Annotated in this window: 58 protein-coding genes, 1 tRNA gene, 23 pseudogenes and 1 riboswitch; of the genes and pseudogenes, 18 read left to right on the top strand and 64 right to left on the bottom strand. The window is 41.6% G+C overall.

The window, feature by feature from the left end; all coding sequences use genetic code 11:
* Positions 1-172 precede the first annotated feature (172 nt).
* From asnB to JCM19055_RS06695, 6 genes and pseudogenes are all read right to left on the bottom strand, one after another.
* Positions 173-2,007, bottom strand: a pseudogene (asnB, locus tag JCM19055_RS06720) (asparagine synthase (glutamine-hydrolyzing)).
* Positions 2,008-2,166: 159 nt separating this feature from the next.
* The gene (locus tag JCM19055_RS06715) at positions 2,167-2,544 is read right to left on the bottom strand and encodes a class I SAM-dependent methyltransferase (RefSeq protein WP_265181920.1); all 378 of its coding nucleotides are present in this window, start codon (positions 2,542-2,544) and stop codon (positions 2,167-2,169) included.
* Complete coding sequence (locus JCM19055_RS06710) at positions 2,537-3,073, bottom strand: hypothetical protein (RefSeq protein WP_042359106.1); 537 nt, start codon at positions 3,071-3,073, stop codon at positions 2,537-2,539. Before JCM19055_RS06710 ends, JCM19055_RS06715 begins: the two co-directional genes overlap by 8 nt.
* A gap of 13 nt (positions 3,074-3,086) precedes the next feature.
* Entirely contained in the window at positions 3,087-4,409 is a 1,323-nt protein-coding gene (locus tag JCM19055_RS06705; RefSeq protein ID WP_081833500.1) for an NAD(P)/FAD-dependent oxidoreductase, read from the bottom strand.
* Between the two features lie 174 nt (positions 4,410-4,583).
* A pseudogene (locus JCM19055_RS06700) lies at positions 4,584-5,058 on the bottom strand (low molecular weight protein-tyrosine-phosphatase).
* A gap of 16 nt (positions 5,059-5,074) precedes the next feature.
* Positions 5,075-5,440, bottom strand: a pseudogene (locus tag JCM19055_RS06695) (YaaR family protein); the annotation flags it as partial.
* A 213-nt stretch (positions 5,441-5,653) separates the two neighbouring features.
* On the opposite strand from JCM19055_RS06695, the gene prli42 reads away from it, so the two are divergent.
* Positions 5,654-5,752 carry a stressosome-associated protein Prli42 gene (prli42, locus tag JCM19055_RS26255; protein WP_152549301.1) on the top strand — a complete coding sequence of 33 codons (99 nt, stop codon included), beginning with the start codon at positions 5,654-5,656 and terminating at the stop codon, positions 5,750-5,752.
* 37 nt (positions 5,753-5,789) lie between these two features.
* Here prli42 and JCM19055_RS06690 read toward each other — a convergent pair.
* The 13 genes and pseudogenes from JCM19055_RS06690 to JCM19055_RS06645 form a co-directional block, all read right to left on the bottom strand.
* Positions 5,790-6,184, bottom strand: a pseudogene (locus JCM19055_RS06690) (L,D-transpeptidase).
* A gap of 1 nt (position 6,185) precedes the next feature.
* The gene (locus JCM19055_RS28830; protein ID WP_265181905.1) at positions 6,186-6,332 is read right to left on the bottom strand and encodes a hypothetical protein; all 147 of its coding nucleotides are present in this window, start codon (positions 6,330-6,332) and stop codon (positions 6,186-6,188) included.
* Entirely contained in the window at positions 6,326-6,772 is a 447-nt protein-coding gene (locus tag JCM19055_RS28825; protein ID WP_052366015.1) for a hypothetical protein, read from the bottom strand. The genes JCM19055_RS28830 and JCM19055_RS28825 overlap by 7 nt, the downstream gene beginning before the upstream one ends.
* Positions 6,773-6,802: 30 nt before the next feature.
* Positions 6,803-7,384: an aromatic acid exporter family protein gene (locus JCM19055_RS28820; protein WP_052366014.1), complete on the bottom strand. Its 582-nt coding sequence runs from the start codon at positions 7,382-7,384 to the stop codon at positions 6,803-6,805.
* Between the two features lie 75 nt (positions 7,385-7,459).
* Positions 7,460-7,533 (bottom strand) — tRNA-Arg (locus JCM19055_RS06680).
* A 55-nt stretch (positions 7,534-7,588) separates the two neighbouring features.
* Positions 7,589-7,741, bottom strand: coding sequence for a hypothetical protein (locus JCM19055_RS31435; RefSeq protein ID WP_370543032.1), 153 nt, complete (start codon positions 7,739-7,741; stop codon positions 7,589-7,591).
* A gap of 62 nt (positions 7,742-7,803) precedes the next feature.
* Positions 7,804-7,959 carry a hypothetical protein gene (locus JCM19055_RS31430; RefSeq protein WP_370543031.1) on the bottom strand — a complete coding sequence of 52 codons (156 nt, stop codon included), beginning with the start codon at positions 7,957-7,959 and terminating at the stop codon, positions 7,804-7,806.
* 72 nt (positions 7,960-8,031) lie between these two features.
* Positions 8,032-8,456: pseudogene (locus tag JCM19055_RS06670) on the bottom strand (BrxA/BrxB family bacilliredoxin).
* Between the two features lie 112 nt (positions 8,457-8,568).
* Positions 8,569-9,824, bottom strand: a pseudogene (locus JCM19055_RS06665) (dihydrolipoamide acetyltransferase family protein).
* A gap of 9 nt (positions 9,825-9,833) precedes the next feature.
* Positions 9,834-10,764, bottom strand: a pseudogene (locus JCM19055_RS06660) (alpha-ketoacid dehydrogenase subunit beta).
* Positions 10,765-10,830: 66 nt separating this feature from the next.
* A complete protein-coding gene (locus tag JCM19055_RS06655) occupies positions 10,831-11,853 on the bottom strand; it encodes a thiamine pyrophosphate-dependent dehydrogenase E1 component subunit alpha (protein WP_042359104.1) in 1,023 nt (340 codons plus the stop codon).
* Positions 11,834-13,263, bottom strand: a pseudogene (gene lpdA / locus JCM19055_RS06650) (dihydrolipoyl dehydrogenase). The gene JCM19055_RS06655 and the pseudogene lpdA overlap by 20 nt, the downstream one beginning before the upstream one ends.
* A 15-nt stretch (positions 13,264-13,278) precedes the next feature.
* Positions 13,279-14,343: pseudogene (locus tag JCM19055_RS06645) on the bottom strand (Leu/Phe/Val dehydrogenase).
* 478 nt (positions 14,344-14,821) lie between these two features.
* Here JCM19055_RS06645 and JCM19055_RS06640 point away from each other — a divergent pair.
* Positions 14,822-15,073, top strand: coding sequence for a DUF2627 family protein (locus JCM19055_RS06640; protein ID WP_042359103.1), 252 nt, complete (start codon positions 14,822-14,824; stop codon positions 15,071-15,073).
* Here the strand turns inward: JCM19055_RS06640 and JCM19055_RS06635 are convergent.
* The 26 genes and pseudogenes from JCM19055_RS06635 to spoIIIAA all read right to left on the bottom strand — a co-directional run bounded on the left by JCM19055_RS06635 (position 15,070) and on the right by spoIIIAA (position 33,720).
* Positions 15,070-16,092, bottom strand: a complete 1,023-nt coding sequence (locus tag JCM19055_RS06635; protein ID WP_042359101.1) for a hypothetical protein — start codon at positions 16,090-16,092, stop codon at positions 15,070-15,072. The genes JCM19055_RS06640 and JCM19055_RS06635 overlap by 4 nt on opposite strands.
* Positions 16,093-16,254: 162 nt before the next feature.
* Positions 16,255-17,047 (bottom strand): annotated as a pseudogene (spo0A, locus tag JCM19055_RS06630) (sporulation transcription factor Spo0A).
* A 205-nt stretch (positions 17,048-17,252) separates the two neighbouring features.
* On the bottom strand, positions 17,253-18,485 hold the full coding sequence (gene spoIVB, locus JCM19055_RS06625; protein ID WP_042359099.1) for a SpoIVB peptidase: 1,233 nt from the start codon (positions 18,483-18,485) through the stop codon (positions 17,253-17,255).
* Positions 18,486-18,634: 149 nt separating this feature from the next.
* On the bottom strand, positions 18,635-19,342 hold the full coding sequence (locus JCM19055_RS31425; protein WP_370543030.1) for a hypothetical protein: 708 nt from the start codon (positions 19,340-19,342) through the stop codon (positions 18,635-18,637).
* 19 nt (positions 19,343-19,361) lie between these two features.
* Positions 19,362-20,354 carry a DNA repair protein RecN gene (locus JCM19055_RS31420; protein WP_370543029.1) on the bottom strand — a complete coding sequence of 331 codons (993 nt, stop codon included), beginning with the start codon at positions 20,352-20,354 and terminating at the stop codon, positions 19,362-19,364.
* Between the two features lie 18 nt (positions 20,355-20,372).
* Positions 20,373-20,821 (bottom strand): annotated as a pseudogene (gene ahrC, locus JCM19055_RS06615) (transcriptional regulator AhrC/ArgR).
* 112 nt (positions 20,822-20,933) lie between these two features.
* Positions 20,934-21,737 carry a TlyA family RNA methyltransferase gene (locus JCM19055_RS06610; protein WP_042359097.1) on the bottom strand — a complete coding sequence of 268 codons (804 nt, stop codon included), beginning with the start codon at positions 21,735-21,737 and terminating at the stop codon, positions 20,934-20,936.
* A gap of 2 nt (positions 21,738-21,739) precedes the next feature.
* The gene (gene dxs / locus JCM19055_RS28815) at positions 21,740-22,864 is read right to left on the bottom strand and encodes a 1-deoxy-D-xylulose-5-phosphate synthase (RefSeq protein WP_265181919.1); all 1,125 of its coding nucleotides are present in this window, start codon (positions 22,862-22,864) and stop codon (positions 21,740-21,742) included.
* A complete protein-coding gene (locus JCM19055_RS28810; protein WP_265181903.1) occupies positions 22,755-23,630 on the bottom strand; it encodes a 1-deoxy-D-xylulose-5-phosphate synthase N-terminal domain-containing protein in 876 nt (291 codons plus the stop codon). Before JCM19055_RS28810 ends, dxs begins: the two co-directional genes overlap by 110 nt.
* A 129-nt stretch (positions 23,631-23,759) precedes the next feature.
* Positions 23,760-24,653 carry a polyprenyl synthetase family protein gene (locus JCM19055_RS06600; RefSeq protein WP_265181902.1) on the bottom strand — a complete coding sequence of 298 codons (894 nt, stop codon included), beginning with the start codon at positions 24,651-24,653 and terminating at the stop codon, positions 23,760-23,762.
* On the bottom strand, positions 24,650-24,901 hold the full coding sequence (gene xseB / locus JCM19055_RS06595) for an exodeoxyribonuclease VII small subunit (RefSeq protein ID WP_265181901.1): 252 nt from the start codon (positions 24,899-24,901) through the stop codon (positions 24,650-24,652). The genes JCM19055_RS06600 and xseB overlap by 4 nt, the downstream gene beginning before the upstream one ends.
* Positions 24,879-25,817, bottom strand: a pseudogene (gene xseA / locus JCM19055_RS06590) (exodeoxyribonuclease VII large subunit); the annotation flags it as partial. The pseudogene xseA and the gene xseB, both read right to left, overlap by 23 nt.
* Before the next feature lie 34 nt (positions 25,818-25,851).
* A complete protein-coding gene (locus JCM19055_RS31415; protein ID WP_370543028.1) occupies positions 25,852-26,268 on the bottom strand; it encodes an exodeoxyribonuclease VII large subunit in 417 nt (138 codons plus the stop codon).
* A complete protein-coding gene (folD, locus tag JCM19055_RS06585; protein WP_042359095.1) occupies positions 26,255-27,118 on the bottom strand; it encodes a bifunctional methylenetetrahydrofolate dehydrogenase/methenyltetrahydrofolate cyclohydrolase FolD in 864 nt (287 codons plus the stop codon). Before folD ends, JCM19055_RS31415 begins: the two co-directional genes overlap by 14 nt.
* Entirely contained in the window at positions 27,093-27,527 is a 435-nt protein-coding gene (gene nusB, locus JCM19055_RS06580) for a transcription antitermination factor NusB (protein ID WP_042359094.1), read from the bottom strand. The genes folD and nusB overlap by 26 nt, the downstream gene beginning before the upstream one ends.
* Positions 27,528-27,553: 26 nt before the next feature.
* A pseudogene (locus tag JCM19055_RS06575) lies at positions 27,554-27,972 on the bottom strand (Asp23/Gls24 family envelope stress response protein).
* 19 nt (positions 27,973-27,991) lie between these two features.
* Positions 27,992-28,258, bottom strand: coding sequence for a hypothetical protein (locus tag JCM19055_RS06570; protein WP_370543027.1), 267 nt, complete (start codon positions 28,256-28,258; stop codon positions 27,992-27,994).
* A gap of 250 nt (positions 28,259-28,508) precedes the next feature.
* Positions 28,509-29,165 carry a SpoIIIAH-like family protein gene (locus JCM19055_RS06565; RefSeq protein ID WP_193745337.1) on the bottom strand — a complete coding sequence of 219 codons (657 nt, stop codon included), beginning with the start codon at positions 29,163-29,165 and terminating at the stop codon, positions 28,509-28,511.
* Positions 29,166-29,172: 7 nt separating this feature from the next.
* Entirely contained in the window at positions 29,173-29,646 is a 474-nt protein-coding gene (gene spoIIIAG, locus JCM19055_RS06560; protein WP_052366013.1) for a stage III sporulation protein AG, read from the bottom strand.
* Positions 29,621-29,824, bottom strand: a complete 204-nt coding sequence (locus tag JCM19055_RS06555) for a hypothetical protein (RefSeq protein ID WP_042359092.1) — start codon at positions 29,822-29,824, stop codon at positions 29,621-29,623. Before JCM19055_RS06555 ends, spoIIIAG begins: the two co-directional genes overlap by 26 nt.
* The gene (gene spoIIIAF / locus JCM19055_RS23030) at positions 29,817-30,419 is read right to left on the bottom strand and encodes a stage III sporulation protein AF (protein ID WP_052366012.1); all 603 of its coding nucleotides are present in this window, start codon (positions 30,417-30,419) and stop codon (positions 29,817-29,819) included. Before spoIIIAF ends, JCM19055_RS06555 begins: the two co-directional genes overlap by 8 nt.
* 7 nt (positions 30,420-30,426) lie before the next feature.
* Positions 30,427-31,668, bottom strand: coding sequence for a stage III sporulation protein AE (gene spoIIIAE, locus JCM19055_RS06545; RefSeq protein WP_052366011.1), 1,242 nt, complete (start codon positions 31,666-31,668; stop codon positions 30,427-30,429).
* A 9-nt stretch (positions 31,669-31,677) separates the two neighbouring features.
* Entirely contained in the window at positions 31,678-32,073 is a 396-nt protein-coding gene (spoIIIAD, locus tag JCM19055_RS06540; protein ID WP_042359090.1) for a stage III sporulation protein AD, read from the bottom strand.
* A gap of 4 nt (positions 32,074-32,077) precedes the next feature.
* Positions 32,078-32,287, bottom strand: a complete 210-nt coding sequence (gene spoIIIAC / locus JCM19055_RS06535) for a stage III sporulation protein AC (RefSeq protein ID WP_081831515.1) — start codon at positions 32,285-32,287, stop codon at positions 32,078-32,080.
* A gap of 18 nt (positions 32,288-32,305) precedes the next feature.
* Entirely contained in the window at positions 32,306-32,818 is a 513-nt protein-coding gene (spoIIIAB, locus tag JCM19055_RS06530) for a stage III sporulation protein SpoIIIAB (RefSeq protein WP_081833495.1), read from the bottom strand.
* A complete protein-coding gene (gene spoIIIAA / locus JCM19055_RS06525) occupies positions 32,815-33,720 on the bottom strand; it encodes a stage III sporulation protein AA (protein ID WP_052366051.1) in 906 nt (301 codons plus the stop codon). Before spoIIIAA ends, spoIIIAB begins: the two co-directional genes overlap by 4 nt.
* A gap of 121 nt (positions 33,721-33,841) precedes the next feature.
* Here spoIIIAA and JCM19055_RS28805 point away from each other — a divergent pair, with 121 nt between their 5' ends.
* The 3 genes from JCM19055_RS28805 (at position 33,842) to JCM19055_RS06515 (ending at position 35,024) form a co-directional block, all read left to right on the top strand.
* Positions 33,842-33,973, top strand: coding sequence for a hypothetical protein (locus tag JCM19055_RS28805; RefSeq protein WP_265181899.1), 132 nt, complete (start codon positions 33,842-33,844; stop codon positions 33,971-33,973).
* 88 nt (positions 33,974-34,061) lie between these two features.
* Positions 34,062-34,493 (top strand): universal stress protein, encoded by a 432-nt coding sequence (locus JCM19055_RS06520; RefSeq protein ID WP_042359087.1) that lies wholly within the window; start codon positions 34,062-34,064, stop codon positions 34,491-34,493.
* 57 nt (positions 34,494-34,550) lie between these two features.
* A complete protein-coding gene (locus tag JCM19055_RS06515) occupies positions 34,551-35,024 on the top strand; it encodes a universal stress protein (protein WP_265181898.1) in 474 nt (157 codons plus the stop codon).
* Positions 35,025-35,134: 110 nt separating this feature from the next.
* On the opposite strand, the pseudogene efp reads toward JCM19055_RS06515, so the two are convergent.
* From efp to JCM19055_RS06500, 4 genes and pseudogenes are all read right to left on the bottom strand, one after another.
* Positions 35,135-35,691 (bottom strand): annotated as a pseudogene (efp, locus tag JCM19055_RS06510) (elongation factor P).
* A 20-nt stretch (positions 35,692-35,711) separates the two neighbouring features.
* Positions 35,712-36,782 (bottom strand): Xaa-Pro peptidase family protein, encoded by a 1,071-nt coding sequence (locus JCM19055_RS06505; protein ID WP_042359083.1) that lies wholly within the window; start codon positions 36,780-36,782, stop codon positions 35,712-35,714.
* 74 nt (positions 36,783-36,856) lie between these two features.
* Positions 36,857-36,976, bottom strand: a complete 120-nt coding sequence (locus JCM19055_RS28800; protein WP_265181897.1) for a YqhR family membrane protein — start codon at positions 36,974-36,976, stop codon at positions 36,857-36,859.
* Between the two features lie 25 nt (positions 36,977-37,001).
* Positions 37,002-37,304, bottom strand: coding sequence for a YqhR family membrane protein (locus tag JCM19055_RS06500; protein WP_265181896.1), 303 nt, complete (start codon positions 37,302-37,304; stop codon positions 37,002-37,004).
* Positions 37,305-37,506: 202 nt separating this feature from the next.
* Here JCM19055_RS06500 and JCM19055_RS06495 point away from each other — a divergent pair.
* Positions 37,507-38,483 (top strand): annotated as a pseudogene (locus JCM19055_RS06495) (DUF1385 domain-containing protein).
* 45 nt (positions 38,484-38,528) lie between these two features.
* On the top strand, positions 38,529-38,855 hold the full coding sequence (locus JCM19055_RS06490; protein ID WP_042359081.1) for an SA1362 family protein: 327 nt from the start codon (positions 38,529-38,531) through the stop codon (positions 38,853-38,855).
* Here JCM19055_RS06490 and JCM19055_RS06485 read toward each other — a convergent pair.
* Positions 38,852-39,734: pseudogene (locus JCM19055_RS06485) on the bottom strand (patatin-like phospholipase family protein). The gene JCM19055_RS06490 and the pseudogene JCM19055_RS06485 sit on opposite strands and share 4 nt — an antisense overlap.
* Positions 39,735-39,891: 157 nt before the next feature.
* On the opposite strand from JCM19055_RS06485, the gene JCM19055_RS06480 reads away from it, so the two are divergent.
* The 4 genes and pseudogenes from JCM19055_RS06480 to ytvI all read left to right on the top strand — a co-directional run bounded on the left by JCM19055_RS06480 (position 39,892) and on the right by ytvI (position 42,406).
* Positions 39,892-40,128, top strand: a complete 237-nt coding sequence (locus tag JCM19055_RS06480) for a transcriptional regulator SplA domain-containing protein (protein WP_042359079.1) — start codon at positions 39,892-39,894, stop codon at positions 40,126-40,128.
* Between the two features lie 11 nt (positions 40,129-40,139).
* Positions 40,140-41,163 (top strand): annotated as a pseudogene (gene splB / locus JCM19055_RS06475) (spore photoproduct lyase).
* A 230-nt stretch (positions 41,164-41,393) separates the two neighbouring features.
* Entirely contained in the window at positions 41,394-41,801 is a 408-nt protein-coding gene (locus JCM19055_RS28795; RefSeq protein WP_265181895.1) for an AI-2E family transporter, read from the top strand.
* Positions 41,789-42,406 carry a sporulation integral membrane protein YtvI gene (gene ytvI / locus JCM19055_RS28790; protein ID WP_265181894.1) on the top strand — a complete coding sequence of 206 codons (618 nt, stop codon included), beginning with the start codon at positions 41,789-41,791 and terminating at the stop codon, positions 42,404-42,406. Before JCM19055_RS28795 ends, ytvI begins: the two co-directional genes overlap by 13 nt.
* Before the next feature lie 61 nt (positions 42,407-42,467).
* On the opposite strand, the gene JCM19055_RS06465 is transcribed toward ytvI, so the two are convergent.
* Both JCM19055_RS06465 and mntR read right to left on the bottom strand, forming a co-directional pair.
* Complete coding sequence (locus JCM19055_RS06465; protein WP_042359077.1) at positions 42,468-43,022, bottom strand: phosphoribosyltransferase family protein; 555 nt, start codon at positions 43,020-43,022, stop codon at positions 42,468-42,470.
* A gap of 16 nt (positions 43,023-43,038) precedes the next feature.
* Entirely contained in the window at positions 43,039-43,452 is a 414-nt protein-coding gene (gene mntR / locus JCM19055_RS06460; protein WP_042359075.1) for a transcriptional regulator MntR, read from the bottom strand.
* Between the two features lie 198 nt (positions 43,453-43,650).
* Here mntR and dat point away from each other — a divergent pair, with 198 nt between their 5' ends.
* The gene (gene dat, locus JCM19055_RS06455; protein WP_042359073.1) at positions 43,651-44,508 is read left to right on the top strand and encodes a D-amino-acid transaminase; all 858 of its coding nucleotides are present in this window, start codon (positions 43,651-43,653) and stop codon (positions 44,506-44,508) included.
* Positions 44,509-44,744: 236 nt separating this feature from the next.
* On the opposite strand, the pseudogene JCM19055_RS06450 reads toward dat, so the two are convergent.
* Positions 44,745-45,580 (bottom strand): annotated as a pseudogene (locus JCM19055_RS06450) (biotin/lipoate A/B protein ligase family protein).
* A gap of 136 nt (positions 45,581-45,716) precedes the next feature.
* Between JCM19055_RS06450 and JCM19055_RS06445 the strand changes: the two are divergent.
* Both JCM19055_RS06445 and JCM19055_RS06440 read left to right on the top strand, forming a co-directional pair.
* A complete protein-coding gene (locus JCM19055_RS06445; RefSeq protein WP_370543026.1) occupies positions 45,717-46,112 on the top strand; it encodes a rhodanese-like domain-containing protein in 396 nt (131 codons plus the stop codon).
* Positions 46,113-46,246: 134 nt separating this feature from the next.
* Positions 46,247-46,474, top strand: a complete 228-nt coding sequence (locus JCM19055_RS06440; protein ID WP_042359071.1) for a DUF896 domain-containing protein — start codon at positions 46,247-46,249, stop codon at positions 46,472-46,474.
* A gap of 43 nt (positions 46,475-46,517) precedes the next feature.
* Here JCM19055_RS06440 and gcvPB read toward each other — a convergent pair.
* The 3 pseudogenes from gcvPB to gcvT form a co-directional block, all read right to left on the bottom strand.
* A pseudogene (gene gcvPB / locus JCM19055_RS06435) lies at positions 46,518-47,976 on the bottom strand (aminomethyl-transferring glycine dehydrogenase subunit GcvPB).
* A pseudogene (gcvPA, locus tag JCM19055_RS06430) lies at positions 47,973-49,325 on the bottom strand (aminomethyl-transferring glycine dehydrogenase subunit GcvPA). The pseudogenes gcvPB and gcvPA overlap by 4 nt, the downstream one beginning before the upstream one ends.
* Before the next feature lie 10 nt (positions 49,326-49,335).
* A pseudogene (gene gcvT / locus JCM19055_RS06425) lies at positions 49,336-50,427 on the bottom strand (glycine cleavage system aminomethyltransferase GcvT).
* 147 nt (positions 50,428-50,574) lie between these two features.
* Positions 50,575-50,671, bottom strand: a riboswitch (glycine riboswitch).
* 486 nt (positions 50,672-51,157) lie between these two features.
* Between gcvT and JCM19055_RS31410 the strand changes: the two are divergent.
* The 3 genes and pseudogenes from JCM19055_RS31410 to JCM19055_RS31400 all read left to right on the top strand — a co-directional run.
* Positions 51,158-51,559 (top strand): annotated as a pseudogene (locus tag JCM19055_RS31410) (SNF2-related protein).
* Entirely contained in the window at positions 51,556-52,065 is a 510-nt protein-coding gene (locus tag JCM19055_RS31405; protein ID WP_370543025.1) for a hypothetical protein, read from the top strand. The pseudogene JCM19055_RS31410 and the gene JCM19055_RS31405 overlap by 4 nt, the downstream one beginning before the upstream one ends.
* Positions 52,046-53,154 (top strand): annotated as a pseudogene (locus JCM19055_RS31400) (YqhG family protein); the annotation flags it as partial. The gene JCM19055_RS31405 and the pseudogene JCM19055_RS31400, both read left to right, overlap by 20 nt.
* Before the next feature lie 131 nt (positions 53,155-53,285).
* Here JCM19055_RS31400 and JCM19055_RS26235 read toward each other — a convergent pair.
* Positions 53,286-53,459, bottom strand: a complete 174-nt coding sequence (locus JCM19055_RS26235; RefSeq protein WP_152549785.1) for a DUF2759 domain-containing protein — start codon at positions 53,457-53,459, stop codon at positions 53,286-53,288.
* 73 nt (positions 53,460-53,532) lie between these two features.
* Here JCM19055_RS26235 and JCM19055_RS06410 point away from each other — a divergent pair, with 73 nt between their 5' ends.
* On the top strand, positions 53,533-54,210 hold the full coding sequence (locus JCM19055_RS06410) for an MBL fold metallo-hydrolase (RefSeq protein WP_305047334.1): 678 nt from the start codon (positions 53,533-53,535) through the stop codon (positions 54,208-54,210).
* Between the two features lie 49 nt (positions 54,211-54,259).
* Here JCM19055_RS06410 and JCM19055_RS06405 read toward each other — a convergent pair whose 3' ends face one another.
* The 7 genes from JCM19055_RS06405 to JCM19055_RS27170 all read right to left on the bottom strand — a co-directional run bounded on the left by JCM19055_RS06405 (position 54,260) and on the right by JCM19055_RS27170 (position 57,131).
* Positions 54,260-54,502 carry a DUF2626 domain-containing protein gene (locus tag JCM19055_RS06405; RefSeq protein WP_042359225.1) on the bottom strand — a complete coding sequence of 81 codons (243 nt, stop codon included), beginning with the start codon at positions 54,500-54,502 and terminating at the stop codon, positions 54,260-54,262.
* A gap of 613 nt (positions 54,503-55,115) precedes the next feature.
* Complete coding sequence (gene comGG / locus JCM19055_RS06395; protein WP_193745336.1) at positions 55,116-55,469, bottom strand: competence type IV pilus minor pilin ComGG; 354 nt, start codon at positions 55,467-55,469, stop codon at positions 55,116-55,118.
* Positions 55,470-55,534: 65 nt separating this feature from the next.
* Complete coding sequence (locus JCM19055_RS06390; RefSeq protein WP_042359063.1) at positions 55,535-56,002, bottom strand: competence type IV pilus minor pilin ComGF; 468 nt, start codon at positions 56,000-56,002, stop codon at positions 55,535-55,537.
* Complete coding sequence (locus tag JCM19055_RS06385; protein WP_042359061.1) at positions 55,984-56,256, bottom strand: prepilin-type N-terminal cleavage/methylation domain-containing protein; 273 nt, start codon at positions 56,254-56,256, stop codon at positions 55,984-55,986. The genes JCM19055_RS06390 and JCM19055_RS06385 overlap by 19 nt, the downstream gene beginning before the upstream one ends.
* A gap of 126 nt (positions 56,257-56,382) precedes the next feature.
* Positions 56,383-56,688 carry a type II secretion system protein gene (locus JCM19055_RS06380; RefSeq protein ID WP_042359059.1) on the bottom strand — a complete coding sequence of 102 codons (306 nt, stop codon included), beginning with the start codon at positions 56,686-56,688 and terminating at the stop codon, positions 56,383-56,385.
* Entirely contained in the window at positions 56,666-57,010 is a 345-nt protein-coding gene (comGC, locus tag JCM19055_RS06375) for a competence type IV pilus major pilin ComGC (protein ID WP_042359057.1), read from the bottom strand. Before comGC ends, JCM19055_RS06380 begins: the two co-directional genes overlap by 23 nt.
* Positions 56,991-57,131, bottom strand: coding sequence for a hypothetical protein (locus JCM19055_RS27170; RefSeq protein ID WP_193745335.1), 141 nt, complete (start codon positions 57,129-57,131; stop codon positions 56,991-56,993). Before JCM19055_RS27170 ends, comGC begins: the two co-directional genes overlap by 20 nt.
* Positions 57,132-57,197 lie beyond the last annotated feature (66 nt).

The following is a 57,197-nucleotide window of genomic DNA, read 5'->3' as shown; positions in this document are numbered from 1 at the left end:
ACCTTTTGAACTACAACGATGTACTTGTATTACATTTACAAGTTATTACCCGAAAAACGAGCATAACAAACCTTTATACGAGAAAACCGTTCTACAAAACAGAATTTTTGTCTAAAAATTAAAACGAAGCCATTAAACAATCGGGTTTAATGGCTTCGCTTTTCGTACGCGACTACTTTATTTGTACGTTGTATGACTCTAACCAATAATTAAACTGCCATAAATAGGCTAACAATTGTGGACCGCTCATTAATTGACCGAAAAACGGTGTATCAATACTTTTCGCTTTAGAATCAACGAGTGTTTTGTATTGCTCATAATCAATGATTTCATGAATTGGGGCATTTCGATCGGCTAACACATTCTCTGACAGGTGAACCATTTGCTCTGTATAGTCTGGATGATGCGTTTTCGGATACGGGCTTTTCTTACGGTATAACACGTCGTGAGGTAAGACACCTTCTAACGCTTTGCGTAATAAACCTTTCTCACGATCTTTATACCGCTTCATTTCCCAAGGAACGTTCCAGACATACTCTACAAGACGATGATCAGCAAATGGTACTCGAACTTCAAGACTTGCTGCCATACTCATGCGATCTTTACGATCAAGTAATGTTGTCATAAACCAAATCATATTCAAATAGAACATTTGTCTACGCTTTTGTTCTTCTGCATTTTCGCCAGTCAATTCGGGTGTTTCTTTAATTGTCTCATCATAACGAACCTTTGCGTAATCTTTTAAGGACAATTGCTTCTTCCAATTCGCATGCAGTAAATTTTGGCGTAAATCAAGAGAAGACATCCAAGGAAAGAACGGGCGCTCGAGCAATTCTTTTTTATAGAACCACGGATAGCCCCCGAAAATTTCATCTGCACACTCTCCAGATAAAGCGACTGTTGCTTGTTTTTTGATTTCTTTAGAAAACCAAAGTAACGAGCTATCGATATCAGCCATACCAGGTAAGTCTCTTGCTTTTACAGCATTTTTTTAACATGTCTTTTAATGTTGTGATCTTAATGACTTTCTCGTGATGAACGGTTCCAAATTGTTGTGTCATTAATTTGATAAAGGCTTGATCATCATCGGGTTGAAAGTCGTTCTTCTTGAAGTACGTTTGATTATCTTCGTAATCAATTGAAAACGTGTGCAGTTGTTCATTTTCGCCAAATTGTTTAGCCGCAAATGCTGTTAATGCACTTGAATCAAGACCACCAGACAAAAAAAGTTGCCACAGGTACATCAGAAACGAGTTGCCGATTCACGGTGTCTTCTAGTAAGTCATGAATCTTAAGCGCCGTATCTTCAACGTTGTCTGTATGCTCTTTACTTTCCACTTGCCAATAGCGCCATACACGTAGTCCGTTTTTATCAAAACGTAAGGCGTGTGCAGGGCGCAAGTCTTTCATTCCTTTGAACACACCAAAGCCTGGTGTCCTAGAAGGAGAAAGCGTCATGACTTCCGTTAAACCTTCCTCATCAATTACTGCACTTGTATCACGATGGCTTAAAATTGCCTTTAGTTCTGAACCGAAAATAAGCCCGTGCTCAGTCGTTGTATAAAAAAACGGTTTAACGCCTAGACGATCTCGCGCTGCAAATAACACTTCACCGTCCCAAATCACAAACGCAAAAATTCCGTTGAATCGTTCAATACATGCTTCTCCTTCAACTAAATACGCATAAAGGAGAACTTCAGTATCAGAATGGGTTGTAAACGTAACCCCTTTAGAAAGAAGAGACTGTCGAATCTCCTCTGTATTATACAATTCACCATTGTAAACAATGGTCGCTGTTTTGTCTTTGTATGTCCTTGTCATCGGTTGCCCGCCTCGACTCGGATCAATTACAGCTAATCGAGTGTGTCCGAATGCGACCCGTTCGTCGACAAACGTTGTTTGTGCATCTGGACCACGATGATCAAGTGAATGGGTCATCGCTTCTATTTGTTGCTGCTCGCCACGTAAATCACGCTTCCAATCTAACCAGCCTGTTATGCCGCACATGTTCATCCTCCCTTTCAAGGAATGTGCATACTCCACTCTCTTACACTATGCATAAACAGGCGAATACGTCATTATTGATCTTGCTTTACGAGGTGGAAGAAATGCCAGCCTCCTTCTCTAATGAGCGGTGTTGACGTTTTGATTTTGAACTGATGCATTTTAGCGAGCTTTTTTTATTTCTTTTTCTGTTGGTAGTGGTTGCATATCTTCATGAGCACACATGAACGAATTAAAAGCTGCAGGAAACTCTCTACCTTTACCATGATTCGCAAGGGGCGTAATCATCGTAAAATGCCCGTTTTCACGTAAACTTTGATATACATAGTCAAAGATTTTTGACCGTTCACCATTTGAAAAATAGTACAACGCATTGTTTAACATAACTAAATCTAGCTTTTCAAAAAGATGACCTTGGCTTAAGATATCGTCTTGTCTAAACGTGATTTGATTCGATTGGTTACGATTCTGTGCTTCTTTCACGAGTTTTTCTTCTTTATCAATTCCAATTAAATTAGCATCAGGATGATCTTTAGCAATTCGTTTTAAATAACCACCGTATCCCGAACCTAAATCGAGAATATGCTTCGCCTTCGTTTTTTTTGATCACGCGATTCACTTTCGGGTATGAAATTCCCTCAATGAGTGACGACGTTTCAGCGACCATATGGCTCATGTTGTCCTCTTGCTCCCGTGGTTCAAGAGCAAGCTTTTGATCATAATGAAGCAACGTTGGAATGTGTAACGTCATCATCTCTTCAAGCAACACTCCGACTGACTTTGGATCTTTACTCGACATTTGTTTTTGAATTGCTTTAACACTTTGTATACGCTTGCCACGCTTTTGCTTTAAATGACCAACAGCAAGTCCTGTATCGATCCAGGCGTTTAATAGCTCTTCGTTTAAACTCTGTTGCTCGGCAAGGTCACTTGCTTTCATCGGTTTTTTTAACGTATCAAAAAGTCCATAACGATAACCGATAAACGCGTGCCACGTCGGTAAGAACGCTTCATTTGATTTCATCCACTTTCTAGCGTAGTTCATGCGAGATAATTCCGATAATAGCATAGTCGTTTTCCTCCTACTTGAATCTCCACGGGTAGTCGTCTTGCTCAGTGTAGAAATGGCGCTTTTGTTTTGGATATATCGTTGATCGGTTATTTGTAGGTAGTACATCTAAATGATTGAACCAATCAAACAAAGTTGCTTTGTAATACCCCAAACCAGATACGTTTAACATTTGTTTGAAATGAAGCAAGGGCCGTTCTTCCATGGCAACGAGTGCTCGCGTCCGAAGCTTTCTAAAAATCGGATCATGGAATGAGTACGCCAGCTGCGATCGATGACTTAGAGCAATCATTTGATCAACGCGTGGTTTCCGAACACGTTCATACCATTTTAATAATTTCTGGTCGCGCCATTTCCCTTTCTCGTCCATCCAACAGAAGAGGTCACTGAGCACGTCTGCGTCTTGAATAGCAAGATTCATTCCTTCTCCTGCCATTGGATGCACTGAATGTGCTGCATCTCCTAGAATGGCTTTGTTGTCAACAACATAGCGCGGAGATTGAAATTGATACGGAATCATTAACTGCACATCTCGCCACGATGTAATTGTCGTCATCGTGTCTTTTAATCCAGGTACATAAGTCGTATGAAGGTCATAATACGAAGTAATCGGTTGCTCTTTATACTCCCGATAACTTCCTGGAGGAATTCGATACACAGAACGAACGTAATCATTTGGCAGTGGAAACAATCCTAAAAACGTATGTGGAGCGCCGACGACAAGTCCATCGGTAAACGTCTTTGGCCTAGGAAATGAGGCGGTTAAAAAGTGATGATCGTACTTCTTCTCATCACACGTAATTCCCATTTCCTTACGCATTTTTGAAGATCGACCTTCGGCGCCTACGTAATAGTAAGCTTGAATTCGTTTTTTTTCTCCTTTTTGGTCAATGATGGCAACATCATCTTCAAAACCTTTAAACTTCGCTGGTCTGATCAGTTCCACGGATGGCAATTGCTCAATTTTCTTAACGAGCAATTCTCGTAACGTTTCATGAGGCAACATTCTCGCCATGTTAAATTCATGATCTAGTGTTTGATAACTAAGAACGCTTTTGGTACGAAGATAACCATCATTCCCTTTCCACTTCCACTCTTCAGAATACAAATTCTCAATCGGATATGAAGCGTCATACAACTCATCGCCAAGCCCAAGTTTAGATAGCAATTCAATGCTCTTTGGCTGCAACAATTCGCCCTTGTACAGAGGGCTTTTGCTTTTATTTCGTTCAATGACGACTACCGAGATTCCACACAAGCCAAGCTTTAAAGCAAGTGTAAGTCCACCTACCCTCCGCCTGACACAAAGACTTGGGTCGTTTTCATCTTTTATCACCTGTTAAAAATTACCCTCATTCTCTTAACGATAAACAAAAACTCGACTGCACGTTGCAGCCGAGCCAAAATCTTTACGTGATATTTTCTATACAACGTCAGGTTAAACTGCAACAAACCATTAACATAAGAAATGCACCGGCAAATTTTAATTAAATTCGTCGGTGCACTTCATTTATTGTTGCAAAAAGCGATTTCTAACGTCTGCTAAAAGTGCATCACAACACTCATCGATTAATTCATACACTTCTTCGAAATTGTCCGTGAAGTAAGGATCCGGGACGTTTTTATCGCTACGGTCTACTTTGTAATCAAGCAGTTTACTAATCTCTACTTCATGTTCAACTTTGCGAAGTTTCTTGACGTCTGCTTCGTTTTTTTTCATCCATTGCAATGACAAGATCATAATCGTAAAGATCTTGCTCTTTTAATTGCCTTGCGATCAAGTTCGTAGAATCAACATCATTTTCTTTCAATATTTTCATTGTGCCTTCGTGAGCTCCGTCTCCAATATGCCAATGACCCGTTCCAGCAGAGTCAATCGTTACTTTATCACGTAAACCTGCATGTTCTACTTTCTGACGAAAAACAGCTTCTGCCATTGGTGAGCGGCAGATGTTTCCTAAACAAAGGAATAAAACCGATACCATAAAATGAAACCCCTCTCTACCCGTGTAAATCTAGCAATAGACCGCGAATGTAATCGACTTGTTCTAGTATATGCAGTCTACGATCTTCTTGGTGCAATACTTCCTCTCCGAGTAATGTTACGGCATCATTAATCTGTGAGACGATCGTATACTGCTTAGAATGTCCATTGTGGCTAAGTCCAAATCGTTGCTGGAGCTCATACCCATCTTGCACGACTACGCTTATGTATGATTGTACTAGTTTTTGGTAACGTTTCAATTGTTGTAACGTTTGTTGCTCATGCAGCCTGTACCCTTGCCGTTCAATTTCTCGTAATTGTTCTTTTAACTGTTCTCTTGAATGATTGTTATGTTTTACTTCAAGCATTTGTTTGAAGTTCGTCGCTCGCCCATCTGTCGCTACTTTTGCTTTTTTTTATTTCTCGGATAATCAATTTGTGTTTTCCGGTTTAGTTGATCGATCTCCACAATTACCGCTCCCTTTACATCTCATAGTCTAACTATATCTGTTCTTTTTAAAAAAATCAACTTGTTGGAATACGCTGTTCGAGATACAATAGAGTTAGCGAAACTTTTTTGGTGGAGGGATCAAGTAATGCCTCGCAAACGTATTTTCCAAAAGATCATTATTTATACGATGATTTTCGTTCTTGTAGTCGGAACATTCCTTGCAGGAGCAGCATCTTTCATCTAATGAATACGAAGTAACAAAAGCGGACAGTGACGAATCGTCACTGTCCGCTTTTTACTGCATTACTATTACTACGCACAATGCCAACTTCAGCACCTAACTCTAGAACTGTTTTATCAACCTTGGATGTAATCCAAATCTTCGTTCCGAGCGGCACGTCATCATATAACTGCTCCACTTGCTCATTCTGCATACGAATACAACCATTAGAAACGTACTGTTTTATGCTCTCTGGATCATTCGTGCCATGCATTCCATAAATCCGTCCATCGGTCTCTAGCGCATCAAACCAATCCATCTCGTCCCGAGTGGGTTCGTAGGAGCGCCACCGATAATGTCTGATTTTCGGTAATAAGGGTTTTCTGCCTTCACGACGACTGTAAACGTTCCCTCTGGCGTTAATTCGGGTTCTTTACCACTGGCAACATCATACAACTCAATTAAATCTCCGTATTGAAAAAAATGCCAATTCGTTTGTCGCTTTGTTCATAATAATAAAGGGATCTCCACGTTCAGGCTCAATATCCATCGGCCATAGTGGCGATTGAATGCTTAAAATCAAGAGAATGAAAGAAGTTAACATCGGATCACAACCTTATTTGTCTTCTTTATTACTTTTCTCTGATTACTTTCGTCTATACGCTTTTTTTTCTTAGACTTTATCATCTTCGTTCTTTGATCGTCAGGAAGAAAGTTCTGTTTGATCTCTAAATATTGCTCTAGCTCATGAATGATATAGAAAAGGCCCGCCCGCGTCACAAACTCATCGTGGGTTTTCGGCAATTCATGTGAACGAAATTGAGCATTTAATTCGTTGAGTTCATTCATAAATTGCTGCGCCGTATTCCCGGGATTCACAGCGGCACTTAAGCGATCAAGAAAGCTTGCAAGCTTCTTACTCTCACCCGTCGGCGTAACACCCGAAATAAACGGTAAAATCCGTTCTAGTATGATAAATTGTTTTTCACGCATCGCAAAATAATTATAAAAGTAATCATCATGCCGTAAAAAAATGATTATCAATCGTTCGCATCGCTTTTGCTTTTCCTTCTTCTATAAGTCCACTTGCTTTTGTAATTTCCTTACCATCCAATCGTCCAAATGATCACGTAAATACCTAGCATACTCTTGTAATATTCGCTGAAATTGGTATTCAAGTTCAATTTGATCATCATAAATTTGATGATCAATGCTCGGCATATACAAGTTCATGACGAGACCAACGGTAATACCGATCAGGATAAGGGTTAATTCGTTTAGAAACAGTTCCCACGTCACCGTACCAACCGTATAAATATGTAGTAAAATGACGATGCTCGTTACAATGCCATCAATTGCCTTAATCTTTAATAGCGTAGGAATAAATAAGAGTAACAATACTGTTAAAGACAGCGGATGATAACCAAATACTTCAAAGATCACCATTGCAAATAGCAACCCGGTAACAGATGCTAGTAACAGCTTCCATGCCTTTTCTAAAGAACCCTTTTTCGTCGCTCGAATACAAAGGACAGTAATAATCCCCGCAGCTGTAAAGAACTCTAGCTCTAACCATTGCGCGATAAAGATTGCAATTCCTGCTCCAACTGCCGTCTTGAACGTACGATATCCAAAAACACGAGCACACCTCCTCACCGTTAGCATTCCACAATTACTTCCAGCTCATAAATAAAAAAAACTTTCCAATCAGGAAAGGTGAACGGTTATGTTTGGCGCGCCTACAGGATTCGAACCTGGAATACGAGAACCGGAATCTCGCGTGATATCCCTTTCACCATAGGCGCATGTTGAACAGACAACTTATATTATATGGCAATATAAGAAAGTCTGTCAACGACATTATGAATCTTTATTTGCTTCTTCACGCTCTTCAAGCATTTTGTGAAAGCGCTCGTTAATGTCTTCGTCTGTGTATCCAAGTTCAGCAAGACGCTTCGTGAAGTTTTGAGCCCAAAGCTTCATACGTTCGTTCATACGCTTGTACTTTTTCACTTCAGGACCTTTGCGAATTTCTTTCGCACGGTTCGATGCGTTTGAGGCAATGCTTTCAACGATTAATAAGCCTTTCCATAGCTTGTCTTCATCGAAGTTCTGCCTTCGGCTTGAAGATAATCGGTTACCTTCTTGTAATAAGCTTGAAATTCTTTAAAGTCAATTTCTTCTTCCATGTTTAAGTAATCTTGAACTTTTTCATACAATTCATCAATCATGATCTCTACTCCTCATTAAACAATGTTCATACATAGCGGAAGCCGCTTGTTTAGGAAGCGGCTTCCAGAAGATTATTTACAATACTCGTCAAATGCTTTTTCTAGCTTTTGAACGACTTCAATCGGCTCGTGGCTTCAATCTCATGACGCTCTACCATCATTTTCACTTCGCCATCTTTAACGAGTGCAAAAGATGGTGATGACGGACCGAATCCTTTGAAGTAAGAACGTGCGTGCTCTGTTGCTTCACGATCTTGACCCGCAAACACTGTAGCGAAACGAGTTGATGTCGTTTCGTAGTTTCTCATGTATGCAGCAGCTGGACGAGCAATCCCTCCTGCACATCCACAAACAGAGTTTACCATTACAAGCGTTGTACCTTCCTCTTGTAACGTTTTGTCTACGTCCTCTACAGTTCGTAAATGTTCGTAGCCTGCTTCAGACATTTCTTCACGTGCTGCGTTGACAACATCATTCATAAAATATTGGAATTCCATTAAGTTGTGCCCCCTTCTCCATGGTTTCAAAGCTTAAGTTCATTCAACTCAACGGGAATTGTCACCCTAGCTTTAAATTCAACTATAATTGTAACGATTTCGAGGGAAAAACTCAAACGCCTAGCTCAAATCTTTTTTTTGAGAATCCTTCTAAACGTGATTTTACGTCTTGAAGGAAGCGACCTGCAATCAGTCCATCAAGAACACGGTGGTCAATGGACAAGCATAAATTAACCATTGAACGAATGGCAATACTATCGTCGTCTTTCACAACAGGACGCTTCACAATCGACTCTACCGATAGAATAGCCGCTTGAGGGCGATTGATTATTGGCACCGACTGAATCGAACCGAACGATCCCGTATTGTTGATTGTAAACGTACCGTTTTGAACGTCACGACTTTCTAAACGCTTTGATTTTGTTTTTTTGTGAGAGTTGCTGTAAGTTTTTCGCCAAGCCTTTTAGACTTAATTCATCCGCTCCGTGAATGACCGGAACATAAAGTGCTTCATCATGAGCAATCGCAACCGATAGATTAATATCTTTCTTATAGACAATATGGTCATTCTCCCATGAAGAATTAAGCTGCGGGAACGATTGAAGTGACTGTGTGACTGCTTCCATAAAGAACGGCATGTACGTTAACGTATACCCTTCTTTTTCTTTCCAAGTATCTTTCACTTCATTACGATAGCGAACGAGGTTTGTGACATCCACTTCAACCATCGTCCAAGCGTGCGGAATTTCTTGAACACTTTGCACCATGTTTTGCGCAATCGCTTTACGAACACCTGTCACAGGTACTTTCTCCCCTGCAATAACCGATGTTTCTTGTTGAGACGGTTGTACAGACGGCTTTGTTTCGTTCTCAATCGCCTGTTCTGGTTCAGCGTTTGACGCTGGTTTATTTGCAACAAATTGCTCAACGTCTTTTTTCGTAATTCGATTTGCTCGTCCTGTACCTTTGACCTGTTTCAAGTCAACGTTATGTTCATTTGCTAGCATAAGGACAGCAGGCGAATAACGAGCCTTCATAGAAGGTTCAGTGTCTGAAGGTTCTTCCTTTTGACCTTGATGCTCTTCTGTTTGTGACACGGCTTTTTTATCAGAACGATCGTCATCGTCATCTTCACTGTCGATGTACGCAATTAAATCGCCAACTGCAACCGTTACATTCTCTTCGACAACGAGCTCCTTAACGGTTCCACTAAACGACGACGGAACTTCTGCGTTTACTTTATCTGTTGTCACTTCTGCAAGAGGGTCATATTTTTTTGACCGTGTCTCCTGGTTTAACGAGCCAGCGATCAATCGTACCCTCAGTCACACTTTCACCAAGTTGCGGCATTAAAATCTCTTTTGCCATAATGACCTCCTAAAATTGTGCCAGATCACGAATTGCAGATTCAACTTTGTCTTTTGTAACCAAGTAATATTTCTCAAGTGGTGATGCATAAGGCATTGCAGGCACATCAGGCGCAGCTAGACGTTGAATGGGCGAATCCAAATCAAACAAACATTCTTCCGCGATAATCGCCGCCACTTCACTTAATACACTGCCTTCTTTATTATCATCGGTCACGAGTAGCACTTTACCTGTTTTCTTGGCCGCCTCTACAATTGCTTCCCGGTCCATCGGATAGACTGTACGCAAGTCAAGCACGTGCGTTGAAATGTCTTCTTTTTCTAAAGCGGTTGCTGCTTGCTGCGCGAAGTGTGTACACAATCCGTACGTAATAACCGTTACATCATCGCCTTCTCGTACGACGTTCGCTTTTCCGATCGGAATGACGTAGTCTTCTTCTGGAACGTCTCCTTTTAAAAGACGATACGCTCGTTTATGTTCAAAAAAACAACACAGGGTCTTCATCTCGGATGGCAGCCTTTAAAAGTCCCTTCGCATCGTACGGAGATGAAGGAATGACGACTTTTAATCCAGGAATGCTGTTAAACATCGCTTCGAGCGACTGAGAATGATACAACGCCCCATGTACTCCACCACCGTATGGTGCTCGAATTGTCATCGGCACGTGAAAGTCATTGTTTGAGCGGTAGCGAATTTTCGCCGCTTCTGAAACGATTTGGTTCACCGCCGGCAACATAAAATCAGCAAATTGCATTTCAGCGACAGGCCTCATCCCATACATCGCTGCACCAATTCCGACACCAGCAATCGCTGACTCTGTTAACGGTGTATCGAGCACACGGTCTCCGAACTCTTCATATAACCCTTCTGTTGCAAGAAATACACCGCCACGTCTGCCGACATCTTCGCCAAGAATAAATACTTTCTCGTCTCGATGCATTTCTTCTTTCAGCGCAAGGTTAATTGCTTGTAAAAAAATTCATCGTACCCATCATTGTCCCCTCCTTTACTGATCGTAGACGTGAAGCAATGCCGATTCTGGACTCGCATAATTAGCTGCTTCAGCAGCATCTGTCGCTTCATCAATAGCTGCTTGGATTTCATCATGCATCGCTTGTTCGTCTTCATCTGTGAAGACACCGACTTCTTTTAAATACTGGGCAAATGTTGTAATTGAGTCTCTACCTTTTGCTTCAGTGACTTCATCGGCTTCCCGATACGTCGATTCATTGTCATCACTTGAGTGCGGGGTCAATCGATACGACACAGCTTCAATCAATGAAGGGCCTTCACCATTTCTTCCTCGCTCAACTGCGGATTTTACTGCTGTATAAACGGCAATCGGATCATTTCCATCAATCGTCTCCCCGTGCATGCCATACCCTTTAGCACGATCTGACACATTTGCACACGAAAGCTGACGATCTAATGGAGTAGAAATGGCGTAATGGTTGTTTTCACAAAAGAAAATAACAGGTAGACGATGAACGCCCGCAAAGTTAGCTGCTTCATGGAAATCACCTTGGTTTGAAGATCCTTCACCAAATGACGTCAAACAGACAAAATCTTTGCCTTCCATCTTGCCTGCAAGCGCGTAACCTGCAGCATGAACAACTTGTGTTGTTACAGGAGATGATCCCGTTACAATCCCTAGTTTCTTACTGCCATAATGACCTGGCATTTGTCTGCCGCCAGAATTAATGTCTTGTTCTTTTGCAAAATTACTCATCATAATATCTTCAATCGTCATTCCAAAGTGAATCACCATCGCAAGATCCCGGTAATACGGTAATAAGTAATCTTTTCCGCGTTCAAGTGCCATACCAGCCCCTACTTGCATCGCTTCGTGTCCTTGACAAGAGATGACGAAGGGAATTTTACCCGCTCGATTTAATAGCCATAACCGTTCATCAATTTTGCGGGCGGTAAGCATCGTGCGATACATGTAAAATAAATCATCTTTTTGTAGTCCTGCTCGTTCATGTTTGTGCATTTCCTTCACCCTTTCATTAAACGTGAATTGCACCATCGATCGCTTGAAGAGCGGCTTCTTTTAACACTTCTGATGAAGTCGGGTGGGGGTGAATGGTCTCCCCAATTTCAATGTCAGCTGCTTGAACAACCATAGCTAGAGCCGCTTCACTAATCAATTCTGTTGCTTGTGAACCGATGATGTGTACTCCTAATACGTCCCGGCTTGTTCGGTCTACAATCACCTTACAAAACCCTTCATGGTTTCCGTTTATTAATGCTTTACCGATCGCTTGGAACGGAACTTTTCCAACAGCAACGGTATAGCCTTTCGCATCCGCTTCTCTTTCGGTTAAGCCAATAGAAGCGACTTCTGGAGCACTGTAGATGCAACGTGGAATATGATTCTCACTGATCGGCTGGACGTTTTCTTGTTCATCCATGTGCCGTACCGCTGTGATTCCTTCATGTGACGCTGCATGGGCTAGCTCTGGACTTTTGATCAAGTCACCGATGGCGTATATATGTTCTTCTTTTGTTTGTAAATACTCGTTAACAACAATCTTTCCTTTGTCAACTTCAATGTCTGTGTTTTGCAAACCAATGTCATCGATATTTGCCGTTCGCCCAATGCTTACAAACAATTTATTCGCTTGAAGCGTAAACGTTTCCGCTTCTTTCGTCACGTCGATCCGAACGTTAGACGAATCACTTTCAAAAGAGTCAATATCAAGTGCTGCACTTGTATGAATGACAATTCCCTTTTTTTTGAAGTTGCTTTGTCATCTCTTTTGAGATGTCTTCATCTTCATTGATGAGAATTTGTTTTGCATTTTCAACAATCGTTACTTCTACACCAAAGTCAGCAAGCATCGACGCCCACTCTACACCAATCACTCCGCCACCGATAATGACTACAGAAGTAGGCAACTCTTCTAATTGCAATGCTTCATCACTCGTCAAAACATTTTCGTCTTGCTTAGGTAACCCATCCAACATTCTTGGCTTTGAGCCTGTCGCAAGAAGTACTTGTTTCGGGATTAAGATGACATTATCTGAGCCATCGTTCATTTCAACTGATACGGTACCAGCACTCGGTGAAAAGATCGACGGACCTAACATTCTTCCGTACCCTTCATAAATTGAAATCTTATGCTTCTTAAGTAATGACTGTATACCTTTGTGTAGTTGTTGAACGACCGCTTCTTTGCGTGACTGGACTTTTGCGAAATCAACCGTAGCACGTTCACTTATCACACCAAACGTCTCTGCGTGTTTCACAGTACGATAGATTTCTGCACTTTTCAGGAGGGACTTGCTCGGAATACAGCCACGATGTAAACACGTACCACCAAGCTCTCTCGCTTCAACAATCGCTACTTTTTTTTCCGAGTTGAGCTGCTTTAATTGCAGCTACGTACCCCCCTGTACCAGCACCTATAATGACCAGGTCATAATTTAAAGACATAAAAATCCTCCTCCCTTACTTTAGATAGGATTTTTGAACTGCTCCGATACTCGCAATACGCTCTTCTGCCATACGATCCGCAGCTTTATAAGATGGTATCTTGTCTCGTTTTGAAACATCAAACACTTTCGTCATGGAATCAAATAGACCTTCTACCTTTTTCATGACGCGATCGCGATCATAACCGAGTAATTCATCGTATACGTTAATGACTCCACCAGCATTAATGACGTAATCTGGTGCGTAAACAAAACCTTTTTCATGAAGCAGGTCACCATGACGTTGTTCTTTTAATTGATTGTTTGCAGCACCTGCAATTACTTTACTACGCAAACGATTAATCGTGTCATCATTAATGACAGCTCCAAGTGCACATGGTGCAAATATATCACATTCCACATCATAAATGTCATTAACATTTACAACTTCAGCTCCAAAAGCATCGACTGCACGCTTAACAGAAGGCTCATAAATATCGCTTACGATTAATTGTGCACCTTCTTTATGTAAGTATCTACATAACTCAAACGATACGTTCCCTACGCCTTGAACAGCCACTCGCTTGTTCTCTAATGAATCTGTACCGAATGCTTCTTTGGCAGCAGCTTCATTCCTACATACACGCCATAAGCTGTCACAGGCGAAGGATTACCACCTGAACCAAATGCTTTTGATTTCCCAGTGACATATGAAGTTTCTTGATAAATTGTGTCCATGTCTGCTTCTGTTGTTCCCACATCTTCAGCTGTAATGTAACGACCGCTAAGCCCTTCAATGTAACGACCAAATGCACGAAACATGCCTTCGTTCTTATCGGTTCTTGCATCACCAATAATCACTGCTTTTCCACCACCAAGATTCAATCCTGCAGCGGCGTTTTTATACGTCATCCCTTTGGAAAGGCGCAAGACGTCACGAAGCGCATCTTCTTCGTTATCATAATTCCACATTCTCGTTCCGCCAAGTGCCGGCCAAGTGTTGTATCGTGGATCGCGATAATCGCTTTAAGCCCGATGTTTTCTCTTGGCAAAAAATAACCTGCTCGTAATTATCTTGAAACATCTCGTGAAACAATTCCATCATTCATCCTCCTCTTCACCTCTACTACACGTGTATTTTGCAAACGTTTTAACGTTAACACGGAGATGAGAATTCCATTGGGAAATTATTGCATATTCTTGCTCAGATTGCACGATCTTTCCAATGCACCTTTATTCTTCTTCATCATATAAGTTATTACGCATCATGCCAAGCGCTTGTAATAATGCGTTGACGCGCTACAATCTTTGTAGAACTCATTCCACTTGTAAGTATCTTACAAACATTTGTTAGAATATCTCACAACAAAGTATTTCGTTCTTCTAGTGAGCTTCTTCAAGCTTGCCAGCTATTCCTTCTTAAATCGATAATTTTCTCTCACGTTTGGTAAGGTTAAGTAGTAGATTCCATTGGAGTTTCAAGTTCTTTAAAATGTCAGAAGTCATGCACCCTCGTCAACATAAACGGTTGGATTTATGCTAAACTAGTAACGGAATAAACGTGAAAGTAGGTGCCTTTCTTGCGTTTTGTCGCTTTAATTGTTCTGCTCATTCCTGTGTTTTTAGCTGGTGTTGGGATTAAGTGGATGAGAGATGTTATTTTTAATGTTCAACTATTCCCGTTTCCAAATTTAACGTTGCAATTTATTAGCGGGTTACTTTTATTTATACTAGGTCTCGGTTTTATTGGTGGTTTTATTTTTCACCGTGATAAGAAAAACGGAAAAGTTGCCGAGCGTTTCCTGAAAAACAAAGAAGCGACGAATGATTAAATCCATCCGTCTGCTCCTAGCATCGAATGCCTCGTCATCATCCAATGCAACGGATCTTCTTCCAAGCGGCTTCGAAACATCGCAGCCGCTGCTTTGAGATGAAAAACCCTGTTTTTATTCCACGCTTCAACGAGCACATACTGAGCACGCTCTTCTTCTTCAACTTCCCCTAAATAGAACACGGCTCCTTTAGTACGTTTCAAACTGTATGCAATTGCTGAAATAAGGTCAGAGCCGAGATTTATCATTTGGTCACACTCTTTATTTCGTGAGACCCCTTTTGTAAAACATAACTTCCTTTGCTTCTCTAAAACATCTTGAATCATCCCTTGATCCATTTGTGACTCTGTGCCGAATAAGACATCCGGTTTTAGTCCCCGTTTGATTAAATCCTCATAGCTATCATTAATCGCGACAATGTATGGATTTTGCCTTTTCATAAACCGCTTAAGTATGGCAAGGTCTTCATTAAGCTTGCTATAACGTTCAACGATCCAAATCGGGCGATATCCCTGGTCATGACGAACATTTTCATTCGCAAAAAATGCTGCTACTCGCTCAACGTGAGATTTCATCTTATCAATTTCATTAACCATTCGCTTATGGTAGAACTCATTTGCCTTTTTCTCAGCAAGATCATTCAATTGATCGACCATTTCGATATCGTACGCTTTTACACTTGCGACATTTTCCCACTTTCCGATTTGTCGAACGTAAAGCTGCTTACTAACAATACGTAATTTATGATTGTTTTTAAGCTGCTCAATGTTTGTCGGTTGTGACACGTCAAAAACAGGAATGCCGTTGTTTACTAATCGTTCGACACCACTCGTTACTTTTTCACCGGTGTGAGACGTTTTCATATTAATAACTGCTTTCACTTGTCGTGCCAAAAAATCACCGGCTCTTTTTTCAGTGAAATTACGCTCATTAATTATAATAATTGCCCGTTCACGAATGTCGTCTCTTCGGTTCGTCGTTACACAACAAGCAATTCCTTCTAACGTTCCAACTCTCATCACCAAGTCCCCCTCATCTCGCTTCTTACAGTTACTATTCCCGGAATCAAATTGTCAATTCATAGTAGGAATAATTCGGGAGACGAGGCGAATGACGTTTATCGTCAAAAAAAGTTGCATACCAAGAATCTAGTATGCAACTTTCATGAATATTCATGTTCTTTAGCTTACTTTATGTTCAATTCGAAGCTTGTCTGCCACCATCGCGATAAATTCACTGTTAGTCGGTTTAGCTTTAGACATGCTAACCGTATACCCGAAGTAGTGAGAGATTGAATCAATATTCCCTCGACTCCACGCGACTTCAATGGCATGACGAATCGCCCGTTCGACACGACTAGCCGTCGTATTGAATTTCTTGGCAATATCAGGATACAATTCTTTCGTAATTGACCCTAATAATTCGATATCGTTATACACCATCGTAATCGCTTCGCGCATATACATATACCCTTTTATGTGAGCAGGCACGCCGATTTCATGTATGATATTCGTAATGCGTTGGTCCAAATTAACCGTCGGTTGCTTGATCGTCGTATGTGTACGTCCCCCGTGAGACATGCTCATTTGTGGTGAAGCTTGGCCACTAAGGTCGCGGATTTTATCAATGAGGACTTCCATATCAAATGGCTTAAGAATGTAGTAGGACGCGCCTAAGTTTACGGCTTTTTTTCGTTACTTCTTCTTGCCCAAAAGCGGTAAGCATCATAATTTTCGGTCTTTTACTTAATGACTTCTGTTGCAACCTTTCTAGCACAGCGAGCCCATCAAGATAAGGCATAATAATATCTAATATTAAAACATCAGGTTGATGTTCAACAACGGATTCAATACATTCTTGTCCGTTATAACTGACCCCCACAATTTCCATATCTGCTTGGTTGTTCACATATTCCTCAAGCATTTGTACGAGTTCACGATTGTCGTCGGCAATACACACTTTAATTGTATCCAACATTATGCCTCCTCTATGACATCTAATATTCGTTTGGTAGTTGTAAATTTCTCCCTTAAGTGCGATTATCCTTCAAAAATACAGAAAATCAATGATATTTAGTAAATTCCTTTTATATTTTGCAAATAGCTACACGTTTCATGGTAATGCGCATGAAATGACGCTTATTGTCGAATAATCTTATGTAGAATGGAAAGGCTGCTGCTTAGCTAGCCTTTTCTTCAATCTCATCAAGCGTAACGCCTGCTTCTTGAAGCATCCATTCAATATGAGAGCCATACCCAGAAGTTGAATCATTTACGAATACGTGAGTAACTGCCCCTATTAATTTGCCGTTTTGAATTATTGGGCTACCACTCATGCCTTGAACAATTCCACCTGTACGTTCTAGTAACTCTTCATCGGTAATTCGGATAATCATTCCTTTTGTTGCAGCGTGCTTTTGTGGTGATGATCGAATGATCTCAATATCAAACTCTTCTACTTGCTCATTTTCTACGACCGTTAATATTTTTGCAGGTCCTTCTACTACTTCTTCGGCATAGCCGACAGGTACAGCTTGTTGACCTTCATTCGTTAAATCATGATAATCGTGCAACAATCCGTAAATACCAAAAGCATTGTTTTTCGTAATCGTACCGAGGACATCATTCGTCGTCGTTAACGAAGCTTGTTTTTCACCAGGGATACCATTCTTTCCTTTTGAAATTGAGCGAACAGAAGAACGAACGATTTCACCTTCATGGATCGCTACAGGCTCTTTCGTATCAATATCTGAAATCACATGACCGAGTGCACCGTATCGTCCTGTAACAGGTTCATAGAACGTCATCGTTCCAACTCCTGCTGCTGAATCACGAATGTACATGCCTAACTGTTTATGGCCTTCTGATGCTTCCATCGCTCGATCGATCGTTTTCGTTATAACTTTACCATTTCGAATGAGTTCTACTTGAATTGATGTCGCTGGGTCTGGATTACGTAAAATTGACGTCACTTCTCTCATATCTTCAACTGGTTGCTCATTTAACTTTACGATGATATCTCCTTTTTTGATGCCTGCAGCTTCCGCAGGTGAAGATTCACCTTCCCCAGTTTCAATAAGGTGAAAACCAACGACGAGAACACCTTTTGCGCTTAATCGTACTCCAATTGACTGCCCCCCTGGCACGACGTCAATGTGAGGCCGATCAAGCTTTGTGATTTTCTTTATTGGTACGGTCCCAGCAGAGACCGTAACTGCTTCTTCATCTTCCCCTTGTACAGCGAAGCTTGCAGGAATCGTTTCCTCAATCTCAAGCTCTGCTTCACCTGTAGATACAGAAACGACTTCATCCGGCAGTTCCGTCCATTGTTGAACAGGTTCTATAAATAAAACAGCAACAAGTGCTATTAAAAGTAGGGTACCTACTGTTTTTCTTACCCAATCATTCAACACATCGTCTCACACTCCTTACTCCCGCGTACGTTTTGTACGTACTTATAATGTTGCCGTGACGAGACGTTATATAACTGCCAAACAACAAAAAAACCGACCTTTATTGGTCGGTTTTACAAAAAGAAAAGTTGTTCACGTTATGAATAAACCTAGGATACCGAATTTGTGCGCGCAAACTGCAACAATTCTTCAGCACTTTCCTTCGTTTTCTTCGTAACTTCTGCACCAGATAACATTCTGGCAATTTCATTGACACGTGAACGATTGTTAAGCTCTGTCACAGATGTTGAAACACGCCCTTCATCTTCTTGCTTTTGAATGTAAAGATGCGTTGTTGCTAAGGCAGCAACTTGAGGCAAATGTGTAATACAGAGCACTTGTGATTGTGAAGAGATTGCATAAATCTTTTCGCCAATTGCTTGAGCAACTCGACCACTCACACCCGTATCAACTTCATCAAATATGAGGGACGTTCGCTCGCTTTGATTCGTAAGAATACGCTTTAACGCAAGCATAATCCTTGAAATCTCACCACCAGAAGCAACTTTCGCTAATGACTTTTCTGGTTCCCCTGGATTTGGTGATAAATAAAACTCTAAACGCTCGGCTCCATCTTCTGAAAGTACAACTTCTTGATCATCGGCTTGAACCGTCAAGCCTCGTGAATGATTTTTGCATTGAACTGAAAATGTCGTTTTTTCCATATACAAATCTTGAAGTTCTTTCTCGATCGCAGAAGATAATTGTGCAGCTGCATCTTTGCGCTTCGTTGATAATTCTTTCGCTAAATGTACCGCTTGAATACCAACTTCCTTTAAACGCGTCTCATACTGAGAAATTCGTTCGTCAAGATGCATAAGTTCTTGTGATTCATCCTCAATGTTTTTTTGCGTATTCTATGACGTCTTGCAATGTTGAACCGTATTTACGCTTTAGTTGGTTTAATTCATCAAGACGAATTGTGATTTCATTGAGTCGTTCAGGATCAAAGTCGAGCTGCTCCAAATGATCTCGAAGGGCAAACGTCACTTCTTCTAATAAGTAAAAATTCGAAGAAAGTGACTCATCGAGTTCACTTAATTCTTTGTCGATTGCAGCGGCTTCATTAAGAGAAATCATCGCTTCTCGGATACTCTCAAGCCCACTACTCTCGCCGTATAAAGATTCAAATGCCTGTTGTAATTGAGAAAAAAGCTTCTCCATATTCGCCAATTTAAAACGCTCTCGTTCCAATTCTTCATCTTCAGATCCATTGACGTTCGCGTTTTGAATTTCTTCTAACTGGTACTGAATTAAATCGAGTCGCTGGACATTTTCCCGATCATTATCTCGTAGTCGCTTTAAATCCGCTTGAATCTCTTGCAACTCGCGAAATGATTGTTGATAGTGATCCTTCGTCGCTTGTAAATCGCCTCCGGCATACGTATCAATCATGTGACTATGCTTGTCCATTTGTAACAGCTCTTGATGTTCATGTTGACCGTGAATGTCAATTAGCGTCTGACCAACGGCTCGTTGCATTGTAAGTGTCACAAGCTGACCATTCACTCGACACGTACTTTTGCCCTTATCATTAATCTCTCGCTTGATAATGACCATTTCATCTTCGATTGAAATACCGGCTTCATCTAATATGTCGATAACTGGATGGTGCTTTGTCACTCGAAACAGCCCTTCAATTTCGGCTTTTTGACTACCATATCGGACGAAGTCTACAGATGAACGTCCACCTGCTAACAAACCTAATGCATCTATAATAATCGATTTACCAGCACCCGTTTCTCCTGTTAATACGGTCAGTCCAGTCGAAAAAGACAAAGAAAGTTCATCGATAATCGCAAAATTACGGATCGTCAACTCCTCAATCATGACTACACCTACTTCCTTTTACAACATCTCTAAAAACTTGGATGAGACGACAGGTGCTTGTTCGGGATCTTTGCAGATCATTAAGATCGTATCGTCCCCGCAAACGGTCCCCATAATCTCGTCCCAATCTAAATGATCAATAAGGGAACCAATCGCTTGCGCATTCCCAGGTAACGTCTTCATGATAATGAAATGACTCGCTTGGTCGATGCTGACAAACTATCGAACAAATTCCGGCGTAGCTTCTGTTCTGGGTTAAATCGTTGGTCTGCTGGTAAGCTATATTTGTAATGCCCCTCAAGCGTTGGCACTTTTACAAGATGCAATTCTTTAATGTCTCTTGAAACGGTCGCTTGTGTAACGTTAAAGCCCGCTGCTTTTAATTCATCCACAAGTTCCTCTTGCGTATCAATTGGTTTTGTATTTATTAACTCTCTAATTTTAACGTGTCGTTGTCCTTTAGTCACGATTGCCTTCCTCCTTGACACAAGAAAGTACAAGTTGCACCTTCATGTTTGACTTTCATTGATGATTATACCGATTTTTGTATAATTAAACAACAATCGTCAACAATGAACATCATTTATGCGCATCTTGTACTACTTGAATGATCAATTGATCAGTTATTTGGTTAGAAGTTGGCACTTTAGACAGGTAAAGCAAGAATTCTACATTCCCACCTGCACCTGTAATCGGAGAGACGTCTAGACCTTTCGCATAGAGTTGATTCGAAAAAGCAAAATCAATTACTTCTTGAATAACACGTTTATGGATTTTCGCATCACGAACAATCCCCTTCTTACCAACCTCTTCACGACCAGCTTCAAATTGTGGCTTAATGAGAACGACGGCTTGACCGGTCTCTTTTAGAATGCGCGCCATCGGCTGAAAAATATGTTTTAGCGAGATAAACGAAACATCACAAACCGCAAAATCAGGTTGGCCACTCGTGAAATTCTCCGCATCCGCATACCGAAAGTTCATTCGTTCCATTACATGCACCCGCTCATCAGAACGGAGCTTCCAATGAAGCTGATTATATCCTACATCAACGGCATAGACTTCTTTTGCACCATTTTGTAAAGCGCAGTCGGTAAATCCACCCGTTGATGCTCCAACATCTAATATTAATTGATCGGTTAGATCAAGATTAAATGATTGGATGGCTTTTTCTAGTTTTAGTCCACCACGACTTACGTATGCACACTCTTCGCCTTTTACATAAAGCGTCGTTGACGTGTCCATTTTCGTGCCGGGCTTATCAATTCGTTCAAAATCAGAATAAACGAGACCAGCCATAATTGACCGTCTCGCTTTTTCCCGTGTATCGACGAGTCCTCGTTCGACGAGTAGTACGTCTACACGTTCTTTTTTATTCGCCATGGTTACGCTCTTTTCATTTTGCTAGGGATTAACTGTTTCAATTCATTAATCACTTCAGAAGTCGTTAACCCAAGCTCTTCATAGATTAAACCGACGCTACCGTGCTCAATGTATCGATCTGGAATTCCCATTCGCTTCACTGGCATCGATGCAAGTTGCTCGTCATGTAAAAACTCAAGCACAGCACTTCCAAAGCCTCCAAGTAAAGCTGCTTCTTCAATCGTTAAAATCGGTAAGCCTTCTTCCCCAATTTCACGGAGTTGCTTTTCATCAAGCGGCTTTGCAGAGTTTGCATTCACAACACGTACAGAAACACCATTTTGTTCCATGTACTCTGCTGCTTCTTCTGCTAATGGAAGCATTGTTCCGAAAGCTAAAATGACAGCATCGCTACCTTCTTTAACGACTGGCCATTGTCCAACCGGTACAGCTTGTAACTCTTCGTCCATATGAACACCATATCCATTACCACGAGGGTAACGAACAGCCATTGGACCATCATCGTTCTTATACGCCGTGTAGATCATATGTTGCAATTCATTTTCGTCTTTTGGCATTAGAATCTTCATGTTCGGGAGATGGCGCATATAGTTAATATCAAATACACCTTGATGTGTCTCTCCGTCACCACCAACAAGACCTGAGCGATCAATTCCGAAAATGACATTTAAATTCTGTCTACATACATCGTGTACGAGCTGATCATAGCCCCGTTGTAAAAACGTAGAGTACACACCAAACACCGGTTTTAACCCTTGTGTTGCAATACCTGCAGCCATCGTCGTTGCATGCTGTTCAGCAATTCCTACGTCAAACATACGGTCAGGGAATTTGCTCGCAAATCGGTCTAATTTCGTACCACCTGGCATGGCTGCTGTAATTGCAACAACACGCTCGTCTGTTTCTGCAATCTTTGCGACCGTATCGCTAAATACTGCACTATAAGCTGGAGGTCCTGACTTCTTTTGCATATCTCCAGATTCAATTGCGTACGGACCAGGTCCATGCCACGCACCACTAGCGTCGAGTTCCGCTGGTTCGTAGCCTTTTCCTTTTTTTCGTGAGAACGTGCAAAATGACGGGCCCTTTCGTCTTCTTTGCGTATTGAATATGGCGATGAAGGTCATCAAAGTCATGACCATCAATTGGTCCATAATACGTAAAGCCCATTTCTTCAAAGAACATTCCCTTTGATAGCAAGTACTTTAAACTATCTTTAAGACGCTCTGCAGTAGACGAGATTGGACCACCAAGTGCTGGAATCTTCTTGATTAAGTACTCCAAGTCTTCTTTCGTACGCTTGTATCCACCATTTGAACGGAGTCGTCCTAGAATGTTGTGAAGCGCACCGACATTAGGAGCAATGGACATTTCATTGTCGTTAAGAACGACTGTCAAATCGACTTGCTCATGACCGATATGGTTAAGCGCCTCAAGCGCCATTCCACCAGTTAACGCTCCATCACCGATGACAGGAACGACATGGAACTGTTCTTTTTTCAGATCACGTGCAAGTGCCATTCCCATTGCAGCGGAAAGTGATGTTGAACTATGACCAGCTTCCCAAACGTCATGCTCACTTTCAGTCATTTTTGGGTACCCGCATAAGCCTTGGTACTGCTTTAGCGTATCAAAACGATCGGCTCTACCCGTTAAAATCTTATGAACGTATGCTTGATGACCGACATCAAACAGAAATTTATCCTTTGGACTTTCATACATTTTATGGAGCATTAACGTCAGTTCGACAACTCCAAGGTTAGGACCTAAGTGTCCACCAGTAACGGATAATTTGTTCACGAGAAATGAGCGAATTTCAGTTGCAAGTTCTTTTAATTGTTTCGTCGAATAACTTCTTAAAAACTCGGGATCTTGAATGGCTTCTAAATTCATGCCTTATCCCCACTTTCTTTATAAAATCAGCGATGATTTGTTAGTATTCTTCAATCCTTAACAATCCATGTGTTGTCCTTTATTGTACTTTTTCTTAATCGAAAAAGCCAACGAAAAGAGTTTACACGTTTATCGGTCACGTTTTGCAACGTAATGAAGAATTTGTAATAGATCATCTGCCTCAATCGACAACCGCTCTAGCGCATCTTCTGCAGTGGTGATATGTTGATTGAGTTTCTCTTTCGCACCTTCTAGTGTTAACAAGCTCGGATACGTACTCTTTTTATTGGACGTGTCACTACCCGTCGGCTTACCGATCAGTGCTTCGTCACCTTCAATGTCCAAAATATCATCTTTAATTTGGAAAGCAAGACCTAAATGTTTCGCAAATGTTCGAAGATATTCAAGGTCTCTTTCTGGTGCTTGACCGATCACTCCCCCAGCTTCCACCGCAAATTCTAGGAGTGCACCAGTTTTGTGGCGATGAATCCATTCAAGCTCTAGAAGAGTTAATGAGCGGTCTTCCCCCTCAATATCTTCCACTTGGCCGCCAACCATTCCACGAGCTCCACTCGCTTCAGATAAGCGCTTCGTGAGCCATAATAAGTCACGAGGAGTCATTTCATCTTCAGCGATTGAACTAATGAGTGCAAAGCTTTCCGTTAAAAGAGCGTCTCCTGCTAGAATCGCAAACGCCTCACCATACACGCGATGGTTCGTTGGTTTGCCTCTACGATAATCATCATCATCCATACTCGGCAAGTCGTCATGGATAAGTGAATAGGTGTGGATCATTTCAAGTGCTGCTCCAACGTTATATGCCGCTTGTGATACATTGCCATAACTTTTTGCAGTGGCCACAAGCAGAATTGGTCGAATCCTCTTTCCGCCTGCGTTTAACGAATAAAGCATCGCTTCTTTAATTTGTTTTGGGCAATCCATACTTTCGATGTGATCAATCATCGTTTTCGTTATAACAGGCACATGTTCCTGTAGTAAGCGCTCAACCGCAGTATTGGTCACGTGCGATCCTCCTCACTCATTTGAAAAGCCTCTACTTCCCCATCTTCGTTAACGATTTGGTCCATTTTCTTTTCAACATTTTGAAGTTGCTCATGACATTGTTTTGACAGTGTCATGCCTTGTTGGTACATATCAATCGCTTTTTCAAGCGGGACATCGCCTGCTTCTAATTGATTAATAATCTCTTCAAGAGACGTCATTGCTTGTTCAAATGTAAGCTTCTCATCATTGGTTGTTTGATTCGTCACGGTGTTCTACTCCTTTCAACATCCCATCTGGGTTGTTTCGTATTTCTTTGACAACACCTTCGATCTGTCCGTCTTGCACATGAACGGTAATCGAGTCGCCAACACTCACATCGGTTGCTTTCGTTACGAGTTCTTCGTTAGAATACGTCGCTGAATATCCGCGCTTGAGCGTACCTAACGGATTAAGAATCGTTAACTTTGCAATCAGTTGATCATATCGATTTGCTTTGTCAGAGTACTGATGGTTTAAAGCACGGTGCAGTTTGTCATCTAAGCGTTGTAACGCTTCTGACTTCTGTTGATACAACTCATATGGGTTTACCCGCTTGAGGCGATTAAGTAACTGTTCTTCGTGCTGTTTACGTTCTGTTACAAGTCGCTTCGTTGCCCGATTTAACTGCTCTAACGAACGATCAAGCTCTTGTTCTTTCTGACGTAGCAGTTGCGCAGGATATTTAAAGGCATACGAAGATTGAAAACGACGTAACCGATCTCTTTTACTAACGATTTGTTGGTCTGTGGCTTTTTGTAACCGTCGATGGTTAACGAGTAATTTATCATTCCACTCTTGTAAAGAAGGAACGGCTAGCTCAGCAGCTGCTGTCGGCGTAGCGGCACGAACGTCCGCCACAAAATCGTGCAATGTCACATCGGTTTCATGGCCAACGGCTGAGATAATTGGCGTGTTTAATGAATGTGTTGTCTTCACTAGCTCTTCATCATTAAATGCCCAAAGCTCCTCGATGGAACCTCCTCCACGACCAGCGATTATAACGTCTGCTTGACTTTGGTCTGCTTGTCTTAACGCACGGATAATGGATGGAACCGCATTAGGTCCTTGAACAGCAACAGGATAAAGTGTAATAGAAGCAATTGGATAGCGGCGTTTGATCGTCGTGTAAATGTCCCGAATAACTGCGCCTGTTTTCGAAGTGACAACAGCAACTTCTTTAGGAAAACGAGGTAACGGCTTTTTTTAACATGGGATCAAAATAGCCTTCTCGCTCCAACTTACCTTTTAATTGTTCATAAGCAAGATAAAGTTGACCAATTCCATCTGGCTCCATCTGCTTTACATACAACTGATACTGACCATACGGTTCATACACAGATATATTGCCAGAAATGAACACTTTCATGCCATTTTCTGGTTGAAAACGTAAAGCGCGATTATTCCCTGCAAACATAACAGCAGAAATTCGCGCTCGATCGTCTTTTAACGTGAAGTACATATGCCCACGACTATGATGTTTAAAGTTTGAAATCTCACCGTAAATGAATACGCGCTCCAATGAAGGGCTCGTTTCAAGTAACGTCTTGATTTGTCTAGTAACTTGTGAGACGGATTGATGCTTATGTTCTGTCATTACAGCGACCCAACCTTTTAGCTGCAAGCACAGTGTTGTGTAGAAGCATCGTGATTGTCATTGGGCCGACACCACCTGGTACGGGTGTAATCCAGCCAGCAATTTCTTTCGCTTCATCGAATTGCACATCACCGATTAACTTTCCGTCAACACGGTTAACACCAACATCAATGACACATGCTCCTGGTTTAATTCCTTCAACACCGATCATTTGTGGTCTACCTACAGCTGCAATAAGAATATCTGCATCTAGTGTATGTTTGTACAAGTCTTTCGTTTTTGAATGGCAATACGTGACCGTTGCGTTTTCATTGAGCAAAAGCTGCCCTACAGGCTTACCTACAAGGTTACTTCTTCCAACAACAACTGCATGTTTGCCTTCAATTTCAACACCTGTTAACTTGAGCATTTCAATAATACCAAGGGGTGTGCAGGGCACGAACCCTTCGCCGCCAGAAAGAAGTTGTCCGACATTTTCAGGATGAAAACCGTCAACATCTTTATGAGGGGAAATCTCATCGAGTACGACAGTCTCATCGATGTGTTTAGGTAACGGTAACTGCACGAGAATACCATGTACAGAGGAGTCTTCGTTTAGCGTACGAATTTCTTCCACGAGCTCGGCTTCTGTAAATGTCTCCGGGTGTCTTTTAACGACAGACGTAATGCCGGCTTGTTCACATGCCCGCTCTTTGCCTTTAACATAACTATGAGACGCGGGATCGTCTCCAATAAGAATTACTGTCAAAGAAGGTGTTGTTCCTTGTTCAACCAATTGCTCAACTTCTTCCTTAATACGAGATCTTGTTGTTTTAGCTATCTCTTTACCGTCGATCAGGTTCGCTGTCATTTTGACTTCCCGCCTCTTTTGGATAGTTCTTTAAGATCGTCGCAAGCACTCCGTTTACGAATCGGCCTGCTTCTTCCTCACCGAATGCTTTCGCAGTGTTAATCGCTTCGTTTAGCGTTACGTGAGGTGGAATGTCATCACGATGCATCAATTCGTACACTGCTAAGCGAAGCACAGCGAAGTCGACATTGTTTAATCTTTCAACTGTCCAATGCTGAAGCTGTTCTTTGATTTGTGCATCAATGACGTCAAGGTTATCTAACGTGCCTGGAATCACGTCGTCTAAATACTCATCACTGATTTCATCTTCATCAAGCGCAAACCGGAGAGCTTCCTTCCAGTTTACGCCTGTCATTTCAACTTGAAAAAGAGCTTGTACAGCTCGAACTCTTGCCCATCTACGATTCATGCTTTACTCCTTTATTTGCGAGCGTATTATTCTGATAGACGCTCGGGTACAAATGCTTCATTCGCTTCTTCTTCTTTCTCAAAGTGAATGCCAACGACATGCACATTGATGCTCTCAAGTGCAATGGCTGTCATCGTCTCGAGCGCTTGCTGAATGTTCTTTTGAACTTTAATTGCAACATCAGGAACAGAAATTCCATAATATGCTACAACGGTAACATCAATCGTTACACCTTCTTCTCCAAGCTCTACTTTTACACCCTTACCGTGCATCTTCTTACCAAACGCTCGGCAACGTCTGACGCAAAGTTGCCTCTTAACGTTGATACACCTTCAATCTCTGATGCCGCTAATCCGGCAATGACTTCAATAACTTCTGGTGAAATTTCTACCTTGCCTAAATCGTTCTCTTGTTCTTCAAGGTCAAGTAGTTGATATTCATTCATCGTGTCGCCCTCCTAATCATTACTCTTGATTACTAGACTGTTCTTCAAGCTGTTTCTCTTGCTCTTCACGCAAACGGTCCATTCGATAATGTCTGAACACTGGGTATTCCGAGAGATTGTCTGGAATCTTCTTCGTTTCAAGTAAAATGATCTTCACGATGTTTTTGTTTCTTGCCATATGATAACTCTCATCATATTCATTTTCTTTTGTATATCGCTTTAAGCTATCATAATCTTCTTCTTGAATCGAAACAGGGTGAGGGTTTTCCTCTGTTGCCTCTTCCACATAACCAACTTCAAATTCTACGATTTGAATGTTGTCGTTTTTTTAAATTTCGTGTTTGTTCTAGTATTGACTTTGCACCTTCTGTTAAGTCGTTCCATTCCATGAAGTGCCATCTCCTAACTTCTAACCATTACAAGGGTTTGTCATCAGTTGATTATATCACGATAGATGAGTGATTTCACCTGTTAGGGAAAAACGATCATAAGAAAAGGGAATCACCGATCATTGATCGAATGATTCCCCTTTTCTATTATTGATTCATATGGTAAGAAACTGCGACAGAACGATTACCGATTTGCTCTTGTGCAATGCGATTAATTTCTACAACTTCAGCTTTAGAAAGTTCTTCTGTTTGAACAAAAACTTTCACTTCATCCGTATCACTCATGACGAGTACATCTTCATAACCTTGTGCTGCAATGCGTTGTTCAAGGTTTGATTCTTGCTCGCTAATTTTTTGTAGCGCTTCGTTTTGTTCATGCGCACTATTTTTTTGCTCAGTAGTCGTGTCACTTGATGCGATTGTGTTTGTATTCGCTTCACGTGCTTCACTACGTGCTTCCTCACGTTCGATTCGTAAAGCACTAAACGTTTCACTTCCATCTAACCCTGCCGCAACATCGACACTGTCCGTTTCTTCGTTTCCTTCTTCATTTCCTTCATCGTCAGCTGGCTCATCTTCATTTACACCTTCGATTTCACCATTCCACTCTTCAACGACGACAGCTTGATCTGGATTTTCTTCTAAATACTGCTCCCAAAGTTCACCTTCGAAATCTTCTAACGATTGATTATCGTTAATCAGGGACGCTTCTTGCGTCGTTGGGCTTTGTGGCCCAAAGAAGTAAACTCCTAGCACTGCAACTAAACTTAACATCGTTAACAACCAAACTGTTTGTTTTTTCAAAACCAAATCACTCATCCTTTCCAAGTTGTTTAGGCATTACAGATACACGGTGAGCAGGAACGTCTAGCGTTCTTGTGACCGCCTCTATTACCCATTCTTTTCTTTGCATACTCTCAACCCCGTTAGCAACGACTAGAACTCCAGTAACGTCTGGCTTATCTACACGGATCAGAAGCGGTTCTTCACTTCCCCCTTGTTGAACGAGGACGAGTGTTTCTTCTTCCGTTCCTTCATCAAGCGTACGGTTTCCACCTTCTGTATCTGCTTCATCCGTCGTTTGTTGACGGATGCTGCGATCCTTCTCATACACTTTGCTCTCGGTTTCTTTCACATTAACGACGACGTCTACGTTTGAGATTCCGTCAATGGTTTCTAGTGCTTGTTGCAACTGTTCCCCATAAGCTTGTTCAATGAGTTGAAATTCGGTCGCAGCATTCGCTGACGGTTTGGATTGTTCAGTATTTTTTTGCAACCGGTTCATTTTGAACTTCATCACTTTGCATCATTCCATCATCTTCTTCGTCACCACTTGTCCCGATCATCATAAGCAATAGCCCAAGAACGATAAGTCCTACGATGTAATACCACCGGATTTTTTTCGGGCCATTTGATGATTGGTTGAGCAATTCTTTGAATTTTGAAGTGTCCTTATTAGCCATTCAGCCCCTCCTCCTCAAGGCTGATTTGTATCATTTGCTCATCAACCTCCCAAATTTCTGCAAGGCGAGCACGCACTTCGCTTAGTATTGAATCCTCATCTACTGTCTCTTCTACAGTTTCATGCGCATTGACTGTTACTTCTTTTACCGGTTCGATTGCTGCAACGGACGTATTTCTTTGGTCATCCGCATCACTTACTAAGACGTTGATCCCTCCTTCATGTACAGAAATTGCGCGAAAGGACAGGTCGAACTCTCCTTCAAGCTCTGCTTGTGCTTCACTGCTAAGACGAGCAGCTACTTGTTCTGAGATATATGCATCATGTGCGGCTTGTATTTCTCTTTTCTCTTGATTTATTTTATTTTCCATTTCAGTTGCTCCTTCGTAAAATGAAAATCCATTTAAATCAAACCACTCTGAAGGGTCTGTATGAACGAGGTCAAATACCGGTTGCAAAAGAAGTACGATCATCATAAGACCAAGAACAAGGTCCGCATAACGCTTCATCGTTGACGTTGGTAATAACAACTCCAAAATAATCGCTAACAATAAAAATACGATGAGTGTCGTTACCCAATCATGAAAATATTCCATTTTCGTATCACCTCACCATCAACGCTAAATTGCCTGATGATATTATGATCGTTACAGCTAAGAAAAACATTAAACAGACGACCGAAACGGCGGCGAACATGAACATGACCGTTTTCGCAAATAAACTCATTACTGACCCTAGCGCACCTCCGCCAAGTGGTTGCATAATCGCGCTCGTAATTTGAAACGTAATCGCAAGAGCTAAAATCTTCAGCGCCGGAAAAACAGTAATAACGAACAAAATCGCAAGACCAGCTAGTCCAATTGTATTTTTCAGTAAGAGCGATGCACCAATGACGGTGTCCGTAGCATCGGTAAACATTCGCCCTACAACGGGCACGAAATTACCGGCAATGTACTTTGCAGTACGAAGTGTGACCCCATCATGAACCGCTGATGTTGCACCTTGAACAGAGATCGTTGCTAAAAAGATCGTCAAGAACGCACCGAGTGTTCCCATTGCAACATTTCGAATGAGTGTAGCAAGTCTCGTTAATTGAAACTTCTCACTCATACTACTGACGACGCTAACGATTGCGGAAACGAACAACAATGGCAATACAAACCGTTCAATTAACAGACCACTCGTATTAACAAGAACGATAATTAGCGGATGAAAAAGCGCTGCTGATGTAGCTGCTCCAGTCATCGCTAAAAGCGCGAGTACCATCGGCAACAGTGAGATCATAAAGTGAACCATGTTTGCAACCGCTTCTTGTGCATAACTCATTGCAATATAAAAACTGTTCATGCTAATGACGATGAGCACAGTAAACGTTACGCCGTAAGCAACTTTACTAACCGCGTCATGTTCAAAGGCATTTTGCAACGCTCGTAACACCATGCTAAATACAGCTAATAAAATGAGCGTACCGAGTAGTGCAATGTTTGCGGTGAGTTCATGGAACAAGTAGCTGAGCAACGCTTTTAACCAGTCCATCGGATTAAATGTATGCTTGCCTTGAAGAAATTCTGTAAATGGTGCTTTTTGGCTTTCTGGAAGAAATGACTCATAATCACGTCGAATGTCTTCCCAAAACGTTTCTATTTCCGAAAAACCGAGACGATCGAGTTGCTCGTCCATTTGTTCAGTAATCTCATCTCGCGCTTCTACTTGATGCTCCTCTTCCGTATAGGTTGACGAGTCATTTGGAAACGTCAGTGAATCGTCTTCTGCAAAGCTCGTGGTTGGAAAAAGAAAAAAGACGGTTGTGGCAACGAGTAGTGTGATGAACCGTTTCACTTGCATCACTCTTTCTTACCCTGGAATTAAGGAAATCACCGTTTCAATGAGCACATTAAAAATCGGGATGGCCATGACGACGATTAGCACCTTTCCGGCAAGTTCAATTTTTTGGGCAATCGCACCTTGATCAGCGTCTCTTGCAATCTGTGCACCAAACTCGGCAATGTAAGCAATCCCGATAATTTTTAACATCGTTTGCAAATAAACCATATTGATGTTTGCATGCGTTGCTAACGTTTCGACGAGTTGGAATGCCATGACAATGTGGTCCAACAGAAACAAGAAAATCATTGCGCCAACAAAGAGCGTCAATAAAAAAGCGAAAGCTGGCTTTTGCTCTTTTAAAATCATTGCTAAAAACGCAGAGATTAGGCCAAAGCCAACGATCTGAATCATGTCTATAGACATAAAATTACGACCCTATAAATAAAAAGACACTTCTGATTTTTGTAAATAAGTCATCGACAATTGTCGCGACCATATACAAAACGACAATAAACCCGATTAACGTCACCCAATGTGCCCAATCTTCTTTGCCCATCTGTTTTAAAACGGTGTGAATCATCGCAACGACGATCCCAATTCCAGCAATCTGGAATATTGTATCCACATCGTATCCCACCGCGATCCCTCCTTTTGCCTAGATCATGACGATAATTGCAAGCAAGCCTCCTAAGAATCCGAGAGACTTTGCCATACGCTCATATCTTAGTTGCTCTTCTCGTGCATTTATTTCTTCAGCCCGTAAGTGTGTAAGTGTTAATTGAATGTATTTTTGTTGCTCATAGCGGCCGTGTTGACCGAGCGTTTGACCAAATTGCAGGAGCGCTTCTTTTTCTTTTATTTTCATGGCTGTTTTATCCCAATTGATCGCTATACTTTCTTTCCAAGCACTCTGAACGTCATGATTCCCTTCTTTTAATCGCATTCCAAAGTCTTTGAAAAACTGCGAAAGCGGACTTGAAACGGTTGAGGATATTCGATTAGCAACATGAATGAGCGGCGTGTGACCGTACATGACTTCTGCCTCAAAATGCTGCAAGGCAGTCGTTAATTCACGAATTTGTTTCGATCGTTGTGATAAGCGCCTTGCCCATTCAAACCCGATCGCAGTCATGCCTACTAACAAAATGATGGCACCGATCCACCTCACGACTTGCCTCTTTTCTTATGCACAAAGTGACCTTCCTTTTTATCATTAAGCAAAAGGATTCCTTCAAACGTATCTGAACTGATTACCCCTCTCGCTTCTAAGTCATTCATTGACTTTGCATGTGCACTACAAAGAACAGCAACACCTGCGCTCGCAGCTTCCTCAATTGCCCTTATATCAGCTTCACTCCCGACCTCATCAACGATGATGACGTTCGGACTCATCGAGCGTATAAGCATCATCATCCCTTCTGCTTTCGGACAACGATCCAGTACATCTGTGCGTTTCCCAACATCATGTTGCGGTGTACCTTCAAATGAAGCGGCAATTTCACTTCGTTCATCAACGATCGCAACCTTCTGTGGCGGAATGTTAAGACGTTCATATCCATTGCTTATTATTTTTGCAAGGTCACGAAGAATCGTCGTTTTCCCAGATTGAGGAGGACCTGCAACAATTGATGTTTTCCACCTGCCTTCATATAGGCCTTGAAGGTACGGGACGCTAACCTTCTCAAGCGCTCGACTAATTCTAATGTTAAACGTGCGAATATGTTTAATTGTCTTTACGACGCCTTTCTCCACAACCGCTTCTCCAGCGATCCCAACTCTGTGCCCGCCTCGTAACGTTAAGAAGCCATGTCGCAATTCTTCTTCGAAAGCGTAAATGGAATGTTGACTTAATTGATTTAAAACAAATGTCGCATCCGCTTCATTGAACAACGTATTCTTCAAGAAAAAGCTTTCTCCAGCCAACACGACCTCAATTGATTGATTCGGCCGGAGACGAATCTCTTGAACGAAATGGTCCATGAGTACAGATGTTAATTCTTGGTGATACTGGTATGGAAGCAAGGCGACGATGTTTTGAATGGACTGCAATTCTAAGCTTTGCTTTAGCATGAGTGACACCAATCTTCAACTCCGTTTCAAAAGGAACATTCATTTTTGCGTGCTGAAACATCACAACAGTGAATAAACCCTTTAATAAGCTCGTTGACATGATTTCCAAAATGGATCTTGCTTGTACACTTTATTCGTACAACTCGTAAATAGAACTAAGACGACGAGTATTCAAACACCGTTTTTAAGTAACCTTGTCGAAGTCCGTCGTCAAATCCATGCAAATCGTGTGAAAGCGGATGAGAAGCGTTGACGCGTGTATGTTGCGGTGTTAGCTTAAAAGCAAGTTAGTATATTCCAGTCGTTGTCGCGCTTAGTTATTTTGAAAGGAGCGCTAATTCATGGCGTATCAGAACATTTTAGTTTGTCTAGATAGTGAAAATGAACCGACCTTTCATGCTTACAATGAAGCGATCTCATTTGCGAAAAATGAATCTGCGACACTTTATTTATGTAGCATCATTAATACGAAAGCGTATGGTGCAATGTCTCGGTACGATAAAAACCTCGTACCACAAGTTAAGCAAATGGCAACAGACTATTTATCACACCTTCACCAAAAAGCAACAACAGCCGGTGTTAACGCTAAACTAATTGTTGACACAGGACTTCCTGTACAGAAAATTGTTAAATCTGTCGTACCCCGTTACAACATTGATTTGATTATTCACGGAGCCACCGGGGGCAATAAAATTGAAAAAGCGTTAGAAGGCAGCATTTCAAAAGGCCTGATCAAAAAAAAGCCAAGTCGACTGTTTAGTTGTAAAGCCTAGAGACATTAAAGCAGGTGTGAAATATGCCTAATCTACCACTCATCATTTACGTTGATTATGGTAATCATTCGTTTGCTGCTGTCAAAAAAAGGTGCAACAATCGCAAAGCAACGAAACAAAGACGTGATCCTCGCCCACTCGATTGACCGACGCAAAGATTCAGTCACAGATCGAAATGACATTCAATCGAAGCAACAATTAATACAACAACGAACCGCTTGGTTAAACGATTACAAAGCTTATCTTCTCGATGAAGGGATTGAAGTCATTAACATTGACCTATCCTTTGAAAAACCATCAAAACGCATTAACGAATTGAATGCCGATTTAATCGTCGCAGTCAAAACCGATCGCTGGGGAATCGTGAAACATTATTCACACGATCTATTTCAAAACCCTCCCTACACGTTGCTCGGTGTTCACGTAAATCAAACGTCAAAAAAAATAAACTGGCGTAACGAAAGACCATTTATAAAAAAAACGGATGTCCAGATTCCATGTAATAAGAATCTAGACATCCGCTTTTTATGAAAGGTAGAAAACGTTACAACTTAGTCTGCGCCTATATATAACAACGCTTGTGGTTTGTTGCAACAAAAAAGCACTTTAAACGTTTCTGTTTAAAGTGCTTTTTTTCTTTACTATGCGCGGGAAACGTATTCCCCTTTACGTGTATCAACAACAAGAACGTCGCCTTCGTTAACAAAGAACGGAACGTTTACCCGGAATCCAGTTTCAAGTGTTGCTGGCTTGTGACCACCTGAAGCTGTGTCCCCTTTAATTCCTGGATCTGTTTCAGTTACCGTCAGCTCTACAGAGTTAGGTAGCTCAACCCAAGTGTTTCTGTGCCGTATTGCGTAATGTGAACTTCCATATTTTCTTTCAAGAAGTTTAGTTCATACTTAATTTGCTCCGTTTGCAACTCAATTTGCTCAAATGACTCCATGTTCATAAAAGAATGCTCATCTCCATTTGAGTAGAGATATTGCATTTTGTCACGGTCGATATGAGCTTTATTTACTTTTTCCCCACCGCGGAATGTTTTCTCAGCGATGTTACCAGTACGCAAATTCTTTAATTTCGAACGAACAAAAGCAGCGCCTTTTCCTGGTTTTACATGTTGGAATTCTAACACTGAAAATAAATCGTTATCTACTTCGATCGTAAGACCTGTTTTAAAATCGTTTACTGAAATCATCTTCGTATATCCACCTTTTTCTAGTTTTGCCCCGCATACTTAAGCGTTTTATCAGACGTCGTTAAACGCTCATTTCCGGTTTCTGTAATGACGATGTCATCTTCAATTCGTACGCCACCGATCCCTGGTAAATAAACCCCAGGTTCAACGGTTACGACCATTCCTGGTTGCAATACGACGTTACCTTTCGGAGAAAGTCTCGGTTCTTCATGAACTTCAATGCCAAGCCCGTGCCCTAAACCGTGACCGAACTTGCCTTCATACCCTTGTTCATAAATGTACGAACGACAAATATCGTCTGCTTCTTGTCCTGTCATTCCAGGTTTAATTTGCTCTACACCTTTTAACTGTGCTTGTAATACCGTGTCAAAGACCTTTTTCATTTGTTCACTAGGTTCTCCGACAGCGAGAGTACGTGTAATGTCTGAGCAATACCCTTCATAAATCGCACCAAAATCAAGGGTAACAAGTTCACCTTCCTCGATGACTTTGTCACTTGCAACACCGTGAGGCAATGCACCTCGTGCTCCTGAAGCAACAATCATATCAAATGATGATCCATCAGCACCAAGTTGTCGCATTTTAAACTCTAGCTCATCACGAACTTCTTTTTCTCGCATTCCAGGCTTTATGTAATTTAAAATGTGTGCGTAAGCTTCATCTGCAATTGCTGCAGCCTTCTTCATCGTCACAATTTCTTCTTCGTCTTTGAACTGACGCAATGATTCCACAACCCCACTTAAAGGAACCAATGGAATCGAATGTTCGTGCTTATACAACTCATACTTCTCAAAGGTTGTATACGATTTCTCAAAGCCGACTGCCTTCACGTTATGCTTCTTTACAAGTTCTTGTATTTCCGTAGCAACCGAACCTTTATGCTCAACAATCGTGTAACCAACACATTGACTCGTTGCTTGTTCGACGTAACGAAAATCGGTAATAAAATATGACTCACTTTCCGTTAAAAAAACGACCCCTGCACTCCCAGTAAAATGCGAAAGGTATCTACGATTGGCCTCGCTCTCAACGATAAACGCATCGATGCCTAATGATTGAAACTGTTTTCTAACATTGTCAACTCGTTTCATTCGCTTTCGTTCCTCCTCGCAAAACTTACGATTACATCACCTCTATCTTAGCACATGTTTAGGAAATCTAGCCATTATGTTCCTCCGTATTCTTGCAACTCTTCTTCATAAGCAATGGAATATCCGACAAATAGACCGTAACTAATAAATAAACAAATGGTACTCGTGATTGTGATATTACTTAACTCTTGCACTGAATCTAACCCGACAAATAACGGATTAGCAATGTAAAAAAATCAGCACCCATAGTACGGCTCCAAAGCCAATTCCCATCCACATGCTACTAATCTTCGCAAGACTATAACGATAAAGAAAGGCGATTGCAATCGAGCCGATCGTAATCATGAGAATAGCAAGCCATTGACCTGTTTTCTCTTCTGTCCAATCTCCAAGTGACCATGCCATCCAAAATAAATTCGGACCGACATCTGTAAAATTAAAAAAATAAGCTCCGTACCAAATGGAACTCCACAAAAGACCTCCTACAGCTCCTATTAAGAGAACTTTTACGCTATACGGCAAATCTTTCGTATCTGTTTTTCGATTTTTGTTTTGTTGGCATTATTTACTCACCTCATTGATCCATAGTATGGTACAAATGAGAAGTGCTCATTCTCTTCACAGTAGATTTTCTCTCTTTTAAAACTGTGTCGTGGAGGTGAGTTGCATCTTGTTGTAGAATAGAAACCATAGCAAACCAAAGAGTTGAAAGATAGGTGCCAACATGAGCGAAGAACAAAAACAAGAACAAGCGTCTCCTTCTACAGAAAAACCCGCCTATGGTGGTCAAGCCCTCATTGAAGGTGTAATGTTTGCAGGTAAAGAAACGACTGTTTCTGCAATACGCCGGAACACCGGTGATATCGAATACTTCGAAAACGTCCGAAAGCCAATGCCTACACTACAGAAGCTAAAGAAAATTCCTTTCGTTCGAGGTACTGTTGCTCTAATTGAAGCAGCAGCGATGGGAAGTAAACATATGAACTTTGCCTCTGATCGTTATGACGTTCACCCCAATGATGATGAGAATATCGTTACTGAGGAGCAGCGTTCTAAGATCGTGAGCTTTATAGGTGTCGCTGCCATGGCAGTGTTTGCATTTTTAATTGGAACTGTCATCTTTACACTCGTCCCAGTCTTTTTAGCTGAACTCTTATCCGGACTTTCCCTGGACATGTAGCTCAGAACTTACTTGAAGGTTTATTTAAGACCATTATTCTCGTTGGGTACATTTATTTGATCTCGTTAACCCCACTCATTAAACGGGTATTTCAATACCATGGTGCCGAACATAAAGTGATCAACACGTATGAATCAAATAAACCATTGACGGTCGAGAATGTACAAGAGCACTCTCGATTGCATTACCGTTGTGGTAGTAGCTTTATGCTATTTACCGTCATTATCGGTGTGCTGATTTATTTGCTCGTCCCGTTTGATAATTTGTTTGAGCGAATTGTACATCGTTTATTACTCATTCCAGTCGTTCTCGGAGTTTCCTACGAAGTGTTGCAGTTTACAAACAAGTTACGAGATATCCCTGTGTTAAAATGGCTCGGACTCCCTGGCTTATGGTTGCAACTACTTACAACGAAACAACCAAAAGACGACCAAGTTGAAGTATCAATTGCTTCTTTTGAAAAACTGCTCGAACGCGATGAGCAACTAAAGGCAGAAAAAGCCGGCAGTAACATCGTTTAAAAGGAGATGAGCGTTTGCAGTCGTTTCTAAAAAAACCCTTTCGTTTTGATTATTAGCTTCCTTGCAGTGATTGGACTTGGTTCTCAACTGATCTTCAATCCATCTGGACTGCTCTTAATGCTCGTCATCACTGCTGTAATCGGGGTAATTCTCTATTTCGTTCTCACTCGCTTTGTTCGTCCACAAGTTCAAGGTCAACGGGTGGACCCGAATTACAAGCGTGCACTCAAACAAGACAAACAACGACGAAAAACAAACAATAAAAACCCCGATGCGGTTAGTGTAAAGAAAAAGCGAAATCCGACCCACTTAAAGGTCGTTAATGGCAAGAAAAAAATGCGCGACGATAATTTTCGTCAGCGCATTTTTTAGCGACTCCACGTTTTCAAATACTGTTTTGTCGTCTCATATCCTAGAGTAACCAACTTTTCTCGATCTTCATCCGTTAAAGAAAAACTCGTCGTCCTCACCGTCTCAATCGGAATAAACACGACGTTGTTCTCGTGACCAGAATCAATATATCGTGAATCGTGGCTTTTTTTGCATCGTCTCAAAAATCGATCCGTATAACTCGAGTGCGTTTGTAATCGAGTTTTTATCATGATCCGCCGGTTCTGGATTCAGTTGAAAACCGAGCAATGGTCGCTTTGAACGATGCTTTCGAAATAACCACATCGGAAAATTACTTAAAATCCCACCATCAACGACTAATGATGACGCTCCACCTTTATCAAACAACCGAACAGGCTGGAAGAAAAATGGTAAACTACAACTCATTCGTACCGCGCGAGCGACCGGGAACGAGTCTGGAATGATGCCGTAATGCTCAAGGTCATCTGGCAAAACGAGCATTCTGCTTTTTGAAATATCTGCTGCCACTACTCTTAGTTGATCATTTGGCAAATCACGAACGTTCGAACCCCTTTTGCCTCAAGCTATTCGCTAACCACTCTTCTAATTTATTGCCTTTATATAATCCAAGCCCAAAGTAGACGCCTACCCATTTGAGTAAATGTGGAAATGTTTTCGCCCAAGCTGTAGGATCGAGGAACATCTTAAGTTCCACTTCATCGAACATCTCACGAATCTCTTTGCTCGTATATCCCGCAGCCATTAAGCTCCCCATAATGCTCCTGCACTCGTACCTGCGATTCTAGAAAACGTGAAGTTCTTTTCTTCCATCGCCTGCAATGCGCCAATGAAGGCAAAGGCTTTTACACCACCACCTGCAAAGACACCGTCAATCAGCATTGAAACACCAACTCCCCACACCTACACACTATGCGCACAAAGAAGAAGTTGCGTGTTGTCCTTACAGGAAATGTAAGGATTGATCGCCAGTTCACTCCTAGCGTACAACGAAAACGATACGCACAAGTTAGTTATAGAGAAAGGAGGAGAACGTTTGATGGACTACAAAGCAGGTGAAACGCTGTATGTGATCCACCGTAATCCCCACACGCAAGACGTTGCAAACATCCGTGAAGCAACTGTCGTTAACGACCCACAAGATCCTCTTTCGCAAACGATTTATTTAATGGATGAATTTTATCCAATTACTGAAGAACTTGCGGTATTCAATAGTTACGAAGAGGCTGAGGAAGCATATTCTTATTACTTTGGCACCGACCCAGAACCGATGTAAGGGGGAACACCATGAAGCCATTTATGCCTGAGCGAATATATATAGAACCAAAAGCTTTTGACTACCCATTAGGCAAGAAGCTCTATGATTATTTCAATGACTTAGGAACTGAAATACACGAAACTACGTCACACAACCAAATCCGCAATTTGCCTGGTGACAATCATTTTCAAAAATATCGAAACGCAAAATCAACGCTCGTCGTTGGCGTACGAAAAACATTAAAGTTTGATACGTCTAAACCGTCTGCTGAATATGCGATCCTTTAGCAACTGGTTGCATGGGTCATTGTCATTATTGTTATTTGCAAACAACGATGGGGAGTAAACCTTACATTCGAACGTATGTGAACACCGATGAGATCTTAAAACAAGCGGACGATTACATGTTGGAAAGAGCTCCTGAACAGACAAGATTTGAAGCCTCTTGTACGTCAGACATTGTCGGCATTGATCATATTACTCATTCTCTTAAGCATGCGATTGAACACATGGCCAAAAGCGAATTAGGAAAGCTTCGCTTCGTCACGAAATTCGAACATGTTGACCATTTGTTGGATGCAGACCACCGCGGAAAAACCCGCTTTCGATTTAGTGTTAATGCTGATTTTGTTATTCGGTACTTCGAACCTGGAACATCAACACTTGATAAACGAATTGAAGCCGCTGCTAAAGTTCAAGAAGCAGGTACCCACTCGGTTTTATCGTCGCCCCGATCTATTTACATGACGGTTGGGAAGAAGGCTATGAAACCTTATTTAAAAAGCTGTCTCACCAACTTCCGAGTAACGGTCGAGACAACATTACGTTTGAGTTTATTCAACACCGGTTTACACAACCTGCGAAACGCGTCATCGAAAAAAACTATCCGATGACAAAACTAGAACTTGATGAAACGAAACGAAGGAAAAAATGGGGACGCTACGGAATTCACAAATACGTGTACGAAAAAGATCAAGAAGAAGTGATGAAAGATACGTTGTATCGCTACGTAGACCACTATTTTCCCAATTCCAAAATTGAATACTTTACGTAAGCAACAAACGAAATGTTTGTTGCTTTTCTACGTTTATGCAAAAAAACTTCCGATTCCATTTTACATCCTAAAATTTGCCGTATAATATAGAGATAAGGATTTTTGCATTATAGCGCTTCAACGAAGCGAAGGAGGCACCTGTTGTTAACTAAAACGTTAGTCAAACGGATTTTAATCATCATTGCCTCATCTTGATCGGGCTATTTGTTTATTACAATTTTTCGGCTTTTATGCCGCTGCTCTTAGCGTTATTAACTGCCATGATTTTTGAACCTTTTGTTCGCTTCTTTAAAAAGCAGTTAAAAACTGAAAAGCGCCTTTTGCCTGTTACGATTGTATTTTTGTTATTTGTAGCCATTAGTGCAATCGGGCTGTACTTTGCTGTGACAAGTCTGATGAGAAGTATCGTGAGTTGGTCACAACAACTTCCACAATACGCACTTGAATTGCAACGGTTTGCGAACGACTTGATTATTCAATTTAATCAATTGCTTAGAGATTTACCACAAGGGTATCAAATCGCCCGTGAACTTGAGCGCCTTTCAGAAGATGCGATTGATTTTGCACTTAGCATTACGACCAACTCGTCGGCCTACTCGGTTCGTTTTTGTCTGCGATTCCGAACATGCTCTTTGTAGTGCTCATTTACTTAATTACGTTGTTTCTATTTAGTTTGGATTTACCTCGACTTCTTGGGAATTTCTTTAACTTCTTCAAAACGGAAACGTCCGAGAAATTACGATTCGTCTTTCACCGGATGGGTCGAGTATTCTTAGGCTGGTGGAAAGCTCAATTTATTCTTAGCTTAGGAGTCTTTATTCTCACGTACATAAGTCTTCTTTACATATCACCTGGCTCTGCGTTTATACTCTCACTCATCATTTGGGTCGTAGACATTATTCCACTTTACGTAGGTCCCGCCCTCGTACTCGTCCCATGGGGTTTGTTAGCGATGATCTTAGGTGATGTCACGATGGGGATTCAACTGAACATTTTAGCGCTCGTTCTCCTCATCATTCGCCGTATTTTAGAGCCTAAAGTACTCGGAGACTCGATTGGCATGAATGCTTTGCCGACCGTATTATCAATGTACTTTGGTTTCGTGTTCTTTGGTGTGATGGGACTAATCTTAGGTCCATTTGTTTATATGGCGATCTTAAGCGCGAAAGAAGCAGGACTTTTTCAAATCAACTTGAAAGAGGACCAACCAAAAGAAGAACCAACACCTGCACAAAAAGAATAAAAAAAGCCGATTTAGCATCGTTTGCCCAAAAATCGTTTTCACGAACTTTTGGAGCAAACCGCTAAATCGGCTTTTTTTCAATTGGAAACAAAGGAAGTTCTTCTAGATAAATGAGATCTTGTTGATCATTTGCACTACCTTCTGCAAGTACAGCGGTTTTGGCAACGACGTTGCCCCCTGCCCTTTCAACAAGTTCTTGCAGTGCCGCAATCGATTCGCCTGTTGATACAACATCGTCTACGAGCACGATCCGCTTGCCTTTAAGCTTTTGAGCATCCCGTTCATCCAATACGAGTGTCTGCTCTACATCGGTCGTAATGGATTTTACCGTTAGCACAAGTGGTTCGCTCATGTAAGGCTTCACTGTTTTACGTGCAACAACATACTGATCGTGATTCAACAAACTCGAGAGTTCTTGTGCCAACGGAATGCCTTTGGCTTCCGCCGTAACTAATACATCGGTTTCTGGCAGTCGATTAACGAGCGCCTTTGCTGTTGCTTTCGTGAGCACTGTATCTCCTAGCATCACGAAACTGGCAATCGCTGTATGTTCTGAGATCGGGACGATCGGTAGGTGCCTCGTCACGCCGGCTATGATCATCGTGTAAGATTGCACCTCTTCCACCCCTTATCTATTCTTCTTTATGATAGTTGTTTAGCGCGTTTAAACGAGTCGGATCGTCTTTGAAGTACTGAACAAGATCTCCTATGCGGTCAATCGCATCCCAACTAATATGATGCTCAATTCCTTCAACGTCTTGATAAATGAAGGATTCATCAACACCAATCAACTGTAAAAACTCTTCTAACAACTCATGACGATAGACGAGTCGCTTTCCAATTTTATTGCCTTTTGATGTTAAGATCAGTCCTCGGTATTTTTCATAAACGACGTAACCACTTTTATCAAGCTTTTGAACCATTTTCGTTACAGAAGATGGATGCACTTCTAATGTATCTGCGATATCAGACACCCGAGCATACCCTTTATCTTCAATTAATTGATAGATTCGTTCTAAATAGTCTTCCATGCTAGCTGTTGCCATCGTGTGTTCCCCCATTCAATTGCGTTCTGGGCACAACTCTTTTATCACATTCTTTATTGTACCGAATTGGCGCATGACAAACAACGACAGATTCAAGAAAAGCATCACTTCGAAAAGAAAGCAAATCGTGGTATGATAGAAGTCAGAATAATCGTGATGTGCTCTTCATTAGAGCACATATGAAAGGCGTGGAATCAGTTGAGTGAGAAAGTATTAATAAATGATCGACTCATTAATCGAGAAGAAGCTTCGTTTTCATTTGATGATCGCAGCATGTATTTTGGCGACGGCATTTACGAGGTGATTCGAATTTATGGAGGATTTCCGTTCCAAATGGAAATGCACATGCAACGCTTTCAACGAAGCGCTGAAGAATTGGACATCCCGTTTGATTACGACGTTAAGCAAAGCTTAACGAACTCCCTACTAGAGCTGCTTAAAGAAAACGGATTAAACGAAGGAATTATTTATGTCCAACTTTCCCGCGGCTCTGCTGATCGTAACCATCTTTATGAGCGTCATACAGAACCTTTGATTTTTGCGTTCACAAAGCCGATGGAACGACCACAACAAGCGATGTCTGAAGGAATTGCCACGTACTTAACCGAAGATGAACGTTGGTTACGTTGTGACATTAAAACGGTGAATTTGTTAGGCAATGTCATGGCCAAACGTAAAGCTGCAGATCACGACTGCCAAGAAGCCTTATTGCATCGTGGTGACTTAATGACTGAAGGTTCTTCATCGAATTTATTCATCATTAAAGGTGATGTTGTACAAACTCACCCTGCAAACAATTACATCTTAAATGGCATTACTCGCCAACTCGTTCTCGACTACATTGAAGAACACGGGAAATCCGTAGTCTTTGAACCCATTCAAGTCGAAGATATGAAGAACATTGATGAAGCCTTTATTACGAGTACGACGAGTGAAATCACTCCGATCGTTGAGTTTAGAGGTACTGTGCATCATAAATTAACGGTCGGACCGTTAACGAAATCATTACAAAAGCGTTTTAACGAAGACGTAGTTAAAACTGAACAAGGCGAGTAACGCAATATACATGCACTGAACAAGACAAAATCAAAGAACGAGCGCCCGAACTTAAACGGGTGCTCGTTCTTTTTTTGATAAACCATTAAGAAATATACAGGCTTTGATTGCCATAGTACGGTTTTCCTTAGTTAAGGCATACACCTGCTCTGGAGATGTTACTCTGCTTTCAAAAAAACTACATGCAGCTAAACGCTTTCTAAAATCACTTCAGAATCTTACTAGCCTTAGTTTTATTATCTACGATACGTCCAGTCGTCTGATTGATAGCGCTCAATCGCTAACGTTTCTACCTCTTGCTTTTGTTCTTTTGTTAACGTCATTGGTTCTAAATGAACGTCAAGACCTCGCTCAAAGCCGACTTTAAAAGCTTCTCTCAATTGAGGGATGGTTACGTCAGTGCTTGTTAGGTCTTGAATGCTCACGGCTTTTTGAAGGAACCGCTTTTGCATTTGTTCTCGCATGCGGTCATCTTTGAACTTGAACACACTAAATAGTTGATCGACGTCAAACGCAAGCACAATTGCGCCGTGTTGTAAGATGACGCCTTTTTGACGCGTTTGCGCACTTCCTGCTATTTTTTTCCCTTCAACGACAAGCTCATACCAAGACGGAGCATCAAACAAACGGCAGATGTTGGGTTTTTCAATGCATCGGTATCTTCTTTCGTTTTCGGAATCGATAGATTCGCTTCTAATCCTAATTGTCTGAACCCTTCCAGCAATCCTTCTGAAATGACACGGTAGGCTTCAGTTACTGTCTCAGGCATCTTAGGATGGTCTTCATTGACGATGACGCTATACGTCAATTCTTTGTCATGCAACACTGCACGTCCTCCAGTAGGACGGCGCACAATCCCAAGTTCATGTTCTTCTACTGCGGTAATATTGATTTCTTTATGTATCTTCTGAAAGTAGCCAAGAGAAAGAGATGCTGGATTCCATTCATAAAAGCGAATCACTGGTGGAATCTTTCCTTCGCTATGCCACTGCAACAATCTTTCATCTAAAGCCATGTTGTAAGACGGGGAACACGCACCCGACTCCAGAAAAAGCCATGTTTCTTTTTGCATACATTTCACCTCTCCAATCTTATTAAGTGTAGCAAAAGTAACACTTGTTTGCATCGGCGAAGACAACCTTTGCGTAACGTGCAGTTCCGACTTATAATAGAAAAGGATGTACTAGCTTTTCGTAGGGGGAACATAGATGGATGTTATGAACGTAATCAGTTATATTTTATGGGGGCTATTAATTGGTTTCTTGATTGTGTTTTTGTTTAGAAGACTATCAACACCGAAATTTTTAAGCCCATTAACGCAAGATCAATTTATTCAAGGATATCGTAAATCCCAATTGATTGACGTGCGTGAACAACGGGAATTCGATGGCGGCCACATTTTAGGCGCTCGGAACATTCCACTTTCCCAATTAAAACAACGTTTGTCTGAAGTTCGTCCTGACCAAGACGTGTATTTGTATGACCACTCTGGAGCAAGAAGCCGTCAAGCTGCTCGTATGATTAAGAAAAAGACCAACAACGATCGTCTTTTCTACTTAAAGGGTGGCTTTCGTAAATGGACAGGAAAAGTGAAGAAGAAATAAACCAATGCCCTTTCACTCAAACGAAAGGGCATTTTATTGCAAACGTTACAAGCAAATGATAAAATTATCTCTTTAAGTATGCATGTAATTACAATCTTTACGTATAAATGAAAGATCAATGGAAGGAGCACACGATGATTCCAATTATTGAACGTATTAACGAACTTGCCAAAAAGTCCAAAGAAATTGGCTTAACTGAGGATGAGCAGAACGAGCAAGCGAAACTTAGACAAGAATACCTCGGCTATATTCGTGGCCAAGTAAAAGACACAATTTCTAATGTGACTGTCGTTGATGAAGAAGGTACAGATGTAACTCCTGAAAAATTAAAAAATGAACAAGAACGTCGACGTTCTCATTAAAACGAAGCACAAACTCAATCTGTGAGTTTGTGCTTCGTTTTTATTATTGCTCGTGTTTTAAAATTGGCTTTCTTGCGGCTGCCGTTTCATCGAGTCTTGAAATAACAGTATGATGCGGCGCTTCTAATACATAATCAGGGTTCTCTTCTACTTCTTTACTAATGGCAATCAAGGCGTCAGCAAATTCATCTAACGTTTCTTTCGACTCTGTCTCCGTCGGTTCAATCATCATGCACTCTTCCACATTTAACGGGAAGTACATCGTTGGTGGATGATACCCATAATCAAGCAGTCGCTTTGCAATGTCTAATGCACGCACGCCTTGATCTTTTTGACGTTTTGCTGACACGACAAATTCATGTTTGCAATATTGCGGGTACGGTACGTCATAATATGGCTCTAGACGCTTCATTAAATAGTTCGCGTTTAATACCGCATCTTCCGATACTTGCTTTAAGCCTTCTGGACCCATCGTGCGAATATAAGAATACGCACGTACGTTGATACCGAAATTTCCATAAAACGGCTTTACACGCCCGATCGACTGTGGACGATCGTAATCCCACGTATATTGTTCTTCTTTTTTTAATGAGGAGTGGCTTCGGTAAAAATGGCACTAAATCTTCTTTAACTCCGACTGGACCACTTCCAGGACCCCCGCCTCCGTGAGGTCCGGTGAACGTTTTGTGCAAATTCAAATGCACAACGTCAAAGCCCATATCACCAGGACGTGCTTTATCTAAGATGGCATTAGAATTCGCTCCATCATAATACAATTTACCACCGGCGCTGTGAATAATTTCAGCCATTTGAACGATATCTTCTTCAAATAATCCGAGTGTATTTGGATTCGTAAGCATGAGCGCTGCCGTATCCTTACCAACCACTTCACGTAAATGATCTAAGTCAACGAGACCTCGCTCATCCGTACGCACCGTCACTGAATCAAAACCAGCGACACTCGCCGATGCTGGGTTCGTACCGTGAGCTGAGTCAGGTACAATCACTTTCGTACGCTCAACATCACCATTAGCTTCATGGAACGCACGGATCATCATTAACCCTGTCCATTCTCCTTGAGCACCTGCTGCTGATTGCAACGTCACTTCCTTCATCCCTGTCATTTCTGCTAATGACTCTTGCAATTCGTGCATCAATTCTAATGCCCCTTGCACTTGCTCTTCAGGCTGATACGGATGTATGTGAGACAAACCTGGCATTCTTGCGACGACTTCGTTCACTTTCGGGTTGTATTTCATCGTACAAGAACCGAGAGGATAAAACCCAGAATCAACACCAAAGTTTCGGTTAGAAAGCGCCGTATAATGGCGAACGAGTTGAAGCTCAGATACTTCTGGTAATTTTGCTTCTTCTTTTCGAATGTAGGAATCCTCAAGCAATTCTTCCACTGACACGTCAGGAACGTCTAGTTCTGGAAGGGAATCGCCCTTACGACCTTTACGACTTAATTCAAAAATAAGCGGCTGCTCTTTCGTTCTCATTTGCTCTCCTCCAATGCTTTAACGAATCGATCAATTTCTTCTTTTGTTCGCATCTCTGTTACACAGACGAGCATATGATTGTCACTCGCTTGATCAAATCGACCAAGATCTAAGCCTCCGATAAACCCTTTATCGATCAGCTTTTTGTTCACATCAACTACGCTACTTCCTACATCAACAACAAATTCATTAAAATGAGGACCTTCATTGACGATCGTAAATCCAGCATTCTCAACTTGTTGTTTTGCATAATGCGCCTTTTTTTAAATTGTGAACCGCGAGCTCCTTTAATCCGCTCTTTCCAAGTGCTGTCATCGCAACAGAACTGCCAAGGGCGTTTAAAGCTTGGTTTGAACAGATATTTGATGTCGCTTTGTCTCTTCGAATATGTTGTTCTCTCGCTTGTAGCGTGAGCACAAACCCACGTGTTCCATCTTCATCGACTGTTTGCCCTACAAGACGACCAGGTACTTTTCGCATCAATGCCTTTTTCGTTGCAAAGTATCCACAGTGAGGACCGCCGTACTGACTAGGAATACCAAATGGCTGGGTATCACCAACAACAACATCTGCACCAAACTCTCCTGGTGGCGTTAACACACCTAAAGCGAGAGGGTTGCTTTTTACAATCATCATAGCACCCGATTCATCACACGCTTCACGAATAGCTTTTAAATCTTCAATTCCACCGTAAAAGTTCGGGTATTGTACGACAACTGCACACACGTCATCATCAAGCTTTTCTTTAAGATCACTTACGTCTGTCTTTCCTTTCGCCTCATTTACAGAAGCGACATTTAATCTTGGGCCTAATACATACGTATCAATTACATCACGGGCTTCTGGATGTACAGTGTCAGAGACGAGCACGCGTTGTTTTTTCATTTTGAGATGACCTGCAACCATTACGACCGCTTCAGCAAGAGCCGTATGACCGTCATACATTGAGGAATTCGCAAGGTCCATTCCTGTAATCTCTGCAATCATCGTCTGGAATTCAAAAATTGCTTGCAATTCACCTTGTGAAATTTCCGGTTGGTATGGCGTATAAGCTGTGTAGAATTCCGAACGAGAAATGACGGCATCAACGGTTGCTGGGATATGGTGATCGTAGACACCCGCCCCTAAAAACGACGGGAAATCTTTCGTTGATACATTTCGATTGCTTAACTCTGTAAAGTGCTTAAGTAAATCGCGCTCTTTTAATGCTGGTTTAATATTCATAGAGCTGCCGGACGTACTTTTGTTGGAATATCCGCAAATAAGTCAGCGACGTCGTTTGCCCCAATTACTTGCAACATTTCTTTACGATCTTCTTCGGTCATTGGTAAATAACGATGGTTTGACATGCTTTCCCTCCTAGCGTTTATAAAACGGTGTTTGGATGACTTTCGCTTCAACAATTCGCTTTCTTATGCCAACACGGACAGTCGTGTCAATGGTAGCGTAAGCTTCATCAAGTAGTGCAAGTCCGACATTCGTACCAAGTGTTGGCGATTGCGTACCACTTGTCACATGACCGATTACTTCTTCTCGTTCGTTGTACACAGGATAATCGGTTCTCGGTATGCCTTTGCCAATCATTTCAATGCCAACGAGTTGCGCTTAACACCTTGTTCCTTTTCTTCTTGCAAGGCTTTTTGACCAATAAACGGCTGAGTCTTTTTCGTTTTAACAGCAAACCCTAGCTTTGCTTCAAGTGGGCTAATCGAGTCTGACAATTCTTGACCGTATAATGGCAAACGCGCCTCAAGTCGAAGTGTATCTCTTGCTCCAAGCCCACAGGGCGTGACTTCTTGTTTAAGGAGTGCATCCCAAATCGTTTTCGCATCTTCTGATTTACAATAAATTTCAAATCCATCTTCTCCGGTATACCCACTTCTAGAGATGATCGCAGATGTACCGAGAAGCTTCGATTCAGCTAAAAATTGAAAAAAATCCAAGCTCGTTCAAAGGTTCAGAAACGAGTGATTGTAATACCTCTTCAGATTTCGGGCCTTGCAACGCTAATAGTGCATAGTCATCAGAAACGTCTGTAATCGTCGTATTCGGTTTTTGATGTTTTTTGATCCACTCAATGTCTTTGTTTCGATTTGCTGCATTAGGGATCACGAGGTAACGCTCGTTGTCAAAACAATAGACGAGTAAATCGTCAACCGTTCCACCTTGTTCTGTACACATTAGTGAGTATTGAGCTTTTCCTGGTGTGAGCTTTGATACATCATTTGTCATGACGGTTTGTAACGTCTCTAGTGCGCCCTCTCCTTCAACAAAAGCTTCGCCCATATGAGAGACATCAAAGAGCCCTACATGATTTCGAACGGCATAGTGCTCTTCTTTAATCGATGTATACTGAACGGGCATCTCCCATCCACCAAATGGCACCATTTTTGCGCCTAAGTCTACGTGTGCATCGTATAAAGCTGTACGCAAATTCGTCACGTTTGTCATCGCCTCCACAATTCTTTGATAAAAAAAGACAGAACTCTCCAACAATCGTTGAAAAGCTCTGTCCGTTGACCAGAAAGTTTCTTCCGATGATTCAATCATCGGTGTGTCTTCGTGGGTGGCTCAATACATGAGCACTCTCCAGAGTTGCGTCAAACAGAAGTACTTTTGCCTGAGAGATTCACACTTGTAGTGCTTGCTCCTTCGGCGCCGCTTTGAAACTTGCGAACTCTCCCTCTGTCATCATCCGCCAATGATTCAGTTGTATAGAAAGCTTAGGAAAATTACATACTATGAAGTATGTTGCGACTACGAAATCTTTACTACTCGTACGTACTATATTGCTAGTTTAGCATCATGCTAACCGACTGCCAATGATTTTATCGTAAATGAGGAGAGTACATGTATATCGATATTGACTTTTCTACTGATTGGGAACAAGAATTTCAAAAGCGCCTCGACAGCGACGGTCCATTCGCCTCTTGGGAAATGTTTAATTTAGCGTTCGAAGCAGAAGAACATCGTGCTGTGCCATCGTTTGATGGACTCGTTGCTCCATCATACTTACCGAACTTAACCCCATACGAGCATCAATTAGAAACCGCTCGCCGGGTTGTGGAAGACATGAATGGCAAGGCCATATTAGCAGACGAAGTTGGTCTTGGAAAAACGATTGAAGCCGGACTCGTGCTCAAAGAATATATGATTCGTGGTCTCGTAAAAAAAAGTATTAATCCTAGCACCCGCATCACTAGTAAATCAATGGTCAAGCGAGTTAAACGAGAAATTCCACATTCCTGCCATCCCACAAAAGAAATCGTACGTTTGGGAACAAGCAGACGTTGTTGTCGCATCGATGGAAACCGCCAAAAGACAGCCTCACCGTGACATCGTACTGCAACAACCTTACGACATGATTATTATCGATGAAGCACACAAACTCAAAAACTCAAGCACAAAAAAAACTATGAATTTATCCGTCAACTAAAAAAAACGATTCTGCCTCCTACTCACAGCCACGCCTGTTCAAAATCGCATTGAAGAACTGTTTCATCTCGTCTCAATCTTAAAGCCTGGTCATTTAGCGATGAACAATCATTCAAACGCCAATACAAAGAAGACCAAAAAGACTTGAGTAACGACGACATAAAAACACTCGTTCAACACGTGATGGTCCGCAACCGCAGAGCAGATACGAAAATCGACTGGAAAAAGCGCAACGTAGAAAACTACATGGTCACATTTACGAACGAGGAAATTGACTTGTATGAAGAAGTAAAACGGTTAAAAGATACGAACATGCACGGTTTATCACTTACGACACTTCTACGTGAAACGTGTTCAAGCAAACAAGCGTTAGGCGTCACGCTGTCTAACATGTTAAAAAAAAGGGTTTCTTACCGAGGAACTCGTACAGCCGTTAATTACAAAGATGCAACAAGCGAATCGGAACGCAAAAGCAGAGCACGTACTAAAGCAACTTCACGAAAGCAAAGAAAAAAACGATTATCTTCACCGAGTACCGTGCTACTCAAGCGTATCTGCAGTGGTTTCTTCAACAGAACGGCATTAAGTCCGTTCCTTTTAGAGGAGGCTTTAAACGAAGCAAAAAAAAGATTGGATGCGCCAACTATTCCGTGACTATGCACAAGTAATGATCGCAACGGAAGCTGGTGGTGAAGGGCTTAACTTGCAGTTTTGTCACCATATGATTAACTACGACCTGCCGTGGAATCCGATGCGTGTGGAGCAACGAATTGGCCGAATCCATCGACTAGGACAAGGGCACGAAGTACACATTACAAACTATGCCGTCGGCAATACGATCGAAGAGCGGATTCTAAGACTTCTTTACGAGAAAATCGAAATGTTTGAAGGCGTCATCGGACATCTTGATGACATCTTAGAGCGCTCACAATCCACGAAGCTTGAACACTACGTTCAAGATGCGCTCTCCGAAGACTCCGAAGTGATCGCGCAAGAAAAGCTTCAACAATTGTCAACGTATATGAAAAAAAAGGAGGTGCATAAGGTGAATCAAGCGAAAGTCCATCGTTACATTGAGCGCTACTTAACAACATCAGGTGCACAATTTTTATCACGAAGTCCCGAAGACATTGAAGTACAACTGACGCGTGAACTTGATGAAGAGTTAATGAATCGACCTTTTTATTGGCATTACCTTGATAAAACCGGGGCAACTCCGCAACCGATGCAAATGCGGATGACAACAAACGTCGAGAACTCAAACGGATTTGAAAAAGTGCACTTTGGCTCACCAAGGTTGCATCAGTTTTTCTCTTCTGCTTTAAATAAAGGCCGGTTTACGAGGCTTTACGAGCAGACCGCCCCTCATTCTCGAACAGCACTATACCCGTGGCTCTGTTTAAACGTTCGTATTTCGTACACGTGTCACCGTAGAGAGATGAATTACGCTCATTTGGCGTCCAACTTATTAACGGTGAAACGGTAGATAATTTTATGGACGTTTTGCGTAAGCGTAATGTGCAATCGAGCATCCCAGAAATGGCATTTAAAATGGCTGGACTCATCCAACCGAAAAGTGCCGTCGCTCGCATTAAACAATACGTTCTAAAGGAACTTTCATCAACAAAGCATGCGTGGGCAGACGAAGCTGTACGGCGTATGGAAGATGATTTATTGCTTCTTGATCGTTTCTACCAAGATCAAGAAGCAAGTGATCAAGAAGCTTATCAGTTAGAGCAAGTAGCAATCAAAGAACAATACCAACAGCCATTGAACTCAACTTTATTAATGGCGGGGTGTTTTACCTTCAAAGTTCGTAAAATAAAAAAGGCTGTTCACAACGTCGTTGACATTGTGAACAGCCTTTTTGTTCGTTATGCTTCTGGAGCACCTGTAATTAGCGTCATGATCCCAAAGAATCCGAAAACGAGAATACTCGCTAGTGAAACCGCAACTCCAAGGAAGTTACGACGCTTTAATTCTCTAACTAGCGCAATCGCTGAAAGAATCGCAACCGCTAATGTAATTGAACCATTGCCATAAGTCATTCTCTCCTTACAAAGAAGTTATCGTAAAGTTCAACACGTAAGAGCGCCATTCCTTTTCAAAAACAATGCGACTGTGTACAATAGCATTGAAATAGGAAAAGGAGTGGATTCATTAAATGAAATGGTCTCAAGTGCCTTAGGGCCCCTGCAAACCAATGCTTATGTGCTTTACAATGAAAACCTAGAAGCTATCATCTTCGATCCTGGTGGGGACGGTGAAGCATTTGAAACGGCAATACGAAACGCTTCGTTACAACCGGTTGCCATCTTGCTTACACACGCACACTTTGATCATATCGGTGCGGTCGATCATATTCGAGAAGCGTTTAACATTCCCGTTTATATTCACGAAATTGAAGCAGATTGGCTAACAGACGATGAACTGAACCGTTCAAGTAACTTCCTAAACGGACAAGGGTTCACCGTAAAGGCAGCTGAGAAGCTGATTACAGATGAAGGAAACCTTCAAGTCGGTAACTTCGCGTTTGACGTTTACCATACTCCAGGGCATTCACCAGGGAGTGTCTCTTATTATCATGCATCGTCAGGTACTGTGTTCTCTGGAGACGTGCTTTTCCAAGGAGGAATCGGTAGAACCGATCTTCCAGGCGGAAATCACGAAGAGCTCCTTTTAAGTATTCACGAGAAGTTGCTAGAACTTCCCGAATCAACAGAAGTAGCTCCAGGTCACGGACCAACTACAACAATTCAACAAGAAACGGAACAAAACCCGTTTTTAAACGGTCTATAGAACATTCGAAAAGGCGGCCAAAACCGCCTTTTATGTATGTTCATTTTGTTTAGTGGCCAAATGATGGTTCCATAATGAAAATCGAGTATACGGAAAACACGACCATAAACAGTGTTAAGTAAGCGCCAAAGATGTAAATGTAATTACGCTCTGACAAGTTCATAAAGCCTAATCCAACAAAAGCTGCCGTATTCGCAAAGAAAATAAGTGCCATTTCATACATGTTCCCGACGAAGAACAAGACAGCAAAGATCCCTGTCCAGAACCCCATAACACGGAACATCCGGCCCATTTCGTTGTTCATATTGTTCCCTCCTTGCTGCGAAACTCAAAAGATTGTCCATCTCGATACTCACATTATATATGAATTTTTGTGTCGTTGTAAATTACTTTTCCCTGCGGTTTGCCAAGATAAAACGTGTCGGCTGTTTTTTTCTTGCTTGACGGTACGAAATTTTCATTGCAGTCGGTACCATTCCAAACATCGTAAACAGCTTTACTTTCCTTTTCTTTCGCGTCTTTCTGCGCTCCCAATAACTTGTTTCATGCGAAAAAAAAGTTCTCTAGCCCTTTTAGAAATGATTCAACTAGATATTTCAAATAAGGATTCGGGTTCATCTAGATCAACTCCTTTTCCTTATCATTGACGGTTTTGTGACGATTTATCCATACGTATTTACAGGTTCGATTGCCAAAATATTTTTCCGTAGAAATCGTCGATACGCTTGACTCTTAAAGCACCATGCATTTATTAATCGGTCGTCATACGTTTGTATAAGCACGACTCGCTTTGTAAAGTTGCCACTTTCACTTTTGTAGATCATACAAAGCTTTTGACGTTTAACACACGAGTTCTCGAGAATGGTTTGCAAGGACCTCCACCACCTTCAAAAGAACATTTGTTCTTATTCTATGTAAATAAAAGGATTGTTATACCTAAAAGAACCTTCCAACTCGTGGTTGGAAGGTCCATATTCGTCTTCATTCATTTCATCTTCTTCAACGTCGATCAGCATGATGTAAAACCGATGAACGACTGTCGTGTTAGCAGTCGTTTTTGATGTGAACACGACTTCATCATAATCACTACTCGTCGCTTTTTGTGTATAACTCACGGTTCCAGAATCATAGCGATACGTTCCCGCTCGTCTGTCATCACCGCGTTCAAACTGACGCCACCACTCTTTTTTTGATTTTTCGATGAGCAGTGAAGCTTGCATATAATGCTGGTATGACGTTACCATCTGTTTTTCAGTCAAAAAGAGGAGCGCTTGCGTTGTAACGAGCGCGCTGAATACAAAACACAACACGAGGACCAACGGCATTATAGCTCCCTTTTCACCGATAGCCATTCTCCTTTCTCAATGATCACGTCTGAAAGAGCAAGCGAATGACGCTCATTCTGAAGGGTAATCGTTAGGACGACCCCACGATTGCCTCGTTTCACTTCAAAGCGCTCTAAGGCGTTTAATAAAATCGTGTGACCTTGATTGTTCACTCTCATAATCAGTTGGTTATTTTGCATTTGAATTGTTCGCACCGTTCCTTCAACATCCGTCATTTCTAAACGGTACGGATTTGGGATATCATAAGACACACTGTAAAGGCTTTCTTTTTGTAGTTGTTGGAATAATACGAGTAGCTCTTGGCGTTGCTCACCTCGTTCACTTTGCGGAGGATGGATCGCGTCATAAAGTAGAGGGACGACATACAGAATTGAAAAGAAAATCATCATCGCGATCACCGTTTCAAGCAGTGTAAACCCTTGATTATTTACGGAACTTCGAGACAAATAGATCGCTCCCTTTTACGCCAATGCTCCCAAGAGAAACATTGTGCTTCACCATCGGTAAACGATAGATACATCGTTCCGGTCGCCTTTTCATCACTAATGAGCATTGAGATTGCCTTAAATTCATAAGACACGTCGGCTCTCTCTTCATAAATCGCATGCAAAACTGGTACGATGCTGGCACTTAAAATTGACAGCAACAACAACGCCGAAACAACTTCAATAAGTGTGAACCCTTGACTTTGATTTAACATAATAAAATCTCCCTGAACCGATTAAAAACACAAATCGATAATTGTGACGTTTCCCTTCAAACTGAAATGAGCCTGAAAACCGCAAGTTGCCATTCGTTCTAAACATAATAAGATCTGGCGCCATCGTTAAGCCGCAGCTCTCATGTCTTCAGGGAACGGTTGGGACGTAAGAACTTTATCATCCATTTTCACTTCATATTGCAATGCTTCTGTTTGAACATGAACATGTACGGTTTGGCTATTTGCCATCGCCTGTTGCTGAGCAAAATACAAATCTGTAACGAATTGCTCGATAAACGCATCTGTTGCTCGTTGTTTCATTAACTCCGTTGAAATAGCGACTGAGACGAACGCACAAATACTTACGATCAACAAGACAATCGCCATTTCGATGAGCGTAAAGCCTTCGTTACGAATTAGACGTTTTTCCACGTACAATGCCGTTGACAATTTCTAACTCTGTACCGTCTGAACAAGTTGTTCGCTCGACATACCCTTCTAAATCGTTCAATGTAATGTCTTCAGCCTTCTTCCCCGATTCCACTGAAAAACTACCGACTTGCGATTGAATTAAATCAATAGTCGCTTCACAACTTTTTGAATGAGCCACATCACTATTTTTCACCATATTCGGAACCGCAACGAGCAACAAAATCGAAATAATTAGCAACACGATCATCATTTCAATGAGCGTAAACCCTTTTTGATCATGATAAAACGCCGAATTAGATTCATCATCGCTGTTCCCTCTCATACATGCGTTTAAGCAGCAGTTCTATGTCTAAACATTGCTGTATTTCAAGTCGGTGCATCCGCTGTTCAAGTCGTTCAAGTGCATGTTCTACTTCACTTCGTTTTTGTTCATGAATGAGCATATTGCCCTCCTTTAATAGGCGTCAATGGACGTAATCAATTGAAAGATCGGTAAGAATATAAGACAG

This window comes from Geomicrobium sp. JCM 19055 (genome assembly GCF_000698185.1).
Classification (GTDB): domain Bacteria; phylum Bacillota; class Bacilli; order Bacillales; family Marinococcaceae; genus Geomicrobium_A; species Geomicrobium_A sediminis.
Note: the sequence above shows the minus strand (reverse complement) of the source record. Positions and strands in the feature narration are given on the sequence as shown.

Coding starts and splice junctions, on each gene's coding strand:
- spoIIIAA (WP_052366051.1), bottom strand. CDS start 33,720: ATGCTAAAGCAAAGCTTAGAATTGCAGTCCATTCAAAACATCGTCGCC.
- ytvI (WP_265181894.1), top strand. CDS start 41,789: ATGCTCTTTGTAGTGCTCATTTACTTAATTACGTTGTTTCTATTTAGT.
- JCM19055_RS28795 (WP_265181895.1), top strand. CDS start 41,394: ATGCCGCTGCTCTTAGCGTTATTAACTGCCATGATTTTTGAACCTTTT.
- JCM19055_RS31430 (WP_370543031.1), bottom strand. CDS start 7,959: ATGATTGATGAATTGTATGAAAAAGTTCAAGATTACTTAAACATGGAA.
- spoIIIAE (WP_052366011.1), bottom strand. CDS start 31,668: ATGCAAGTGAAACGGTTCATCACACTACTCGTTGCCACAACCGTCTTT.
- JCM19055_RS31420 (WP_370543029.1), bottom strand. CDS start 20,354: ATGATTGAGGAGTTGACGATCCGTAATTTTGCGATTATCGATGAACTT.
- dxs (WP_265181919.1), bottom strand. CDS start 22,864: ATGACCTTCATCGCCATATTCAATACGCAAAGAAGACGAAAGGGCCCG.
- JCM19055_RS06635 (WP_042359101.1), bottom strand. CDS start 16,092: ATGAGAGTTGGAACGTTAGAAGGAATTGCTTGTTGTGTAACGACGAAC.
- JCM19055_RS31415 (WP_370543028.1), bottom strand. CDS start 26,268: ATGACAGAACATAAGCATCAATCCGTCTCACAAGTTACTAGACAAATC.
- JCM19055_RS06445 (WP_370543026.1), top strand. CDS start 45,717: ATGGATGTTATGAACGTAATCAGTTATATTTTATGGGGGCTATTAATT.
- JCM19055_RS06515 (WP_265181898.1), top strand. CDS start 34,551: ATGGTAATCATTCGTTTGCTGCTGTCAAAAAAAGGTGCAACAATCGCA.
- JCM19055_RS31425 (WP_370543030.1), bottom strand. CDS start 19,342: ATGCATCTTGACGAACGAATTTCTCAGTATGAGACGCGTTTAAAGGAA.
- JCM19055_RS26235 (WP_152549785.1), bottom strand. CDS start 53,459: ATGACTTATGGCAATGGTTCAATTACATTAGCGGTTGCGATTCTTTCA.
- nusB (WP_042359094.1), bottom strand. CDS start 27,527: ATGAATCGTAGATGGGCAAGAGTTCGAGCTGTACAAGCTCTTTTTCAA.
- spoIIIAD (WP_042359090.1), bottom strand. CDS start 32,073: ATGTCTATAGACATGATTCAGATCGTTGGCTTTGGCCTAATCTCTGCG.
- spoIIIAF (WP_052366012.1), bottom strand. CDS start 30,419: ATGGAATATTTTCATGATTGGGTAACGACACTCATCGTATTTTTATTG.
- JCM19055_RS06555 (WP_042359092.1), bottom strand. CDS start 29,824: ATGGCTAATAAGGACACTTCAAAATTCAAAGAATTGCTCAACCAATCA.
- folD (WP_042359095.1), bottom strand. CDS start 27,118: ATGACAGCGAACCTGATCGACGGTAAAGAGATAGCTAAAACAACAAGA.
- mntR (WP_042359075.1), bottom strand. CDS start 43,452: ATGGCAACAGCTAGCATGGAAGACTATTTAGAACGAATCTATCAATTA.
- JCM19055_RS06440 (WP_042359071.1), top strand. CDS start 46,247: ATGATTCCAATTATTGAACGTATTAACGAACTTGCCAAAAAGTCCAAA.
- comGC (WP_042359057.1), bottom strand. CDS start 57,010: ATGAGAGGGAACAGCGATGATGAATCTAATTCGGCGTTTTATCATGAT.
- JCM19055_RS06655 (WP_042359104.1), bottom strand. CDS start 11,853: ATGGTGCAATTCACGTTTAATGAAAGGGTGAAGGAAATGCACAAACAT.
- spoIIIAG (WP_052366013.1), bottom strand. CDS start 29,646: ATGAACCGGTTGCAAAAAAATACTGAACAATCCAAACCGTCAGCGAAT.
- JCM19055_RS06505 (WP_042359083.1), bottom strand. CDS start 36,782: ATGAAACGAGTTGACAATGTTAGAAAACAGTTTCAATCATTAGGCATC.
- JCM19055_RS28810 (WP_265181903.1), bottom strand. CDS start 23,630: ATGAATTTAGAAGCCATTCAAGATCCCGAGTTTTTAAGAAGTTATTCG.
- prli42 (WP_152549301.1), top strand. CDS start 5,654: ATGCCTCGCAAACGTATTTTCCAAAAGATCATTATTTATACGATGATT.
- JCM19055_RS06405 (WP_042359225.1), bottom strand. CDS start 54,502: ATGGGCCGGATGTTCCGTGTTATGGGGTTCTGGACAGGGATCTTTGCT.
- JCM19055_RS06710 (WP_042359106.1), bottom strand. CDS start 3,073: ATGCTATTATCGGAATTATCTCGCATGAACTACGCTAGAAAGTGGATG.
- JCM19055_RS06480 (WP_042359079.1), top strand. CDS start 39,892: ATGGACTACAAAGCAGGTGAAACGCTGTATGTGATCCACCGTAATCCC.
- JCM19055_RS28830 (WP_265181905.1), bottom strand. CDS start 6,332: ATGTTAACTTCTTTCATTCTCTTGATTTTAAGCATTCAATCGCCACTA.
- JCM19055_RS27170 (WP_193745335.1), bottom strand. CDS start 57,131: ATGCTCATTCATGAACAAAAACGAAGTGAAGTAGAACATGCACTTGAA.
- JCM19055_RS06520 (WP_042359087.1), top strand. CDS start 34,062: ATGGCGTATCAGAACATTTTAGTTTGTCTAGATAGTGAAAATGAACCG.
- JCM19055_RS06610 (WP_042359097.1), bottom strand. CDS start 21,737: ATGGCGAATAAAAAAGAACGTGTAGACGTACTACTCGTCGAACGAGGA.
- JCM19055_RS06385 (WP_042359061.1), bottom strand. CDS start 56,256: ATGTTAAATCAAAGTCAAGGGTTCACACTTATTGAAGTTGTTTCGGCG.